This is a genomic window from Kitasatospora sp. NPDC004723 (assembly GCF_040609255.1).
Classification (GTDB): Bacteria; Actinomycetota; Actinomycetes; order Streptomycetales; family Streptomycetaceae; genus Kitasatospora.
The window spans coordinates 1-46,579 of record NZ_JBEXJT010000057.1 but is presented as its reverse complement, the minus strand read 5'-3'; the positions used below and the strand labels follow the sequence as shown (position 1 = coordinate 46,579).

The window sequence follows — 46,579 nt, the reverse complement described above, 5'->3', positions numbered from 1 at the left end:
GCCCGGTTACATTCCGAACCCGGAAGCTAAGCCTCACAGCGCCGATGGTACTGCAGGGGGGACCCTGTGGGAGAGTAGGACGCCGCCGAACAATTATTCAAAGCCGCGGCCCCCAGCGATTCGCTGGGGGCCGCGGCTTTTTTGCGTATGTGCGCAGGTGTGCACGACCGGTAGAACGGGACTTCCGCCCAGACGCGGGGGGTCTCCGGATGCCGGACAATGGAGATGGTGCACGGCCAGAAGGCCGGCGCCGAACCGCGTGAGGGCAGTGGTGTTGCCCGGTCCGCGGCGGAGATGAAGCAGCAGAAGGAGTTACCACGATGGCGAACCAGCCTCAGGACCGTCCCGAGCGTCGATCGGACGACGGCCGCGGGTACGAGCCCCGGTCTCGCGGGGGCTGGTCGAACGACCGCGGTCCGCGCCGAGACGACCGGCGTGATGACCGCCGTGACGACCGTGGCGGCGACCGCGGTGGTTTCCGCCGCGATGACCGCCCCTCCGGTGGTTACGGCCGTGACCGTGACGACCGTGGTGGCGACCGTGGTGGTTTCCGCCGTGACGACCGCCCGGGTGGTTACCAGGGCGGCGGCGACCGTGGCGGTTTCCGTCGCGACGACCGCCCCTCGGGCGGCTTCGACCGTGGTGGCCGTGACGACCGTGGCGGCGACCGCGGTGGCTTCCGCCGTGACGACCGCCCCTCCGGTGGCGGTTTCCGCCGTGACGACCGCCCGTCGGGTGGCGACCGCGGCGGCCGTGACGACCGCGGCGGTTTCCGTCGTGACGACCGTCCGGCCGGTGGCGGTTTCCGTCGCGATGACCGTCCGGGTGGGTTCCGTCGGGACGACCGTGACGACCGTCCGCGTCGTGACGACCGCCCGTTCCGCGACCGTGACGACCGTGGTGGCGACCGCGGCGGTTTCCGCCGTGACGACCGCCCGGGTGGTTACCAGGGCGGCGGCGACCGCGGTGGGTTCCGTCGCGACGACCGCCCCTCGGGCGGCTTCGACCGTGGTGGCCGTGACGACCGTGGCGGCGACCGCGGTGGTTTCCGCCGTGACGACCGCCCCTCCGGTGGCGGTTTCCGCCGTGACGACCGCCCGGCCGGCGGTGGCTTCCGCCGTGACGACCGCCCCTCCGGTGGCGGTTTCCGTCGGGATGACCGTCCGGCCGGCGGTGGCTTCCGTCGGGATGACCGTCCGGCCGGCGGTGGCTTCCGTCGGGATGACCGTCCGGCCGGCGGTGGCTTCCGTCGCGATGACCGTCCGGGTGGGTTCCGTCGGGACGACCGTGACGACCGTCCGCGTCGTGACGACCGCCCGTCGGGTGGCTTCGACCGTGGTGGCCGTGACGACCGCGGCGGTTTCCGTCGGGATGACCGTCCGGCCGGCGGTGGCTTCCGCCGTGACGACCGTCCGGGTGGGTTCCGTCGCGATGACCGTGACGACCGTCCGCGTCGTGACGACCGCCCGTTCCGTGACCGTGACGACCGTGGTGGCGACCGTGGTGGTTTCCGCCGTGACGACCGCCCGGGTGGTTACCAGGGCGGCGGCGACCGCGGTGGGTTCCGTCGCGACGACCGGGGTGACCGCGGCGGCGACCGCGGTGGCTTCCGTGGTGGCCGTGACGACCGTGGTGGGGACCGTGGCGGCTTCCGCCGTGACGACCGCGGCGGGCGTGACGACCGGGGTGGCTACCGCGGTGGCCGTGACGAGCGTGGCGGCCGGGACCAGGACGACCGCCGGGGCAACTACGAGCCGGTCAAGCGCCTGCCGATCCCGGAGGACGTCACCGGTTTCGAGATCGACGCGGACGTGCGTCAGGAGCTCAAGAGCCTGCCCAAGACGCTCGCCGACGACGTCGCCCGCAACCTGGTGATGGTCGCCCGCCTGCTCGACAGCGAGCCGGAGGAGGCCTACCAGTACTCGCGCGTCGCGCTGCGGCTCGCCTCCCGCGTCGCCGCCGTCCGTGAGGCGGCCGGCTTCGCCTCGTACATGACCCAGCGCTACTCCGAGGCACTGACCGAGTTCCGCGCCGCCCGCCGGATGACTGGCCGGGTGGACCTGTGGCCGGTGATGGCCGACTGCGAGCGCGGCCTGGGCCGCCCGGAGCGGGCGCTGGCGATGGCCGGCGAGCCCGAGGTCAAGCAGCTGGACAAGGCCGGCCAGGTCGAGATGCGCCTGGTCGCGGCCGGTGCGCGCAGCGACATGGAGCAGTTCGACGCCGCCGTCGTGACCCTGCAGAGCCCCGAGCTGGCCTCGCCCGCCGTGCACCCGTGGACCGCGCGGCTGCGTTACGCCTACGCCGAGGCGCTGATCGCGGCCGGCCGCGGCGAGGAGGCCCGCGACTGGTTCGCCAAGGCCGTGGAGGCGGACACCGACGGCACGACCAACGCCGCCGAGCGTCTCGCCGAGATCGACGGTGTGGAGTTCGTGGACGCCCTCGACCCGGAGTTCGCCGAGGAGGAGGCCGAGCAGGCCGCCGAGCCGGCCAAGCGCAAGGGCGGCGAGGCCTCGGACGAGCAGGTCATCTTCGAGGACGACGAGGACGTCGAGGAGTACTACGACGAGGACGACCTCGAGATCGACGAGGACTTCGACGGCGTGGTCCCCGAGCGGGCCACCGAGGCCGAGAAGGCCGAGCAGGCGGACAAGGCCGACGAGGCCGGTGAGTCCGGCAAGTAAGCGCCGGACCTGAGCACGAGTGAGGCCCTGCCGCGCCCCGGGAGATCCCGGAGTGCGGCAGGGCCTCACTGCGTTCCGGCCGGTCCGTGGCGGCGCCGGTCGGGCGGTGCGTCAGCCGAGTTCGAGGTTGCGCAGCACCAGTCCGGTGGCCGGCTTCGGCCCGAAGGAGGTGGACTTGCGCGGCATGGTGACGCCCTGTTCGGCGAGCCGGCGCACCACGCTCTCCCGCACCGGGTGCAGCAGGACGGCCGTCCCGCCGGTGCGGGCGGCCTCGCGTTCGGCGGCGTCCGCGGTGTGCAGGTAGCCGATGTCCTCGGGGCCGTCGGGGATCCGCCAGGTGTGGTCGAGCAGGGTGGCGTGCAGCACGGTGGCGTCCAGGTGGCGCCACTCCTCGGGCTTGTCGTGCGGCACGGTGGCGTCGAGCAGGGTCTCGTCGGGGTCGCCGACGAGCCGGTAGACGCCGTCCCCGCCGGTCAGCAGGAAGCCGCTGCCGCCGTGCCGCTTCTGCTCGGCGAGGGCCTGCAGCGCGGTCTCCAGCGGGCCGGGGACCTCCTTGACCCGCCACTGGTCGCCGAGCCGCTGCAGGGCCTCGGAGACCGGCAGCCGGTACAGCACCCGGTGGATGGCCCGCACCCGCAGCGGGTAGCGGGCGGTGTCGACCAGCAGCACCAGGCCGCGGTCCCAGGGACTGCGCGGCAGGTGCCGGTGCTCGCGCTGGAGCCGCAGGTACATCTCCCAGCGGTGGTGGCCGTCGGCGATCAGCGCCCGGCAGGTGGCCAGGTCACTGCCGACCTCGGCGATCTCGGCGTGGTCGGTGACCGCCCACAGCCGGTGGTGAGTGCCGTCGGAGGTGGTCGTGGTGAGCAGCGGTTCGTCGCGTACGGCGCGTTCGACGACGTCGGACGCCCCGCCGCCGCCGCGGTAGGTGAGCAGCAGTGGTTCGAGGTTGGCCCGGGTGGTGCGCATCAGGCCGACCCGGTCGGCGACCGGCCGGGGCATCACGTCCTCGTGGGGGAGGACGACGCCGGCCTCGCTGCCGCTGACCGCCAGGGCGCCGATGAGTCCGCGCTGCAGCAGCTCGGGGGTGTCGCCGGCGGCGGGCACGCGCTGCTCGTAGACGTAGAGGGCCGGCACCGGGTCGGCGGCCAGGACGCCCTCGCGCTGCCACTCGTGCAGCAGCCGGGCGGCGTGCCGGTAGCGGGTGTCGCGGTCGGGGCGGTCGCCGGTGTCCTCGGGTTCGGGGCGCGGCAGGATCAGCCGGACGACGTTGTGCGGGTCGGCGGTCTCCAGGTCGAGCCTGCGGCCGGGGTCGACGACGTCGTAGGGCGGTGAGGTGACGGCGGCCAGGGCACCGACCCGGTCGGGGACGTAGCGCAGGCCGCGGAAGGGGGACAGGGACAGACCTGCGGTGGCGACGCGCCCGGGATCGCCGGGGCCGCCGTGCGGAGACTCCACTCCGCTTTCTGCACTGGGTGTGCTCATTCTGGGCATCGTAATCGGGTACGCGTTGTTCAGAGATCGGAACACCCGGGCCGGTCCGGTGGGCGGGTGTCGTGACCGAGGGCGAGGTGGCGCGTGGACGAGCGCGACGAGCGGGTGGACGACGGTGCCGGTGGCGGCGCTGGTGGGGCCGTCGGCGGGGCTGCCGGTGAGGACGGCGGCGTGCCGGAGCAGCGGCGGTCCGGGGAGCCGGTGGGCGACGTCTACGAGTGGTTCCGCCGGGGCGTGAAGCTGCTCGCCCAGGGCAACCCGGCGGCGGCCGAGCAGCTGCTGGCCCGGGCGGCGGCGGAGGAGCCGGCCTCGCGCAGCATCCGGGAGGCGCTCGCCCGGGCGCAGTTCGACGCGGGCTCGTACGCGGCGGCGCTGGAGAACTTCCGGGCGGTGGCCCTGGCGGATCCGTCGGACGACTACGCTCAGTTCGGGTGGGGTGTGGCGGCGGCCCGGCTGGGTGACTTCGAGACCTCCGCCGAGCACCTGGCGCTGGCCGTGGCGATGCGGCCGGAGACCGACCACTACCGGGCCGCGCTGCGGCAGACCCGGGCGACGCTGGCGGCCCGGGCGGGGGCGTTCGGCCCGCTGCTGCCGGGGGCTCCGGGGTACCTGGAGCCGCCGGCCGGGGAGCGGCCGCCGCCGCTGGGCCCGGCTGCCGGGCCGGAGCCGGGAACCACGGCGGGTCCGGAGCCGACGGGTGAGCGGGACCGGCAGGACGGCTGAGCCCGGACGGCACCGGCGGGACCGGCGGCGCCGACAGCACCGACGAGCAGGACTGACGCGATGAGTGAGGTAGAGCAGGCATGACCGAGACGGCCACCACCGTGCGACGGACCGCCCCGGGCGGCAGCGAGCTGCCGCTGACCGAGGCGTACGACACGGCGCTGCTGGACCTCGACGGCGTGGTGTACGCCGGACCGAACGCCATCGACCACGCCGTGGACTCGCTGGCGGCGGCCCGCGCGGCCGGGATGCGGCTGGCGTACGTGACCAACAACGCCTCCCGCCCGCCCCGGGTGGTGGCCGCGCACCTGACCGAGCTGGGCGTGCCGGCCGAGCCGGCGGATGTGATCAACTCCGCGCAGGCGGCGGCCCGGGTGCTCGCCGAGAAGCTGCCGGCCGGGGCGAAGGTGCTGGTGGTGGGCGGCCTGGGGCTGGAGGAGGCGCTGGCCGAGCGCGGCCTGGTCACCGTCCGGACGCTGGCCGAGGAGCCGCTGGCGGTGGTCCAGGGCTTCGACGCCTCGGTGGGCTGGGCGCAGCTGGCGGAGGCCTCCTACGCGGTGCAGTCGGGGCTGCCGTGGGTGGCGTCCAACACCGATGTGACGGTGCCGACCGCGCGCGGCATAGCGCCGGGCAACGGGATGCTGGTGGCGGCCGTCCGGGCGGCGACCGGGGTGGAGCCGGAGGTGGCGGGCAAGCCGCTGCCGCCGATGCACCGGGAGACGGTGCTGCGGACGGGCGCGAAGCGGCCGCTGGTGGTCGGCGACCGGCTGGACACCGACATCGAGGGCGCGTTCAACGGCGGGGTGGACAGCCTGCTGGTCTTCACCGGGGTGACGACGGCGGCGCAGCTGCTGGCGGCCCCGGCCGAGCACCGGCCGACCTATCTGGCGGAGGACCTGCGGGGGTTGCTGACCGGGCACGCGCCGGTCACGGCGCGGCCGGACGGCGGGTTCGCCTGCGGCGGGTTCGTCGCGGCGGCGCAGGACGGCGTGCTGCGGCTGGAGGGTGTCGGGGCGGACCGCTGGGACGGGCTGCGGGCGCTGTGCGCGGCGGCGTGGACGGCGCTGGACGCGAACGGCGAGCCGGTGGACGGCCGGAAGGCGCTGGCCGAGCTGGGGTTCTAGAACCCGGGAGAACCGGGGAGAACCGGGGAGAACCGGGGACCGGTCGGGTCAGAGCAGGGTGCGCAGCCGCAGCAGGTCGCGGAAGCCGGCCTCCAGCCTGACCCGTCCGGTCGCCCAGGCGGACGCGAAGTTGAGCCGGCCGCCGACCAGGGCGAGCAGGTCGTCGCTGCTCATGGTGAGCCGGATGTCGGCCTTTCCGGCGGGGCTGCCGGGGGCCTCCTCGAGGTCCTGGATGCTGCCCTCGCGCAGCCGCCCGGTGAAGGTGAGGTCGAGGTCGGTGATCCGGCAGCTGAGCGAGCGGTCCAGCTCGGCGGCCTTGCGGACGTCACCGGTGGCCTTGGCGAGGTTGCGGCTGAGCTGCTCCAGCGCCTCGCGGCACTCCTCGGCGTCGGCCATGGCGGTGGATCCCCTCCTTCGACGGGCCGCGGCGTTCCGGCCGGACGGCCGGGCCCGGCGGCCGTGACTGCCGGGCCACGGTACCGCAGGACGTGTTTGGCGGTAGCGTCGTCCGTGGGATGCCCGGATCCGTCCGGGCGTCGAGGTGACGGAACGATGTGCGCAGGCGAATGGGAGGCACCCGGATGCTGCCGAGGACGGTGCGAGGAGCGGTGGCGGCCGCGGCCGTGCTGGTGGAGGAGGTCGGCAAGCGGGTCGTCGGGACGGCGGCCGGTCTGCTGGAGAAGGGCGGGATCGACGTCGCCGAGGTGGAGCGCCGGCTGGGCGGGCAGTTCCCGCCGTCGGCGCGGTCGCTCCAGACGCTGGCCGAGGAGGCGGTGACCGCCGGGCGGGCCGGGGTGGACCTCGCGGTGGGGGTGGCGCGCGGTGAGGTCGAGAAGGCCTTCGAGCGGGTCGGCGACCAGGTGACCAAGGTGGGCGTGGTGCTGGCCTACCTGGAGAACAAGCTGCGCGAGGTCGAGGAGGACGACGCGGCGGGCCGGGAGGGGGCCGCGCCGGCCGCGCCCGCGCCCCGGGCCGGCGGGCTGTTCGAGGACGGCTGGGAGCGGGAGACGGCGGGCTCGGCGGAAGCGGAGCGGATAGCGGTGGACGAGCCGGTGGAGGTCGACCCGCCGGTGCCGCCGGCCGGGAGGGGTGCGGCTCCGGCTGCCCCGGTGGTGCCCGCGGCTGCGGAAGCCCCGACCCCGGAAGCCCCGGCTCCGGCTCCCACGAAGAAGGCCGCGGCCAAGAAGCCGGCCGCCGCGAAGCGGACGGCCGCGCAGGAGCAGCCCGCGAAGAAGGCGGCCGTGAAGAAGACGGCCGTCAAGAAGACCGCGACCGCCAAGCGGACCACCGCCGCGAAGAAGACCGCCGAGGCCGCCGGTCAGGACCAGCCGCCCGCCAAGCGGACCGCGACCAGGAAGACCACCGTCCGCCGGACCACCACGAAGAAGCCCGATGCCTGATCCCGAGAACCCGGCCGGGCCCGCCCGGGACCCAGCCCCGGACCCCGTCCCCCTGCCCGTTCCCGGCACCGGTGAGCCGCTGCCGCTGGGCGTCGACCTGAGCCCGACCGGCCACCCCGAGGTGGACGCCGGCCTGGCCCGGCTGGAGGCGCTGGACGGGGTGCCCACCGACGCGCACGTCGCCGTGTACGAAGATGTCCATCAGCGGCTGGCCGACACGCTGGCCGCCCTCGACCGGGACTGACCGGGCGAAGCGCAACCATCCGTAGGAGCTGAAACACCAGTGGCAGTGGCACGACGCCGACTCGACGCGGAACTGGTCCGCCGCAAGCTGGCCCGGTCGCGGGAGCACGCTTCCGAGCTGATCGCGGCCGGCCGGGTGACCGTCGGCGGGACCACCGCGACCAAGCCGGCCACTCAGGTGGAGACCTCGGCGGCGGTCGTGGTGGCCAAGGACGAGAACGACCCCGACTACGTCTCGCGCGGCGGCCACAAGCTCGCCGGGGCGTTCGCGGCGTTCGTCCCGCAGGGCCTGGTCGTCGAGGGCCGCCGGGCGCTGGACGCGGGCGCGTCCACCGGCGGGTTCACCGATGTGCTGCTGCGCTCCGGGGCCGCGCACGTGCTGGCGGTGGACGTCGGCTACGGGCAGCTGGCCTGGTCGCTGCAGAGCGACGAGCGGGTCACCGTGATGGACCGCACCAACGTCCGCGAGCTGACCCTGGACATGATCGGCGGCACCCCGGTCGACCTGGTGGTCGGCGACCTGTCGTTCATCTCGCTGGGCCTGGTGCTGCCCGCGCTGGCCGGCTGCGCCGCCGAGGACGCGGACCTGGTGCTGATGGTCAAGCCGCAGTTCGAGATCGGCAAGGAGCGGCTGGGCAGCGGCGGGGTGGTGCGCAGCCCGCAGCTGCGCGCCGAGATGGTGCGCCAGGTGGCGGGGCAGGCGTGGGAGCTCGGACTGGGCGTGCGGGCGGTCACCGCGAGCCCCCTGCCCGGGCCGTCCGGAAATGTCGAGTACTTCCTGTGGATGCGCCGGGACGCGCCGCCGCTGGACCTGGCGGATGTGGACCGGGCTGTTGCCGAAGGCCCCCGATAGGGTGCTCTGCGGACGTCCGGTCCGTCATGCTGGGTGGCGCGGCCGTACCGGGCCGACGGGGACCCGGACGGCGTAGGGAGAGGGCAGCGGGCATGAGTGATGAACGTACGGTCTTCCTGATCGCTCACACGGGCCGTGAGGCGGCCCTGCGCAGCGTCGAAGGACTGGTGCACGGTCTGCTCAAGGCGGGGATCCGGATCAGACTGCTGGCCGCCGAGGCGGTCGACCTGGACCTGCCGGACGGGGTGGAGACGGTTGCCGGGGGTCCGGGGGCGGCGGACGGCTGTGAGCTGATCCTGGTCGCGGGCGGGGACGGGACGCTGCTGCGCGGGGCCGAGCTGGCGCGTGAGCACGGCCTGCCGATGCTCGGCATCAACCTGGGCCGGGTCGGGTTCCTGGCCGAGGCCGAGCGGGACGACCTGGCGGTGGTGGTCGAGCGGGTCGTCGACGCCGACTACGAGGTCGAGGAGCGGATGACCCTCGATGTGATCGTCCGCACCAACGGTGACGTGGTGCACCACGACTGGGCGCTCAACGAGGCCTCGATAGAGAAGGCTTCCCGGGAGCGGATGCTGGAGGTGGTGACCGAGGTGGACGGCCGTCCGGTCTCCAACTTCGGCTGCGACGGGGTGGTGTGCGCGACGCCGACCGGGTCGACCGCGTACGCGTTCTCCGGCGGCGGGCCGGTGGTCTGGCCGGAGGTGGAGGCGCTGCTGATGGTGCCGATCAGCGCGCACGCGCTGTTCGCCCGGCCGCTGGTGACCTCGCCGGACTCGGTGCTGGCGGTGGAGGTGCAGCCGAAGACCCCGCACGGGGTGCTCTGGTGCGACGGCCGGCGTTCGGTGGAACTGCCCGCCGGGGCACGGGTGGAGGTGCGCCGGGGACAGACGCCGGTGCGGCTGGCCCGGCTGCACCGGGCGCCGTTCACCGACCGGCTGGTGGCGAAGTTCGCGCTCCCGGTGACCGGGTGGCGCGGCCGCACGGACAGCCACTGACCGACCCGGTCCGACAGCCTGACGGGTCCGGCAGCCCGACGTCCGCCGGACCCGTCAGACCGCCAGGGGCTGGGTGTCGTCGGCGCCCTGCCAGCGGCCCTCCTGCTCGGCCCGGGCGGCGACCTCGGCCAGCCGGCGGACGGCGTCCGGCACGGCCGGGGCGGCCACCGTGAACGGGATCCGGATGTGGTGCTCGAACGCGCCGTCGGAGCCGAACCGGTTCCCGGCGGCGATCCGGACCCCGGTGCGTTCGCCGGCCCGGGCCAGGGCCGCCCCGGACACCCCGCCGGTGCCGACCCAGAGCGACAGCCCGCCCGGCGGCACGGTGAACCGCCAGTGCGGCAGCCGTTCCCGCAGGGCGGTGTCCAGCGCCTCGGCGGTGTCCCGCAGCCGGGTCAGCTGGTGGGCGCGGACCGCCGGGAGGTGCGTGGTCAGCAGCTCGGCGGCGATCAGCTGGTCCAGCACGGGCGCGCCGACGTCGCTGTAGACCCGGGCGGTGGCCAGCCGGCGGACCAGGGCCGGCGCGGCGCGCACCCAGCCGATCCGCAGGCCGCCCCAGAGCAGCTTGCCGGCCGAGCCGACCGTGACCACCTGGGCGGCGCGGTCCAGGGCGGCCGTGGGGCGGGGCGGGGTGACGCCCTCGGGCAGGCCCCAGCCGAGCTCGGCGGTGGTCTCGTCGGCCAGGACGACGGTGCCGGCGGAGCGGGCGGCGGCGAGCAGCTCGCGCCGCTGCTCCTCGTCGATCAGCGCGCCGGTCGGATTGTGGAAGTCGGGGATCACATAGGCGGCCTTCGGCGCGGCCCCGCTCAGCACCCGCCGCCACTCGGCGAGGTCCCAGTGGAAGCCGCGGGTGAGCGGGACGGGGACCAGCCGGGCCTCGGCGAGCCGCAGGGCCTGCAGGGTGTGCGCGTAGCTGGGCGCCTCGACGGCGACCCGGTCGCCGCGGCCGAGCAGGACCTGGCGCACCAGGTGCAGGGCGCCCATCGCGCCGATGGTGATCAGGATCTGGTCGGGGGTGGTCGGCAGTCCGCGCTCGGTGAAGCGGCGGGCCACCGCCTCGCGCAGCACCGGGACGCCGGTGGGGTAGTGGCCGTGTCCGGCGGCGTACGCGGGCAGCTGCTCGACGGCGCGGGCGGCGGCGGTGGACAGGAAGGGCTGCGGTGCGGGCAGCGCGGCGACGCCGAGGTCCAGGATGCGGCCCTGCTCGTCCGGCGGCACCGGGTGCAGGGCGTCGCTGGGCGGGGCCGAGCCCTCGGGCAGCGCGGTCCAGCTGCCGGAGCCGCGCCGGCTGCGCAGGTACCCGTCCGCGCGCAGGGCCTCGTACGCGGTGGCCACGGTGGTGCGGCTGAGCCGCAGGGCGAGGGCCAGTTCGCGTTCGGCGGGCAGCCGGGCACCGACCGGCAGCCGGCCCTCGGAGACCAGCAGCCGGACCTGGGCGGCCAGCGTGCGGTAGGCGGGGCGGCGGGCGGCACCGGGCGGTTCGGGCAGCCGCGCAGTGGCGAGCAGCCGGGCGAGCGCCGGGGACGTCACGGTGGTCTGCCAGTCGGCCAAGGCTCATCAGTCCACTTGCTGGGGATTGGCCCTGTCGTGGGCCGTATTGGCCTGGCCATCATGGCAGGGCGGCCATCGAGTCCGCCACCATCGGGGCCGTGTGTCGCGGTGGTGCAGCACCACCCGCCGGAGATTCCATGGCCACCCCCGCGAGCACCCGCCCGTCCCCGACCTCCTCCCCGTCCACCGCCGCTCCCCGGCGGCCGGGTCTCGCCGTCCGCGTGCTGGGCGACACCCACGCGCTGGGCCGCCGGGTGCCGCAGCTGTTCGTCGGCCTCGCCCTCTACGGCGCCAGCATGGGCCTGATGCTCCGCTCCGGGCTCGGGCTGGACCCCTGGGACGTCTTCCACCAGGGCCTGCAGGGCACCGTCGGGCTCTCGGTGGGCGCCTGGGTGACCATCTGCGGCGCACTGGTGCTGCTGCTGTGGATACCGCTGCGCCAGCGGCCGGGCCTCGGCACGGTCGCCAACGTGCTGGTGATCGGCGCCGCGATGGACGCCACCGTGCGCGTCGTCGAGGCCCCCGGGGCGCTGCCGGCGCGGATCGCCCTGATGGTCGGCGCGATCGTGCTCAACGGCCTGGCCACCGGCCTCTACATCGGCGCCCGGCTCGGCCCGGGACCGCGCGACGGCCTGATGACCGGCCTGCACCGGCGCACCGGCCGCTCGCTGCGGCTGATCCGCACCGGCATCGAGCTGACCGTGCTGGCCGCGGGCGTCCTGCTCGGCGGCACGGTCGGGGTGGGCACCGTCGCCTACGCGCTGGCCATCGGCCCGCTCGCGCAGTTCTTCCTGCCCTGGTGCACGGTCCCCGCCGCGGGCCCTGTCGCAGCCCCCGTCGCGGGCCGGGAAAGCACGGCCGCGGACTCCCGGAACGGATGAACTTCGCGGCACGGAGTTGCCGCGCGCCGTTGTCGCTCGTCGCGCGGCGGGGGCGGAACCTCGTAAGGTCGTCTCCGTGTTGGACGAGATGCGGATACGGGATCTTGGGGTCATCGACGACGCGGTCGTCGAGCTGGCCCCCGGCTTCACCGCCGTGACCGGCGAGACCGGCGCCGGCAAGACCATGGTGGTGACCAGCCTCGGCCTGCTGCTCGGCGGGCGCGCCGACCCGGGCCTGGTGCGCAACGGCAGCGCCCGCGCGGTCGTCGAGGGCCGCCTCGAACTGCCCGCCGGCTCGCCGGTGGCCGTCCGGGCCGTGGAGGCCGGCGCGGAACTGGACGACGGCGCGCTGCTGATCAGCCGGACCGTCTCCGCCGAAGGGCGCTCGCGCGCCCACGTCGGCGGCCGGTCCGTTCCGGTCGGCCTGCTCGCCGAACTCGGTGAGGACCTCATCGCCGTGCACGGCCAGACCGACCAGCAGCGGCTGCTGCGCCCGGCCCGCCAGCGCGGCGCCCTGGACCGGTACGCGGGCGAGTCCGTCGCCGAGCCGCTGGCCCGCTACCGCGAGGTCTACCGGCGGCTGCGCGAGGTCTCCGCCACCCTGGAGGAGCTGACCACCCGGGCCCGGGAGCGCGCCCAGGAGGCCGACCTGCTGCGCTTCGGCCTCGACGAGGTCGCCGCCGCCGAGCCGGTGGCCGGCGAGGACGAGGAGCTGTCCGCCGAGGCCGAACGGCTCGGCCACGCCGACGCGCTCTCCTCCGCCGCCACCCTGGCGCACGCCGCGCTGGCCGGCGACCCGGCCGACCCGGAGGCGCTGGACGCGGGCACCCTGCTCGGCCAGGCCCGCCGCGCCCTGGACGCCGTCCGCCACCACGACGAGCGGCTCGCCGCCCTCGCCGAGCGGCTGAACGAGGTGGGCTACCTGCTCGCCGACGTCGCCGGCGACCTGGCCGGCTACGCCGACGACCTGGACGCCGACCCGGTGCGCCTGGCCGCCGTCGAGGACCGCCGGGCCGTCCTGGCCCAGCTGCTGCGCAAGTACGGCGGCCCGGAGAACACCCTCGCCGAGGTGATCGCCTGGGCCGAGAGCGGCGCCGCGCGGCTCGCCGAACTGGACGGGGACGACGACCGGATCGACGAGCTCGGCGCCCAGGAGACCCTGCTGCGCGCAGAGTTGGCCGACCTCGCGGCCGAGGTGTCGGCGGCCCGGCAGGGCGCCGCCGGACGCTTCGCGCAGGCCGTCTCCGCGGAGCTCGCCGAGCTGGCCATGCCGCACGCCCGGGTCACCTTCGCGATCAGCCAGGTCGACGACCTGTCCGGGATCGAGATCGAGGGCCGCACCGTCGCCTACGGCCCGCACGGCGTGGACGAGGTCGAGGTGCTGCTGGCCCCGCACCCGGGAGCCCAGCCCCGGCCGATCGCCAAGGGCGCCTCGGGCGGCGAGCTGTCCCGGGTGATGCTCGCCGTCGAGGTGGTCTTCGCCGGCGCGGACCCCGTCCCCACCTACCTCTTCGACGAGGTGGACGCGGGCGTCGGCGGCAAGGCCGCGGTCGAGATCGGCCGCCGGCTCGCCAAGCTGGCCGAGAGCGCCCAGGTCGTCGTGGTCACCCACCTGCCGCAGGTGGCGGCCTTCGCCGACCGCCACCTGGTGGTCGAGAAGACCAACGACGGCACCGTGACCCGCAGTGGTGTCAAGGTGCTGAACGACGAGGAGCGGGTGCGCGAGCTCTCCCGGATGCTGGCCGGCCTGGAGGACTCCGAGCTCGGCCGGGCGCACGCCGAGGAACTGCTCGCCGCGGCCCGCGCCCCCCGCCGGCACTAGCCCGGAGCCGGTCCGCGCGGGCGGCCCTCGCGGACCGGCCACGACGCGCCCCACCGGGGGCGCCGACTGTCCAAGAGGGCCGCCGACCTGGCATGGTGGCCGCTGGACACTGGCCTACCTGTCCCGAGCGCCGCCGGCGGGAAACCCCCGTCCGGGGCGCGCGTAGCTGATCGAATCGGATGCGAGACGACGTGGACCATTCCGCCGCCCGGGCCGCCGCGGCCACCCCCGAACCGGGGCAGCTGCACGTGGTGCTCGTCCTGGCCGCCAGCACCGGCGGCATCGGTGCGCATGTGCGCTCGCTGGCACAGGGCCTGGTCGCGCACGGAGTGACCGTCACGGTCTGCGCCCCCGCCGACGCGGACGCGCTGTTCGGCTTCTCCCGCACCGGCGCCCGGTTCCACCTCGTCGACATCACCCCGACCGCGGGCGCCCGCAGCGACGCCACCGCCATCGGCGAACTGCGCCGCGCCTTCACCGGCGCCGACGTGGTGCACGCCCACGGCCTGCGCGCCGCGCTGCTGTCCGACCTCGCGCTGCGCACCGCCGGCCGCTTCCCGGGCCTTCGCCCGGAGACGCCGCTGGTGGTCACCGCGCACCACGCGCTGCTCGCCACCGGCATGGAGCGCCGGCTCCAGCGGCTGATGGAGCGCCGGGTGGCGCGCGCCGCCGACCTCGTGCTCGGCGCCTCCTCGGACCTGGTGGCCCGGGCGCGCGAGCTCGGCGCCACGGACGCCCGGCTCGGCCCGGTGGCCGCCCCGCCGATGCCCGAGGGCCGGCTGGAGCGGGGCCGGGCCCGGGCCGCGCTGCTCGGCGCGGGGCCGGACCGCCCGGTGGTCCTGGCGGCCGGCCGGCTCGTCCCGCAGAAGGCGTTCGGGGTGCTGCTGGACGCGACCCGGGAGCTGTCCACGCTGTCCCCGCAGCCGCTGCTGGTGGTCGCCGGCGACGGCCCGGAGGCCGCCGGGCTGCGTGAGCGGGTGGCCGCCGAGAAGCTGCCGGTGCGGCTGCTCGGCTACCGCACCGACGTGCCCGACCTGCTGGCCGCCGCCGACGTGCTGGTGGTCTCCAGCCGCTGGGAGGCCCGTTCACTGGTGGTCCAGGAGGCGATGCGGGCGGGCGTGCCGGTGGTCGCCACGGCCGTCGGCGGCATCCCCGAACTGGTCGGTGACGCCGCCGTGCTGGTCCCGTCCGGGGACCCGGCCGCGCTCGGCCGGGCGGTGCGCGAGCTGCTGGCCGACCCGGCGCGCCGCGAGCGCCTGGTGGCGGCCGGCCGGCAGCAGGCGCAGACCTGGCCGGACGAGGCCGCCACCGTCGCCCAGGTGCTCAGCACCTACGACGAACTGGTGCAGCGCAACCGGTAGGCCCGGCGGCTGACTCCTGGGCAAGGTCTGGAACTGACCCGTCACGCCACGGGCCCGTGCGATGAGCTGATCCGGGTCCACCGGGAGCGCGTACGAGGGCGAGGGCCCGCACCGGCCGGTGCGGGCCCTCGCCCTTCTGCCGTCCTGGCGCCGTCCGCCGCCGGTCAGACGGTGGCCTGCTCGCCGGCCCGGTCGGAGGCCGAGCCGTCCGGCTGGGCGGAGAGGTAGGCGCCGCCGCAGGCGGTCAGCCGCAGCGCGGTGTCGATCAGCGGCACGTGGCTGAACGCCTGCGGGAAGTTGCCGACCTGCCGCTTGAGCCGCGGGTCCCACTCCTCGGCGAGCAGCCCGAGGTCGTTGCGCAGCGCCAGCAGCCGGTCGAACAGCTCGCGGGCCTCCTGCACCCGGCCGATCATCGCGAGGTCGTCGGCGAGCCAGAACGAGCAGGCCAGGAAGGCGCCCTCGTGGCCGGAGAGGCCGTCGACGTTGTTCCCGGTCTCGTCGTGGGTCGGGTAGCGCATCACGAAGCCGTCCTCGGTGGACAGCTCGCGCTGGATCGCCTCGATGGTGCCGATCACGCGCTTGTCGTCCGGCGGCAGGAAGCCGACCTGGGGGATCAGCAGCAGCGAGGCGTCCAGCTCCTTGCCGCCGTAGTACTGGGTGAAGGTGTTGCGCTCCGGGTCGTAGCCCTTGTCGCAGACGTCCCGGTGGATGGTCTCGCGCAGGTCGCGCCAGCGCTCCAGGTGGCCGCCGTCCGGGGCGTCCTCGGGGGTCTGCTCCAGCAGCTTGATGGTGCGGTCGACGGCCACCCAGGCCATCACCTTGGAGTGCACGAAGTGCCGGCGCGGGCCGCGCACCTCCCAGATGCCCTCGTCCGGCTCCTGCCAGTGCTCCTCCAGGTACTCGATGAGCCGCAGCTGGAGGTGGTGGGCGTGGTCGTTGCGGACCAGGCCGGTCATGTGGGCCAGGTGCAGCGCCTCGACGACCTCGCCGTAGACGTCCAGCTGGAGCTGGCCGGCCGCGCCGTTGCCGATCCGCACCGGCTGGGAGCCCTCGTAGCCGGGCAGCCAGTCCAGCGCGGACTCGGTGAGCTCGCGCTCGCCGGCGATGCCGTACATGATCTGCAGGTTCTCCGGGTCGCCGGCCACCGCGCGCAGCAGCCACTCGCGCCAGGCCCGGGCCTCCTCGCGGTAGCCGGTGCGCAGCAGCGAGGAGAGGGTGATCGCGGCGTCGCGCAGCCAGGTGTAGCGGTAGTCCCAGTTGCGCTCGCCGCCGATGTCCTCCGGGAGGGAGGTGGTCGGGGCGGCGACGATGCCGCCGGTGGGGGCGTAGGTGAGGCCCTTGAGGGTGATCAGGGAGCGGACCACGGCTTCCCGGTAGGGGCCCTGGTAGGTGCACTGGCCGACCCACTCGTGCCAGAAGTCGGCGGTGGCGTCGAGCACTTCCTCGGCGTCCGGGGCCTTGGGCGGCTCCAGGTGGGAGGCCTGCCAGGTGAGCGCGAAGGCGATCCGCTCGCCGGCCGAGACGGTGAAGTCGGCGTAGGTGGTGAGGTTGCGGCCGTAGGTGTCGGCCTGGCCGTCCAGCCAGACCGAGTCGGGGCCGGCCACGGCGGCGGTGCGGTGGCCGCCGTCGGGCTGCTCGACCCGGTGCACCCAGGGCACGACCCGGCCGTAGCTGAACCGCATCCGCAGCGCGGAGCGCATCCGGACGGTGCCGGCCACGCCCTCGACGATCCGGATCACCTGCGGGACGGCGTCCTTGCCGGCGAGCGGGCGGGGCGGCATGAAGTCGATCACCCGGACGGTGCCGCCCTGGGTGTCCCACTCCTGCTCCAGGATCAGCGAGTCGCCCCGGTAGCGGCGGCGGTCGGCCGGCAGGGCGGGGGCGGCGGCGGTCGGCGGGATCCGCAGGTCGCCGGTGTCGGTGAGCCCGGCCCGTCCGGTGGCGGGGTCGTCGGTGGTCGGGTCGGCGGGGACCGGTTCGGTGGCGGGGGAGGGCAGTTCGGTGGCCACCGCCTCGGCGGGGCCGATTCGCCAGAAGCCGTGTTCGTCGGTGCCGAGCAGTCCGGCGAAGACCGCCGGCGAGTCGAATCGGGGCAGGCAGAGCCAGTCCACCGCTCCGTCCCTGCTGACGAGGGCGGCGGTCTGCATGTCCCCGATGAGTGCGTAGTCCTCGATACGGCCGGCCACGTGATCTCCAGTTCGCAATGTGGTCACGACGCATCGGCGATCCGAGGGGGAGCCTGCGGGTACGGCGAGACCGGTGCCACCCCGGGACGTCCGGCCCTCCGTCGGGTGGTGGCGGGCCTTGCTGGAGTGTCCGCGAGGGCTCGATCGAGCCTCTGGGTGGGTGGGGAGAGCGGGAAATAACGGGGAGGTCCGGTCGCGCATCGGGGACCGAGAGGTTCCTGACCCTCCCACGCCCTCCGCGGCTCATGTTGTCGGCGATGCGTCCGAGCAGCTTACGACGGACGAAAGGGGCGAAGCACGCGGGCGCAGCGCGGTGTGGCGCCGCATTTCGGCGGAAATACCGCGCATCGCGGGGGAGGCCGCCAGGATGGCTCGGAAGGATCAGCTCCGGATGGCACGAAGTGGGGATCCGGCGATGGCCCGCCCGAGCCGATCCGGGCCATCGGGAGTGGCCCGCTCGGGCCGGTGGTGCGACGCGTGTGGCGTCTGCGCCGGGTGGTGCGCCGGTGGCGCGCCCGGCGTACGCCCCGGGAGCGTCCCGGCGGATCCGGACCGGGAAACCGGGCGCCCGCCGCCGCACGGGGGCGGCCCGGAACGCGTTCGGGCCGGGTCACTGTTACCCTGGTATCCCGTGGACCGGTGGGATCAAACGCCCCGGACCGGCCGAACCGACGACCTCCGGGCGCCGTGCCCCCGCACCGCCTCCCTCGTCGGGACGGCGAGCCGCGAGCCTCCCACCACGTCACCTTCGACTCGCGACCCACGGGAGCCCCCTCTTGGCACAGCCCCATTCCGGCAAGGCATCGAACGGCCGCGCCGTGACGACCAAGCACCTCTTCGTCACCGGGGGTGTCGCCTCGTCGCTCGGCAAGGGCCTCACCGCCTCCAGCCTCGGTGCCCTGCTCAAGGCCCGCGGCCTGCGCGTCACGATGCAGAAGCTCGACCCGTACCTCAACGTGGACCCGGGCACCATGAACCCGTTCCAGCACGGTGAGGTCTTCGTCACCGACGACGGCGCCGAGACCGACCTCGACATCGGTCACTACGAGCGGTTCCTGGACACCAACCTGCACGGCTCGGCCAACGTCACCACCGGCCAGGTGTACTCGACCGTCATCGCCAAGGAGCGCCGCGGCGAGTACCTGGGCGACACCGTCCAGGTCATCCCGCACATCACCAACGAGATCAAGTCCCGGATCCGCCGGATGGCGACCGAGGACGTCGACGTGGTGATCACCGAGGTCGGCGGCACCGTCGGCGACATCGAGTCGCTGCCGTTCCTGGAGGCCGTCCGCCAGGTCCGCCACGAGGTCGGCCGGGACAACGTCTTCTTCGTGCACGTCTCCCTGCTCCCCTACATCGGCCCCTCGGGCGAGCTGAAGACCAAGCCGACCCAGCACTCCGTCGCCGCGCTGCGCAACATCGGCATCCAGCCCGACGCCGTCGTGCTGCGCGCCGACCGCGAGGTCCCGCAGGCCATCAAGCGCAAGATCTCGCTGATGTGCGACGTCGACGAGGAGGCCGTGGTCGCCGCGATCGACGCCAAGTCGATCTACGACATCCCCAAGGTGCTGCACGGCGAGGGCCTGGACGCCTACGTCGTCCGCCGCCTGGACCTGCCGTTCCGCGACGTGGACTGGACCACCTGGGACGACCTGCTGCGCCGCGTCCACGAGCCGCAGCACATCGTCAAGGTCGCGCTGGTCGGCAAGTACATCGACCTGCCGGACGCCTACCTGTCGGTGACCGAGGCGCTGCGCGCCGGCGGCTTCGCCAACAACGCCCGGGTCGAGATCAAGTGGGTCACCTCCGACGACTGCGAGACCCCCGAGGGTGCGCGGGAGCAGCTCGGTGACGTCGACGCGATCTGCATCCCCGGCGGCTTCGGCGACCGCGGCGTCAACGGCAAGGTCGGCGCGATCACCTACGCCCGCGAGAACCGCGTCCCGCTGCTGGGCCTGTGCCTGGGCCTGCAGTGCGTGGTCATCGAGGCGGCCCGCAACCTGGCCGGCCTGCCCGAGGCCAACTCCACCGAGTTCGACGCCGCCGCCAAGCACCCGGTGATCTCCACCATGGCCGAGCAGCTGGCCATCGTCGACGGCAAGGGCGACCTGGGCGGCACCATGCGCCTGGGCCTGTACCCGGCCAAGCTCGCCGAGGGCTCGATCGTCCGCGAGGTCTACAACGGCGAGCAGTACGTCGAGGAGCGCCACCGCCACCGCTACGAGGTCAACAACGCCTACCGGGCCGACCTGGAGAAGACCGGCCTGGTCTTCTCGGGCCTCTCCCCGAAGGGCGACCTGGTCGAGTACGTCGAGTACCCGCGCGAGGTGCACCCCTACCTGGTGGCCACCCAGGCCCACCCGGAGCTGAAGTCCCGGCCGACCCGCCCGCACCCGCTGTTCGCGGGCCTGGTGAAGGCCGCGATCGAGATCAAGACGGCCCCGGCCGACGCCGAGTAGGCCACCCGCGTTCCCTCGGACGGCGGCCCCGCGATTCCTGCGGGGCCGCCGTTCGGCGTTAGATTGTGTCGTACTGACGAAAAGGGGAGACGTGATGGACGAGCGCAGCACCGCCGAGGTCGCCGACCGGGCCGAGGAGTGGGAGATCCGGGGGAGCACCACACCGTTCCAGGGCCGGGTCACCGGCGTGCGCAGCGAGGAGGTCCGGATGCCCGACGGCAGCTGGGCCCGCCGCGACTACCAGACCCACCCCGGCTCGGTCTCCGTCCTCGCCCTGGACGACCGGCAGCGGGTGCTGATCCTGCGCCAGTACCGCCACCCGGTGCGCCAGCGCCTCTGGGAGCTGCCGGCCGGCCTGCTCGACGTCCCCGGCGAGAACCCGCTGCACGCCGCCCAGCGCGAGCTGTACGAGGAGGCGCACTGCAAGGCGGGCAGCTGGCGGGTGCTGGTCGACTTCTACACCTCGCCCGGCGGGACGGACGAGGCACTGCGGCTCTTCCTGGCCACCGACCTCGCCGAGGCGGAGGGGCAGCGGTACGAGGCGCACGGGGAGGAGCTGGAGCTGGAGTCGGCGCGGGTGCCGGTGGAGGAGCTGGTCCGGCTGATCCACGCCGGGCAGCTGCACAACCCCACCCTGATCACCGGCACGCTGGCGCTCTACGCGGCCCTGCACGGCCCGGGCGGCCTGGAGGCCCTGCGCCCGGCGGACTCGCCCTGGCCCGCCCGGCCCTTCGCGTAGGCCCCCGGCGCCCTGGGCCCCGGCGCCCTGGGCCCCGGCGCCCTGGGTCCCGGCGCCCTGGGTCCCGGCGCCCTGGGCCCCGGGCTTCTGAGGGCCCAGGCTCGGCCGGCGGGGTGATTCGCCGGTTCGTACGACCGGATGTCACCTCGGCCGGAGCGGACGGTCGAACTACGCTTCGCAGACGGGGCGTCCGCTGCGGGGCGCCTTCGGTGAGCGCTGGCGACGTCGGGAGTGGCACGGGTGGCGAGGAAGACGGTGACGATGGAGGCCGGGGCCGGCGCGCCCGCCGAGCGCGTTCCCGGGCTGGACCGGCTGCCCGTCGGCCCCGCCCTGTTCGTCGGCCGGCGCACCGAGCTGGCCGCCCTGCGGGCCGCCGCCGCGCGCCCGACGGAGGGCCGCAGCCCGGTCCTGGTGCTGGCCGGCCGGCCCGGGTCGGGCCGTACCGCGCTGGCCGTGCGGTTCGCCGTCACCGCCGCCGCCCAGTACCCCGACGGCGTGCTCTTCGCCCGGCTGTCCGCGTCCGACGGCGGCCGGGTGCCGCCCGCCCGGGTCGCCCGCAGGCTGCTGGAGCAGCTCGGCGCGGACACCGCGGGCGTCCCGCTGCCCGGCGCCGTCGAGGACGGCCGGGACGACCCGGCCTGCGTCGCGCTGCGCGGGGCGCTGGCCGGGCGGCGGGTCCTGCTGCTGCTGGACGACGTCCGGGACGCCGGGCAGCTGTGGCCGCTGCTCACGGACGAGCCGGGCTGCCTGGTGCTCGCCACCACGGCCGGGCCGCTCACCGGGATCGAGGACATCGACCCGGTCATCCTCGGCGGACTGGACCGCCCGGCGGCCGCCGAACTGCTCGGGGACCTCGTCGGCGGGACGCGGATCGGCTGCGACCCGGTCGGCGGGGCCGACCTGGCGGAGGCCTGCGGGTCCCAGCCGGCGGCGCTGCGGCTGATGGCGGGGCGGCTGCGCGGCAATCCGAAGCTGGCGGTCACCGAGGCGGCGAAGGAACTGGTGCGGGCCGTCGCCGAGGCGTCCTCGTCGGCGGCCCGGGGCGCGGGGCGGCCCGGCGCGGAGCCGAAGCCCGAGAAGGCCGAGAGGGCCGAGAGGGCCGAGGAGCCCGCGAAGCCCGCGAGGGCGGAGAAGTCCGCGAAGAACGCGCCGGGCAGGCGGCGGAAGGGGGCCGCGCAGGAGCCGAGTACCGCCGCACCCGCTCCGGTCGTGGCGCCCCCGGCCGAGCCGGCCCGCGACCCGGCCGCCTGGGTGCGGCCCGGACCGGAGCCCGCCGAGCCCGTCCCGGTGCCCGACAACGACCCCTTGATCGGCGCGTTCACCCTCGCCTACACGGGCCTGCCCGCCACCCAGGCCCGGATGCTGCGCGCGCTCACCCTGGCCCCCGGCCAGTGCGCGGACCTGCGCACTGCCTCCGCGCTGGTCGGCTGCCCGGCCCCGGAGGCCGCCGGGACGCTGGCGGCGCTCGCCGAGCGGGAACTGCTCACCGTGGAGCCGCCGGCCGCCGACGGCACCGCCCGCTACCGGGTGCCGGGCCGGCTGCACCCCCGGCTGGTCCGGCTGCGCGCGCGGGAGGACCGGCCCGCCGAGATCGAGCTGGCCCGGGCCCGGCTGCTGGAGCGGCTGGTCCGGCTCACCGAGTCCGCCCGGGCGCTGCTGGACCCCTCCGGCGGGCCGGGCCCCGATCCGCTGCCCGGTCCGCTGCGGCTGACGTCCGCCGCGCACGCCCGGCAGTGGCTGCTCGGCGAGCGTGACGTACTTCTCGGCGCGGTCGCCGACGCGATCGGCCAGGGCGACCTCGACGGCTCGGCCGGCCGGCTGGTCACCGCCCTGCTCCGGTCGCTGCCGCTGACCGGCGCCGCCGCCCCGGCCGACCTCTACCAGCTGCACGAGCTGGTGCTGACGGTGGCCGAGCGGCACGGCCGTCCGCGCCGGGCCTCCGCCGCCCTGCTCAACCTGGGCGACCTGCAGGCGGTGGCCGGCCGCTGGGAGCAGGCCTGCGGCCACTACCGGGCCGCCCTGGAGCACGCCCGGGCCGCCGACGACGAGGCGCTCTGTGCCCGTGCGCTGGAGGGCGCGGCGGGCTGCCACCGGGCGCTCGGCGACGCGGTGCGCGCCGCCGACTGGTACGGCCGGGCGCTGGGCCTGCGGCAGTCGATGGGCGACCAGGCCGCCGAGGCGCGGCTGCTGGCCAGGGTGGCCGAGGCGCACAGCGCCCAGCGCCGCTTCGAGGAGGCCGAGCGGGAGTACCGGGCGTCCCTCGCGGTGCTGCGCAGGCTCGGCGACGAGCACGGCCGGGAGGCGGTCGCCACCGCCCTCGCGGAGCTGCGGGAACGCGTCTCGGCCGGGTGGTAGCGGGCCTTTTCGGGAGTATTGTCGAAGATGCCCGGTCGGTGCGACTTTGGTAGGAAGATCGCGAGGGAAGCCTACGAACCTGCCAATGCGTCCGGCAGATTTATTCACATTGGAAGGCTGACAGGCCGCCTGGGCTTCATTACACTCGACTCAGCGCGCAGCAATCCGTGCCCCGGTGTCTTCCGGAGGCTTCCCCCGTGCGCGCGGCCCGCCGGTCTTCTCCGGTAGGGACCCCCATGGCAAGAGGACGTGTTTAGCCGTGAAGGTCGGCATCCCCCGCGAGGTCAAGAACCACGAGTACCGCGTGGCCATCACGCCTGCCGGTGTGCATGAGCTGGTCCGCAACGGACACGAGGTCTACATCGAGGACAACGCCGGCGTCGGCTCCTCGATCCCGAACGAGGAGTACGTGGCCGCCGGCGCCACCATCCTCCCCACCGCCGACGAGGTGTGGGCCACCACCGACCTGGTGCTGAAGGTCAAGGAGCCCATCGCGGAGGAGTACCACCGCCTGCGCAAGGGCCAGACGCTCTTCACCTACCTCCACCTGGCGGCCGACCGGGCCGGCACCGACGCGCTGGTCGCCTCCGGCACCACCGCCATCGCGTACGAGACCGTGCAGCTCGCCAACGGCGCCCTGCCGCTGCTCGCCCCGATGTCCGAGGTCGCGGGCCGCCTGGCCCCGCAGGTCGGCTCGTACCACCTGATGCGTCCGGCCGGCGGCCGCGGCACCCTGCCCGGCGGCGTGCCCGGCACCCACCCGGCCAAGGCCGTCGTCATCGGTGGCGGCGTCTCCGGCTGGCACGCGGCCACCATCGCCATCGGCATGGGCTACGACGTGACCCTGCTGGACCGCGACATCAACAAGCTGCGCGAGGCCGACAAGATCTTCGGCACGAAGATCAAGGCCATCATGTCCAACGCCTTCGAGCTGGAGAAGGCCGTCGTCGAGGCCGACCTGGTCATCGGCGCCGTGCTGATCCCGGGCGCCAAGGCCCCGAAGCTCGTCACCAACGAGCTGGTCTCCCGCATGAAGCCGGGCTCCGTGCTCGTCGACATCGCCATCGACCAGGGCGGCTGCTTCGAGGACTCGCACCCCACCACGCACGCCGAGCCGACCTTCCAGGTCCACAACTCGGTCTTCTACTGCGTGGCCAACATGCCGGGCGCCGTCCCCAACACCTCCACCTACGCGCTGACCAACGCGACGCTGCCGTACGTCGTCGAGCTGGCCAACCGCGGTTGGAAGGAGGCGCTGCGCCGCGACGCCGCGCTGGCCAAGGGTCTGAACGTCCACGAGGGCCAGATCACCTTCGCCGCCGTCGCCGAGGCCTTCGGCCTGGAGTCGGTCTCCCTGGAGTCCGTGCTCGCCTGAGCGTGACGCGTGTCGCCCCCGGCCCGGTGCACTCCGGGCCGGGGGCTTCGCCGTGCCCGTGCACAGGGGGTCACCGAGGCCTCCCGGTCCCCGCGTGAACGAGGGGTGAATCCGGTGGTGACGTCCGGGGCGCGGGGTGAGGGTCGCTCTGTCGTCAATCTCCGTCGGTCGTGTCACCCGACCCCGGAAACCTTGGAGTCAGAGGCCTTCGCATCCCTTGACAGAGGGTTGCCTGATAGTCGACACATCCTGCCCACTACCGTGGATTGTGTTGCTGCGAACGCCTTGAACGGCCTAGAGTCGCAAACCGTCGGCATGCTGCCACGCTGACGAATCGACATAGAGTCCTGGATGCCCAAGGAGGTAAGACGACTTGTGAATGAGTCGACATTTGCTCCCGGGGGTGGTCAGCCAGGACTGGCGGCGCACACCGCCGGCCAGCCGACTGAGGAGCCCGGGGCCAGGCAGCCCTCCGTGGGCTCGGCCGAGGTCGGCTCGGTCGCTCTCCGTACTTTCGAAGCACGCCAGAACACAGCACAGGTGACCACGGTGACCGACTACGACGCCGAACTGCCGGCCCACGGCCTGGCCTACGGCGAGTTCGCCTACGGCGCCTACGACGACCCCGACGCCGAGTACGAGCCGGACCCCGAGTACGCGGCCACGCTCGCCCCCGACGCCGCCCGCCAGCGTCGCGAGCGGATCGGACCGACCGGGCGCCCCCAGCCCTACTTCCCGATCCCCGCGCCGGTGGCCGAGCACGGCCCCGCGCAGATCATCGCGATGTGCAACCAGAAGGGCGGCGTCGGCAAGACCACGTCGACCATCAACCTGGGCGCGGCGCTGGCCGAGTACGGCCGCCGCGTGCTGCTCGTCGACTTCGACCCCCAGGGCGCCCTCTCTGTCGGCCTCGGCGTCAACCCGATGGAACTCGACGTCACGGTCTACAACCTGCTGATGGAGCGCGGGCTGACGGCCGACGAGGTGCTGCTGAAGACGGCCGTGCCGGGCATGGACCTGCTGCCGTCCAACATCGACCTCTCCGCCGCCGAGGTGCAACTGGTCAGCGAGGTGGCCCGGGAGTCCGCGCTGGCGCGCGCCCTGAAGCCGCTGCTGCCCGACTACGACTACGTCATCATCGACTGCCAGCCCTCGCTGGGTCTGCTGACGGTCAATGCGCTGACGGCCGCTCACAGCGTCATCGTGCCGCTGGAGTGCGAGTTCTTCGCGCTGCGCGGCGTCGCGCTGCTCACCGAGACCATCGAGAAGGTCTGCGAGCGGCTCAACCCCGAGCTGCGGCTGGACGGCATCCTCGCCACCATGTACGACTCGCGCACCGTGCACAGCCGTGAGGTGCTGGCGCGCGTCGTCGAGGCGTTCGGCGACCACGTCTTCCACACCGTCATCGGGCGGACCGTGCGCTTCCCGGAGACCACCGTCGCCGGCGAACCGATCACGACGTACGCGACCAATTCGGTCGGTGCCGCCGCCTACCGCCAGCTCGCCAGGGAGGTGCTCGACCGGTGCCGCCCCGCCGAGTGAGTCTCCCGGGTGCCGACGAGCTGTTCCGAACCACCGGCGGGATGGCGCTGTCGCCGTCCCTCGCGTCGCGTTCGGCCGCCGAGGCGCCCAGACCGGAGACCGCGCGGGCGGTCAACGGCGTCGGTGACGCGGACGACGCCGAGGGCGTCGACGGCGCCGGCGCCACCGGCGGCGAGGGCCCCGAGCACGCCGAGGGCGGCGACGGGGCGGCCGGGGACCAGGCAGTGGCGAGGCGCGCGCCGCGCCGCGCGATCGGCGGACCGGGCGCGGCCGGCGTACCCGCGCCCGCGCAGCCGGGCGGCCAGGGCGGCACCGGGCCGGGAGGCCGCGCGGCGGCCCCTGCGCCGCGCCAGCACGCGGGTGCCGCCGAGGAGCGGCCGAGGCCGCGGGGCCGTGCCCCGCGCCGCCCGAGCGGGCGCGAGCGGCACGACGAGAAGATCACCGTGTACGTGTCCGCCGAGGAACTGATGGACCTCGAACACGCGCGGCTGGTGCTCCGCGGTGAGCACGGTCTGGCGGTGGACCGCGGCCGGATCGTCCGGGAGGCCATCGCGGTGGTGCTGGCGGACCTGGAGCAGCGCGGTGAGGCCAGCATCCTGGTACGGCGGCTGCGCGGGCGCTGAGCCCGCTCCCGGGGCCGCGGGGGTCCGGGACAGTCCGGTGCGGCGTGTCGGCGGGCCCCGGTGCGGGGCGGGCGGCGCGGGCGGGCGAAGATGGACCGTCATGCCGAGTACGCCCGAGATCCCCGTCGTCGACCGGACCGCCGTTGGAGCGGCCGGGCCGGGTGCGCCGGAGGGCGGCGGGCCGCAGGGCGGCTTCAGGGTCCGGCTGGACAACTTCGAGGGCCCGTTCGACCTGCTGCTGAGCCTGATCGCCAAGCACCGGATGGACGTCACCGAGATCGCGCTGGCGACGGTCACCGACGAGTTCATGGCCCACATCCGCGCCATGGGACCGGACTGGGACCTCGACGCGGCGACCGAGTTCCTGGTCGTCGCCGCCACCCTGCTCGACCTCAAGGCGGCCCGGCTGCTGCCCGCCGCCGAGGTCGAGGACGACGAGGACCTCGCCCTGCTGGAGGCGCGCGACCTGCTCTTCGCCCGGCTGCTCCAGTACCGGGCCTACAAGCGGGCGGCGGCGCTGTTCGGCGAGCGCTGGGCCGGCGAGCTGCTGCGGCGGCCCCGGACCGTCGGCCTGGAGCCGCGGCACGCGGAACTGCTGCCCGAGGTCGTGATCGGCATCGGCACCGAGCGCCTCGCCCGGCTCGCCGCCCGGGCGATGGCGCCGAAGCCGAAGCCGGTCGTCTACGTCGACCACATCCACGCCCCGCCGGTGAGCGTGCGCGAGCAGGCGGGCCTGGTGGCCGGGCTGCTGACCGAGCTGGGCGAGGCCACCTTCCAGCGGCTCGTCGCCGACGCCCCGGACACCATGGTCGTGGTCGCCCGCTTCCTGGCACTGCTGGAGCTGTACCGCGAGCGGGTGCTCGCCTTCGAGCAGCCGGACGCGCTCGGCGAACTGCTGGTGCGGTGGGTGGCCGAGGCGGACCGGGGCGCGGTCGACGTGACGGACGAGTTCGACCGGCCGGCGGGCGAGGCCGCGGCGCGGGCGGCGAAGGGCGAGGAGGACGGGCGATGACGGCCGGGAACGGCGGCGCGGGCGGCGGACGGCCGGCCCGGCGGGTGCTGGGTGTGCCGGGGCGGGCACGCGCCGAGGAGTGGCTGGAGCCGGCACCGACGGTGCCGGAGGCGCCGGAGCCGGTGGTGCCGGTGGTGCCCGACGTGGCGGAGCCGGTGGTGTCCGAGGCGCCGCTGGCGGACGCGACCGAGGTGCCGGTGACGGCGGCGGTGGCGGACGGCGGCCCCGGGCTGCGGGCCGAGCTGGAGGCGATCCTGATGGTCGTCGACGAGCCGGCCACCGAGGCCCACCTGGCGTCGGTGCTGGACCGGCCGTGCACGCAGGTGGCGGCGGCGCTGCGCGAGCTGTCCGCCGAGTACACCGCCCAGGGACGGGGATTCGACCTGCGGCTGGTGGCCGGCGGCTGGCGTTTCTACAGCCGCGAAGCCTGCGCTCCGGCCGTCGACCGCTTCCTCCTGGACGGCCAGCAGGCCCGGCTGACCCAGGCGGCACTGGAGACCCTGGCGGTGGTCGCCTACCGGCAACCGGTGTCCAGATCGCGGGTCTCGGCCGTCCGCGGTGTGAACTGTGACGGCGTGATGCGTACCCTGGTACAGCGAGGACTGGTGGAAGAGGCCGGATCCGAGCCCGAAACAGGTGCGATCCTGTATCGGACGACGAACTACTTCCTGGAACGGATGGGGCTCCGCGGCCTGGACGAGCTGCCGGAGCTCGCTCCCTTCCTGCCCGAGGTCGACGACGTGGAAGCGGAGTCCCTGGAGGGCACGATGATCGCGGAGGCGGTCGCCGCCGCGGCCGCGCAGGCCGCGGACGGCAGTGGCGAGGCCGGTCGGGCTGCGCCTGATCGGTAGGGGGCGGTGAGGTCGGCCGAAACGACCGCACAGCCCAGACGGTAACGACGTACGGACACTTTGATGCGTAGCAGTGGCAACGGCAGGAACAGCAGCGGCGGCGGCAGCGGTCGCGGCGGACAGGGCGGGGGCGGCCGGGGCGGCTCCTACGGGGGCGGCTCGGGCCGCGGCGGCTCCGGCGCGCGCGGGGGTTCGTACGGCGGCGGCTCCGGCGGCGGCCGGGGCGGCTCGGCCCCGCGCGGCGGCTCGGGCTCGTACGGCCGGGACGACCGGCGCGACAGCCGCCGCGACGACCGGCGGGACGACCGGCGGGACGACCGGCGCGACGACCGCCGCTACCCGGACCGCCCGCTGCGGCCCGAGGAGCGCAAGTACGACCGCCCCGAGTACGGCGGCGGCCCCAACGCCACCCCGGCCCGCGGCGGCTTCGCCGGGCGCCGGCCCGGCCCGGCCCCGCGCCCGCGCCGGGAGGGCCAGGGCGCCCCGGGCGACCCGCGCCGTCAGCCGCAGCGCTCGCGCGAGCTGCAGGCCCGGATCGAGGACGCGGTGCTGGCCCGGCACGACAAGCCGGCCGTCAAGCTGCCGAAGACCTTCGGCGAGCCCGAGGGCGAGCGCCTGCAGAAGGTGCTGGCCCGGGCCGGCATCGGCAGCCGGCGCGCCTGCGAGGAGCTGATCGAGCAGGGCCGGGTCGAGGTCAACGGCAAGCGGGTCACCGAGCAGGGCAAGCGGGTCGACCCGCAGAAGGACGAGATCAAGGTCGACGGCCTGACCGTCGCCACCCAGTCCTACCTGTTCTTCGCGCTGAACAAGCCGGCCGGCGTGGTCTCCACCATGGAGGACCCGGACGGCCGCCAGTGCCTCGGCGACTACGTGACCAACCGGGAGACCCGGCTGTTCCACGTCGGCCGCCTGGACACCGAGACCGAGGGCATCATCCTGCTCACCAACCACGGCGAGCTGGCCCACCGCCTCACCCACCCCCGGTACGGCGTGACCAAGACCTACCTGGCCGCCATCCAGGGGCCGATCCCGCGCGACCTGGGCAAGCAGCTGGCCAAGGGCATCGAGCTCGAGGACGGCTACGCCCGCGCCGACAGCTTCAAGGTCATCTCGAACGTCGGCAAGAACTACCTGGTCGAGGTGACCCTGCACGAGGGCCGCAAGCACATCGTCCGCCGGATGCTGGCGGAGGTGGGCTTCCCGGTCGAGAAGCTGGTGCGCACCCACTTCGGGCCGATCGCGCTCGGCGACCAGAAGTCCGGCTGGCTGCGCCGGCTGACCAACCCCGAGGTCGGCCAGCTGATGCGCGAGGTCGGGCTGTAACGGCTGCCGCGACGGTCCCCGGAGGGCCTCCCCGCCACTCGGCGGGGAGGCCCTCCGTCGTCCGGCGGATCCTGCTGTGAAGCGGGCCGCATCGGCCGTGATCGCCTTGTCAGCCCCAGGACCCGTGGCCGAGTATGGCCACCTGACCACGACCCGCCGGGTGGCGGGACTGCGCCACCCGGCGCGGGGCGAGAGTCGAACGGGGAGCGACGCCGTGTCCGATGCACCACTCAGCGCTCTGGGACTGGCCGGACCGGACGGGCGGGTCTACGCGGCGCTGGTGGCCAACCCGCAGTCCACGGCCGAGGACCTCGCCGGGCTCTGCGGCCTGACCCTCCAGCAGAGCCTGCGGGCCCTGGACCGGCTCGCCCAGCAAGGCATGGCCACCCGGGCCCCGGTGGACCGCCAGCGCTTCCTGCCGGTCGCCCCGGACGTCGCCATCGGCACGCTGATCGGCCACCGGGAGTCCGAACTGCGGCACGCCCGGGCCGAGATGCACCGGCTGATGGACGCCTTCCGGGAGGCCTCGCGCTACACCGACCCGGCGCACTCGGTCGAGGTGCTGACCGGCGGCGAGGCCATCGCCCAGCGGCTGGAACACATCACCGAGACCAGCCAGTACCAGATCCGCGGCTTCGACTGCCCGCCCTACATCCAGGACCCGGTCGCCAACATCCCGCTGCAGCGCCAGCGACTGAAGGAGGGCGTGCGGTTCCGGACCGTCTACGACCGGGAGGCGGTGGCCTGGCCGGGCCGGCTGGAGAAGAACATCCTGGTCGGGGTCGCCGACGGCGAGGAGGCCCGGGTCCGGCCGGTGCTCCCGATGAAGATGGTCATGTCGGACGACCGGATGGCGATCATCCCGATCAGCGTCGGCGACAGCGTCCTCGACGCCGCCTACGTCATCCACCCCTCGGCGCTGCTCCAGGCACTGGACACGCTGTTCGAGGCGGAGTGGGAGCGCGCCGTCCAGCTGCAGGCCGCGATCGGCACCGGCGACGGGACGCTGGAGCCGGAGGCCGACCACCGCAAGCTGCTGGGGCTGCTGGCGGCCGGCCTCACCGACGAGTCGATCGCCCGCTCGCTGGGCTGGAGCGCCCGGACCACCCAGCGCCGGCTCCAGTCGCTGATGCGCGAGCTGGGCGCCACCACCCGCTTCCAGGCCGGCATGGCGGCCCGGGAACGGGGCTGGCTGTAGGACCTGTCTCCTGGATCCTTGCCGGGGCCGCCGAAGTCCAGGAGACAGACCCTGGCCGCCGACCGGTGCGCGGGCGTCAGCTCCAGGGGGAGAGCGAGGCCCAGCGGCCGTCCGGGCCGCGCTCGACCTTCTCCAGGCCGACCACCGCCGTACGGTTCAGCCGCCCGTAGATGTGCGGGTACAGCACCCCGGGGGTGGCCCCGGGCGGCGGTCCGCCGTGCGCGGCCTCCCACTTGACCATCGGTTCCACCAGCGACTCCTCGATCAGCAGCACCATCAGCGGTTCGCGGGCGTCGGCGAAGAAGGCGTTGGCCACGGCGAGCGCGGTCTGCTCGTCCGCCGCGCAGTGGATGAACCCGTCGGTGAGCAGCGAGGCGGTCGCGTACGGCCGGCCCGGATCGGCCAGCCAGTCGTCCAAGGGGGCGAGGTGCAGGATCATGCTCCTGTTGTACCCGCTCCGGCCGGGCCCGGGCGCTCGCCCGGGCGGCGGTTCGCACGCCCGGGCCCGGCCCGCCCTCAGAGACCGGCCACCTTCCCGGAGGCGGAGACCTCGTACACCAGGGTGAGCGAGCGGCGGGCGCCCGGGCCCAGCGGGACGTCCCAGCGCACGACGCCCTCGGCGTCGAAGGCGTCCGGCGCGGGCGAGCACTCCTCCTTGCGCAGCCGCACCTCCACCGCCGCCACCTCGGAGACCGGCACCCGCTCACGCACCGCGACCAGCTGCTCGTCGTGCTCCTCCGGCCCGGAGAACCGCGACAGGTGCAGCCGCACCGTGCGGGTGGTCACCGAACGCTGGCTCAGGCCGGCCGTGGAGCGGCGCTCGTCGGTCTCGCGCACCACCCGGTAGCCGTCCGAGCTGCCGAAGGACAGCTCGGCGTCCGCGCCCGGCGCGGTGAACGGCAGCCGGCCGCGCCCGGTGAAGCCGCTGCCGCGGACCAGCTCGACCGGTCCGGCGAGCAGCGGGTGCCCGGCCGTGTTGCGGAACCGGACCACCTGGGTGACCAGCGGGGACAGCTCCGGCGCGCAGGCGTACTCGCTGTGCGCGGCCCCGGTGAAGGAACTCAGCGGGACCCGGTGCGCCCGGCCGTCGGAGGGCACCGTGGCCGGCGCCGGGGCGGTCAGCACCCGCACCTCGCCGCCGTCGTCCACGCCCGGCAGCGCGCCGTCCGGGCGCAGCTCGGAGATCGTCTCCTCGCGCAGCTCCACCTCCACGGTGCGCCGCTCCTCGGCGGTGCGCTCGCGCAGCGTCAGCACGTCCTCGGCGAGCGCGGGCGGCTCGGTGGCGAGGGCGGAGCGGGCGGTGGAGAAGGTGAGCCGGGCGCCGGTCCACGCCTCGCCGGTGCGCTGCCAGACCACCGCCTCGGAGTCCAGCCGCAGCACGCCCTCGGCCAGGGTGGCCCGGTAGGACGGCCGCCAGAGCGCGCAGGGCACCAGATGGCCCACCGTCAGCCGGGCGGGCCCGGCCTCCCGGGCCTCGACGGTGAGCTCCAGATGGGCGACCAGTTCGGTGGGCTCCTCCTCGGCCTCCGCGACGGCGGTGCGTGCCGCGGCCTGTTCCAGCGCCAGCTTGCGCAGCCGGGCCCGGGTGGCGCGCAGCTCCTCGCCGGAGCGCTCGCGCTCGGCGTCGACCCGGTTCAGCTCGCGGTGCCAGCGCACGCGTTCGACCTCGCCGACGCCGGCGCCCTCGCCGACCTCGCGCAGCAGGTCGGCGGAGAGCTGGGCGAGCAGCGCCAGCCGGGCCTCCAGGCGGTCGGCGAGCTGCTCCTCGGCGCGTTCGCGTTCCTCCAGGGCGTGCAGCCGGTGGCGCAGCGCGGAGTCCTCCGGGCCGGGCGGCAGCGGGGCGCGCGGCGTCCAGGCGCGGGTGATCCGGGCGTCCAGGACGCGGACGCCCGGAGTGGCGGACTCGGCGCGCAGGGTGCGGTCGACGGCGAGCGCGGTGAGCGGTCCCAGCCGCAGCCGCTGGACGCCGGCGGCCAGCTCCGCGGTGGCGGTGCGTTCGACCTGGGCGCGGTCCTCCAGACAGGTGACGGCGGTGACGGGCAGCGGCGTCGCGGGACGCGTGGTGCCGGGGAGGGGGGTGACGGTCACGTTCAGTTCCTCCGGTTTCCGCCGACGATGGCCTTTCCGGCCGGGATCCTGATCTGGTAGCCGGCGTCCAGTTCGGCCCGGCCGCCCGGTGGCAGCTCGACCCGTCGGAGCCGGGTGCTCGGCGGGCACTCGGTGGACGGTTCGTCCGGTGCGTGCCAGCCGGGGCGTTCCTCGATCCGGATGTCGGCGTCGGAGCTGACCGGCACCCGTTCGCGGACCTCGACGGTGACCGGGCGGCCGAGCCGGTTGGCCAGTTCGACGTGCACCCGGTGGTCGAGCACGGTGCTGCTGTTCAGCATGCCCGCGGTGGACTCGCGCAGCTCGGTACGGCGCGTCACCTCGACCGACTCGGCGACACCGATGCCCAGTCGGCGCACACCGCCGGGCGCGAGGGTGGGCAGGGCGGCGGTGAGCAGGAACTCGTCGTCGACGGTCACCTCGACCGGGCCGGCGAGCACGGCCTGCGCGGTGGCGTTGGCGATCACCAGGGTGGCGTAGACCCGCTCCTCGACGGCGGGCACGGTGACGTACTCGGGGCTCACGCTGACCGGGATCTCGCCGATCGTGACGGTGTGCCAGGTGGCGTCGGACGGGAGGTCGGCGGGCGCGGCGGCGTCGAAGCGGTGGTCGAAGGAGCCGGCCGAGACGCGCGGCGGCACGGCGTGGTGCGGCAGCGGGAGGCGCTCCAGCCCGGGGGTGGGGTGCTCGGGGGCGCTGCGGGGGCCGGTGGCGCGGGGGCTGGTGGCGCGGGGGCGGGGCGGGTGGTGCAGGGTGCCGCGCCGGTCGGCGGCGGTGTCCGGGCCGAAGAGCTCCAGCGCCGGGTAGTCGAGCAGCTGCTCGTCCGGGACGGGCGGGCCGGACGGGGGCGTGAGCGGGGCGTACGGGGCGGGGGCGCCGGACCCGGCGAAGGCCGCCGTGTCGTGGCCCGGGGCGCCGCCGGGGGCGGGCGGGGGCGCGCCGTAGCCGGCGTAGGCCACCTTTTCGGCCATCGGTCCGCCCGGCCCGCTCAGCTCGTCGGCGGCGCGCAGGCCGCCGGCACGGGAGCGGGAGCGGGCGGGACCGCCCGGGGGCTGCGGCGCCGGTGCGGCGGCGGGCGGCGGGGGCGGCGGTGCGGCGACGGTCGGGGCGACTGTGGCGGTGAGCCGGGGCTCGGCGGCGAACGCGCCGCCGGCGGCTCCGCCGGGCACCCGGAGGGGGTTGATCGGCGCCGGGCCGGCCGCGTCGTAGCCGGTGAACAGGTCGGCCAGACCGGCCGGAGGCTCGCGCCAGCCGGAGGACGGCGGGGGCGGCTGGCTGCGGCCGATCCGCAGCGAGCGCAGCCTGGGCAGCTCGGTGCGGCGGTCGAGGTCGGCGGTGGAGAGGGCGAGCCGGACGCCGGTCCAGTCCTCGCCGGTCTGCTGGGCGACCGAGGCGCGCAGCAGGAGTCGGCCGGTGTCGGCGCCCTGGCGGTAGGAGAGCCGGTAGGAGGGGACCCAGCGGGCGGCCCGGACGGTGTACTCCAGTTCGAGTTCCAGCTCGGCTGCCGGTTCGGCGGGGGTGCCGGTGGTGGTGGGGGCGGCGGGGGTGGTGAGGGTGAGCAGGGCCGTCGTCGTGGTCTCGACGGGCTCGTGCCACTCGTCGGGGGACAGCCGGACGACCTGCTCGTTGAGCACCGTGATCTCGTGGCCGGCGAGTTCGATCTCGCCGTCGAGGCGCCCGGCGCGCCCGTGCAACTCGGTGAGGCGCTCGTCGACGAACTCGGCCAGCTCCAGCCAGGCGTCGGCGGGCGTGCGGCGCAGCGGCTCGTCGCGGCGGCGGGGCGGCGGGACGGCGCGCAGCGCGGCGGTCTCGGCAATGGCGGCGAGGACCAGTCGGCGCTGCTCCCGCAGGGCGTCGCGGTGCTCCTCGGCAGCCTCCAACCGGTGGCGCAGCTCGGGCAGTTCGGCGGGTTCGCGGAGTGCGGCGACGGCTTCGAGACGGGCCTCGGTGACGGCGGTGCCGGCCGGGCCGGCGAGGACCCGGGCGCGCAGCGAGCGTTCGTCGAGCCCCTCGGGCAGGCCGGTCAGCCGGAGCCGTCCGTCCGCGGGCAGGGCCGCGCGGGCCCGGCGGCGGCAGACCGCGCCGACGGCGTGGACGACCACGGAGTCCAGCACGGAGGGCACGGCCGGGACGGCGGGGACCGCGGCGCCGTCGGTGGCCCGGCCGGTGCCGTCCTCGTGCGGTCGCTGCTGGTCGCTGCTGTGCTGGTTGTTGCTGTGCTGGTCGCTGCTGTGTTGATCGTTCACCCGGCCAACCCCTTCGTCGCGTACCGTCGGCGGCCCATCCTGCCGTGCGGCGGTGCCCGCGTCCCCGGATTTCGCGGTGCGCGGCGGGCGGGCGGCACGGCAGGCGCCGCGGTGGCGCGGGCCGCGTGAGGGGGGACGGCCGGGGGCGTTGGTGCGGTTGCGGCACGGGCGGTGGCGGTGATGGGGGAGGATGGGTGCCGACGCGTTCCACTTCCGCGCAGTTCCGTGAGGAGAGCCACCCCGCCATGCGCACAGCCGCCGTCGTCGGTACCGGACTCATCGGCACGTCCGCCGCGCTCGCCCTCACCGGACGGGGCCTGACCGTCCATCTGGAGGACGCCGACCCGGACGCCGCCCGCACCGCCGCCTCGCTGGGGGCCGGGATCACCGAACCCGCCGACGGGCCGGTGGACCTCGCGATCATCGCGGTCCCGCCCGCGCTGGTCGGCAAGGTGCTCGCCGACTGCCAGCGCCGCGGACTCGCGCGCTGCTACACCGACGTCGCCAGTGTCAAGGCCGGCCCGCGCGCCGAGGTCGCCGCGCTCGGCTGCGACACCGTCCACTACATCGGCAGCCACCCGATGGCCGGCCGGGAGCGGTCCGGGCCGCTGGCCGCCCGCGCGGACCTCTTCGAGGGCCGGCCGTGGGTGCTCACCCCCGGCGCCGACACCGACACCGAGACGCTGAACGCCGTCCTCGAACTGGTCGCGCTCTGCGGGGCCGTGCCGATCGTGATGGACGCCGCCGCGCACGACCGCGCGGTCGCGCTGGTCTCGCACGCCCCCCAGCTGCTCTCCTCGCTGGTCGCCGCCCGGCTGGAGAAGGCCGACGAGACCGCGATAAGGCTCTCCGGCCAGGGTGTGCGGGACGTGACCCGGATCGCCGCCTCCAACCCCGCGATGTGGGTGGACATCCTCTCCGCCAACGCCGGCGCGGTCGCCGACGTGCTGGAGGAGGTCGCCACCGACCTCGGCGCAACGGTCACCGCGCTGCGCGCCCTGCAGGCCGCCGAGGAGGCCGACCGGCGCGGCGGCGCGGCGGGCATCGAGGCGGTCATGCGGCGCGGCAACACCGGCCAGGCCCGGATCCCCGGCAAGCACGGCGCGCCGCCCACCCGGTACGAGACGGTCGCCGTTGTCCTCGGCGACCAGCCCGGTGAGCTGGGCCGGCTGTTCGGCGAGGTCGGCGCGGCGGGCGTGAACATCGAGGACGTCGACATCGAGCACTCCACCGGGCAGCAGGTGGGCTTCGTCCAGCTGTCGGTGGCGCCGACGGCGGTGCGGCCGCTGACGGCCGCGCTGCGGGCGAGCGGGTGGAGCGTCCGGGACTGACACCCGTCGGGTTGCGCGGTGCCCGCCGTCCTAGCGGCGCTACCCGTTCTGGCAACGTTCGCCGCCGCGGCGGTGCTCGCTCTTCTGGCGATGTCCGCACGGTGCCGGCACGGTGCTCGCTGTCCTAGCGGTGCTCGCGGTGCTCCACGGCGCTCCCAGTGCTCCGGGGTGCTCCCGGTGAGGGGCGGGGTGCGGGGAGAGCGGAGCGGGCCGGTCACCGGCGGGGCCGGGTCGTGCGGCGGTCCATTAACCTTGTAGAGACCATCCCCGGCATCCCCGCAGTTCGGGTTGCCATGCTCAGAGACTCAGAGAGAGGTTCGCGCCGTGGACACTGCCGACCGAGCGCACGCCCCGGTCGTCGTCGCCATCGACGGACCCTCCGGCTCCGGCAAGTCGACCGTCTCCCGGGCGGTCGCCGCCCGGCTGGGCCTGAGCTTCCTGGACACCGGTGCCATGTACCGGGCGATGACCTGGTGGATGCTGGCCAACGGGGTCGACGTGAACGACCCGGAGGCGGTGGCCCTCGCGTGCGGCAAGCCGGTGATCGTGTCCGGCACCGACGCGGACGGCCCGACCATCACCGTGGACGGCCGGGACGTCGCCGGCCCGATCCGCGGCCCCGAGGTGACCGCGCAGGTCAGCGCCGTCGCCGCGGTGCCGGCGGTGCGCGCGCGGCTGGTCGAGCTGCAGCGCGGCTGCGCCGGGGTCGCCGCGCGCGGCATTGTCGCCGAGGGCCGGGACATGGGCAGCGTGGTCTTCCCGGACGCCACCGTCAAGATCTTCCTGACCGCCTCCGAGACGGCCCGCGCCGAGCGCCGGGCCGCCGAGCTGCGGGCCAAGGGCATCGACGAGGCGACCATCACCGCGATGGCCGCCGACCTGGCGCGCCGGGACGCGGCGGACTCCTCGCGGGCGACCGCCCCGCTCACCCAGGCCGCGGACGCGGTCCTGGTGGACACCAGCGCGCTCACCCTGGAGCAGGTGATCGACCGGATCACCGCGCTGGTGGCGGAGCGGGCCGGGGCCGCGCTCTCGGCCGTCTGAGCACAGCCCGGACGGCCGGGGACCGCCCGGACGACCCGGGCGGCCCGGACGACCCGGGAACGGTCGACCGTCGTCGACCATCCGATGAACGGGGTGCCATGGTGGCACCCGGAACCATTCGCGCTGCCCCGGAGGGGCAGGTACGCACGGCACGTCCCTGGGAAGGGGCGGGCCGGGAAACGGACAGTACGAACATGACCGCAGAGCACTCCACCGCCGGCCACGGCGAGCTGGACGCCGCCGACTACGCCGAGTTCATGGCGCTCGCCGCCGAGGAGGGCTTCGACCTCGACGACGTCGACGGCCTCGGCGCTGGCAGCCACGCCCCGCTGCCGGTGCTGGCCGTCGTCGGCCGCCCGAACGTCGGCAAGTCGACCCTCGTCAACCGCATCATCGGCCGCCGCGAGGCCGTCGTCGAGGACAAGCCCGGTGTCACCCGCGACCGCGTCACCTACGAGGCCGCCTGGAACGGCCGCCGCTTCAAGGTCGTCGACACCGGCGGCTGGGAGATCGACGTCCTCGGCATCGACGCGATGGTCGCCGCCCAGGCCGAGCTCGGCATCGAGCAGGCCGACGCGGTGCTGTTCGTCGTCGACGCCACCGTCGGCGCCACCGACACCGACGAGGCCCTGATCAAGATCATCCGCCGGGCCGGCAAGCCGACCGTGCTCTGCGCCAACAAGGTCGACGGCCAGTCCACCGAGGCCGAGGCCGCCTACCTCTGGTCGCTCGGCCTGGGCGAGCCGTACCCCGTCTCCGCCCTGCACGGCCGCGGCTCCGGCGACCTGCTGGACGCCGTGATGGACGCGCTGCCCGAGGCCCCGCCGCAGACCTTCGGCGACGCCGCCCCCGGCGGCCCGCGCCGCATCGCGCTGATCGGCCGGCCGAACGTCGGCAAGTCCAGCCTGCTCAACAAGGTCGCCGGCGAGGAGCGGGTGGTCGTCAACGAGCTGGCCGGCACCACCCGCGACCCGGTCGACGAGATGATCGAGCTGGGCGGCAAGACCTGGAAGTTCGTCGACACGGCCGGCATCCGCCGCCGGGTCCACCTGACCGCCGGCGCCGACTTCTACGCCTCGCTGCGCACCGCCTCCGCGCTGGAGAAGGCCGAGGTCGCGGTCGTCCTCGTCGACGCCAGCGAGGCCCTCGCCGAGCAGGACACCCGGATCATCTCGATGGCCGTCGAGGCCGGGCGCGCCGTCGTCATCGCCTACAACAAGTGGGACCAGCTCGACGAGGAGCGCCGCTACTACCTGGAGCGCGAGATCGAGCGCGACCTCGTCCAGGTGCAGTGGGCCCCCCGGGTCAACGTCTCGGCGAAGACCGGCCGGCACATGGAGAAGCTCGTCCCGGCGATCGAGACCGCGCTGGAGGGCTGGGAGACCCGGATCACGACGGCCCGGCTGAACGCCTTCCTCGGCGAGCTGGTGGCCGCCCACCCGCACCCGATCCGGGGCGGCAAGCAGCCGCGCATCCTGTTCGGCACCCAGGCGGGCACCCGTCCGCCGCGCTTCGTGCTCTTCGCCTCCGGCTTCCTGGAGGCGGGCTACCGGCGGTTCGTCGAGCGCCGGCTGCGCGAGGAGTTCGGCTTCGTCGGCACGCCGATCTCGATCTCGGTGCGGGTGCGCGAGAAGCGCAAGAAGAAGTAGGACGCAGGAGTAGCAGCAGGCGGTGCGCGAGGGCCCCGTCGGCCGGTCCCATGACCGGCCGACGGGGCCCTCGTGTGTGAGGCCGTCGGGCGCGTGATGGCCACCTCGCGTACGGCGGCCCGGCCCTGGGGCCGGGCCGGGGCGCCTCGGGGGGTCAGTGCTGTTCGCCGTTGCGGCCCGGGGGGAGGGAGAGCAGGCTGCGGTGCCGGCCGCCACCGCCGGGCGGGCCCGGGTCGGCGTGGCCGAAGGCGGCGCCGACGGCCGGGGCGGGGGCCGGCACCGGAACCGTCACCGGCGGCGGTGCGGGGACGTGCGCGGCCACCGGCGGCGGGGCGGCGCCGAGGTAGCCGCTCGCGACCCAGCCCTGGCCGGTGCCCGCCTGGGCGCCGGCCGGCCGGCCGGGGGCGGGGTGGAAGCCGGTCGTGTACGGGCCCGCCGGCCGGCCGGCGCCGCCGCTCCGGCCGGCGTGGGGGGCGGGGCTGTGTTCCTGCGGGCCCGTCGGGTGGCCGGGGTGGCCGCCGCGGCTGTCGTGGTCGCTGTGGCCGGTATGGTCGCCGTGGCGGCCGTGGCCGGCACGGTCGAAGGCCGGCTGGTCGGGCTGAGCGCTGCCGTGGTCGGGTCCGCCCGGGCGGCCGGGCACGAACTGCGGGATGCCGATCGGCTGGCCCGCGTACGTCTGGAACGCCTGGTGCTGCGGCGGGTACGGGCGCGGCTCGGTGCGGGCCGGAGCGGTGTCGCGGACGGCGAAGCCGGTGAACGTCAGGTCCTCCTCGCCGGAGCGGTCGCCCGGCAGTGCGCGGAAGAGCCGGCGGTACTCGGAGTACAGCTCGTCGTAGATCGGTGTCGCCGAGTGCGGGTGCTCCGCGTCGTAGGACGGGCGCATGCCCGGGATAGCGCGGGAGGCGGTGGCGGGCCGCCGGGAGGAGGAGGGGACGTCATAGCTGTACACGCAGGGCCCAACGAGCGAGGGCGCCGGGGGATGCGGGCGCCGGGAGGGCCGGGAAGCGGCCCTCCCGGCCGTCCCGCCGCGGGCTCGTGCGCCCGCGGGACGGCTCACGTGCCGGCGAGCGGGAGGGAGGCGGCGACCACCTGGCCGAGCGCCACCGCCCGCTCCAGCGCCTGGCGCAGCAGGTCCTCGCGCGGCTGCCGGCCGACCGTCCCGGCCGGGACGGCGTACATGGTGACCTCGCCCAGCTGGTTGGCGGCGAACCGCCAGGCGTCGGTCACCTGCAGCGGCTGGTGGGCCTGCCACCATCCGGTGCTGCCCCCGGCCGCCGCGGGCTGGAGGACCGCGTGCAGCTTGCCCATCGCGACCAGGACCGACCAGCCGGGCAGCTGGTCCGGCGTCTTGTCGAGGTCGGTGACCGGCTGGAAGCCCGCGTCCTGGAGCAGGTCGAGGAACTCGTCCTCGCCGGTGGTGTTGCCCGGGCGGCCGACCGGTCCGGTCGGCTCGACGACCAGGGAGGCGTGGCCGGTGTCGCCGTGCAGCACCAGTCCGCAGGTGATGCCGAGGATCGCGGCCTGGCCGGGCGCGCCGGGCCGCCCGGCCGCCGGGTCGGCCGCCGGGGCGGGGAGCGGAGGCTGCGGGCGGGCCGTGCCGTCCGGTCCGGAGGCCGGGTCGCCCTGGGCCTGGCTGATGCTGCGGACGGCGCCGGCCAGCTGCTCCTCGGAGACCGGGACCACCTGGGAGGGGATGCAGCGGGCGTGCGCGAAGGCGAGCACCGCCGTCTCCTCACCGACGAACAGCACGGTGCTGGTGGGCTCCTGGAGCGCGTCCCCGGGGGTGCGGCAGGAGGTGCACTCGTAGCTGTCGGGCGCGTGGGCGCCGCCGAGCAGGCGGTCGGCCTCGTCGTCGCCGATCTCGGAACGGACCTCGTCGCTGACGTCGAGCATGCGCGGCACTGGGTTTCTCCTCGGTGCGGTGTCGGGGTCGAACGGGGTGGACGGGGGTGGCCGAGGCCCGGCTCTGTTCGAGCCGGCGGCGGGGACGGCCCGGCCGTCCTGCCCAACGGACCCTTGTGGCCGGGGTCACGGGTGGGGGGTCGGGGTGACGGGAATTGCCTCGGATTCGATCGCGGAGGGTGCTGGTGGCATCGCAATGTGTCGATGTCGTTGGCAGGAGTGCCGGAATCGAAGTGTGAGGTGAGCCACGGCCTGTGGAGGTTTGATCTAGGAAATGACGCCTAAATCGGACATTCAGGACACGAATGTCAGGCAGTTACCGGCGGTAATGCCCCGCTGAGCTGGGGAGACCCCAAATTGTTTGGATCCCCGGCGGCCGACTCGTAGCTTCTTTGGCGGTGCAACGAGCACCACCCGGGTTCACCCCCGACGCACAGCCCGCCGGTTCACCCGGCGCCGGCCGTGCCCGCCGATGCGACCGCTCGAACAGGTCGCCGGTGCGAGGCGGGTGGCCAGGGGCGGCGCGGGACGTCCGACACGTCTCCGGCCGCCCGACGGACGCGGCGAGCGATTCCAGTCCCCTTCCAGGGCTTGGTTCCGCATGCCCGCCCGGGGCTGTCGAGAGGAACCCCATGACCTTCCGTAACGAGTCCGCCGCTGCCACCACCACCGCCGCCACCAAGCGCAACCGCGTCCGGATGGCTGTCGTGGCGGGCGCCGCTGTCGCGGCCCTGCCGGTGGCCGGCCTCGTCACGGCCACCTCGGCCTCCGCCGCCTCCGTCTCCACCTGGGACGCCGTCGCCCAGTGCGAGAGCGGCGGCAACTGGGCCATCAACACCGGCAACGGTTTCTACGGCGGTCTGCAGTTCACCTCCAGCACCTGGGCCGCCTTCGGTGGCACCGCGTACGCCTCGCAGGCCAACCTGGCCACCAAGGCGCAGCAGATCGCCGTCGCCGAGAAGGTCCTCGCCTCGCAGGGCCCGGGCGCCTGGCCCGTCTGCTCCGTCAAGGCCGGCCTGACCAAGGGCGGCGCCCCGGCCGCGGTCGACACCGCCGCCCCCGTCGCGAAGCCGGCCGCCCCGGCCGCCACCGCGGCCCCGAAGCCGGCCGCGCCGAAGGCCGCGGAGGCCCCGAAGCCCGTCGCCGCCCCGAAGCCCGTCGCCGCCCCGAAGCCCGCCGAGGCTCCGAAGGCCGCCCCCAAGGCCGCCGAGGCCCCCAAGGCCGCCGCCGCGCCGAAGGCCGCCAAGAGCTGGACCGCGCAGGACGCCAAGCAGGCCAACGGCTCCTACACCGTCAAGGCCGGCGACACCCTGAGCACCATCGCCGCCGCCCAGGGCGTCGACTGGCACGACCTGTACGGCAAGAACGCCAAGGTCATCGGCGCCAACCCGAACCTGATCTTCCCGGGCCAGACCCTCACCGTCTGATCCGACCGGTTTCCCGGCCGCCCTCCCGCCGCAGCGCGGGGAGGCGGCCGTCGGCGTGCGAGTGCCGTTCCGGCGTCGCTCCGGCGTTGCTCCGGCGCTCCGGGCCCGTTGCCGACGGGGTGCGTTGCCGGAGGGGCCCGTTGTCGGAGGGGTGCGCGAGGATGGGGGAGTGACCCAGGGCGAGCTGTTCGGCGGCTCCTTCGACGCGACGACCGGCGGGCGCGGGCGGTCCGAGCCCGCACCGGGCGCCGTACTGCTCCCGGGTTGGCTGGACGCGGCGGCGCAGCTGCGGCTGGTCGCCGCCTGCCGCGAGTGGGCCCGTCCGCCCGCCGGGATGCACACGGTCCGGATGCCCACCGGCGGGCTGATGTCGGTGCGGATGGTCGGGCTGGGCCTGCACTGGTACCCGTACGGCTACTCCCGCACCGCCGAGGACGGCGCGCCGGTCAAGCCGTTCCCGCCCGCGCTCGGCAGGCTCGCCCGGCGGGCGGTGGCCGAGGCGTACGGCGCGGGCGTCGGCGAGGTCGCGGGCGCGGCCGGGTACGCGCCGGACATCGCGATCGTCAACCACTACCCGCACGGCGCGCGGATGGGCCTGCACCAGGACCGCGACGAGCGGGTGGACGCCCCGGTGGTCTCGCTCTCGCTCGGCGACTCGTGCGTCTTCCGGCTCGGCAACACCGAGACCAGGACCAGGCCGTGGACCGACCTGGAGCTGCGCAGCGGGGACCTGCTGGTGTTCGGCGGGTCGGCCCGGTTCGCGTACCACGGTGTGACGAAGACGCTGCCCGGCACGGCGGATCCGGCGTTGGGGCTGACCGGGCGGCTCAACATCACCGTGCGGCAGTCGGGGCTCTGAGCGCCGGCGGGCCGTGCGCTTCGGTCCGTTCGGGTCCGTTCGGGTCCGCTCAGGCGTGCTCAGCCACGCTCTGGTTCGCCCGGGCCCGCTCGGGTCCGTCATGTTCGACCTCGTTCGAGTGAATCGGCGTCCGTGGTCCCCGTGTGGGGAATGCCCCGGCTCGCTGAGGGATTCGATTGAGCTGGAGAATTCGAGAGAACGGGTTCGCGGCAGCCGGGCGGAAGACCTCCGGCCGGGCGGCGGCCCGGAGAGGACGTGTTCCATGGGTACCCCGGTCGACGATCTCGTCGCGCTGCTGGATCTCGAGCAGATCGAGCTGAACATCTTCCGCGGGCGCAGCCCCGAGGAGGCGCTCCAGCGCACGTTCGGCGGACAGGTCGCCGGGCAGGCGCTGGTCGCGGCGGGGCGCACCGTGGACGGCGACCGGCCGGTCCACTCGCTGCACGCCTACTTCCTGCGTCCCGGTGTGCCGGGCGTGCCGATCGTCTACCAGGTGGACCGTCTGCGGGACGGCCGCTCGTTCACCACCCGCCGGGTGCTGGCGATCCAGGGCGGGCGGTCGATCTTCGCGCTGACCGCCGACTTCCACGCCCCGGAGCCGGACAGCATCGAGCACCAGTTCCCGGTGCCCGAGGTCCCGGCCCCCGAGACGCTGCCCAGCGCGCTGGACGAGGTCGGGTCGCGGCTGGGTGAGCTGCCCCCGTTCATCAGCCGGCGCCAGCCGTTCGACATCCGCTACGTCGACCGGCTGCGCTGGAGCACCGAGGAGCTCGACGGCGTCGAGGCGCGCAGCGGCGTCTGGCTGCGGACCAACGGTGCGCTGCCCGACGATCCGCTGATCCACGTCTGCGCGCTCACCTACGCGAGCGACATGACCCTGCTGGACGCCGTCCGCGCCCCCGTCGAGCCGCTCTGGGGCACCCGCCACTTCGACATGGCCTCGCTCGACCACGCGATGTGGTTCCACCGGCCGTTCCGGGCCGACGACTGGCTGCTCTACCAGCAGGAGTCCCCGATATCCCACGGCGCCCGGGGCCTGGCGCGCGGGGAGATCTTCGACCGCAGCGGCCGGCTGGTGGTGTCGGTGGTGCAGGAGGGCCTGTTCCGCCGGATCAAGGACTGACCGGGAGGGTGTGTCCGCTGGGTTGACCGGTGTGACTGGTGTGTTGACCGGTGTGACGGTCGTACGACGGTCGTACGGCGGGATCCGGAGGCGGGAATGCCGGGCCCGGGTGTTCGGCGTTCGATGGGGTGACGGGGGAAAACGGACGGCCCGCCCGGCGGGCCCTGGACGACAGTGGGAGGGCGAGCCGATGACGGCGACGGCCGCGGAGGAATGGAAGCACTGGAGCGATCGGCGGGCGGCGACGGTCAGCACCCCGCACGGTCAGCTGGCGCTCACCGGTACGCACTGGCTGGAGCCCGAGCCCACGGAGATCCCCGGGCTGCCCGGGACCTGGTGGACCGACGCGGAGGGCATCCGGGTCCGGGCGACGGCCGCCGACGGCCTCATCGTCGCGGGCACGTCCGCTCCCGTGGACGGCGAGGTGCTGCTGCGGCCGGACACCGACCCGGCGGCGGACACCGCCACGTTGGGTGAGCTGCTGCTGGTGCCGATCGAGCGCGAGGGCGAGCTGGCGCTGCGGGTCTTCGACCCGGCGGCGCCCCGGCGGGCCTCGTTCGCCGGGATCTCCGCCTACCCCTACGCGCCGGAGTGGGCCGTCCCCGCGGTCTTCACCCCGTTCGAGGGCGAGCAGGCACAGACGGTGGTCGTCCCGAACGCCGACGGCAAGGAGCGCCCGCTGGCCGTCGCCGGGAAGATCGAGTTCACCGTCGCCGGTGAGCACCGCACCCTGACGGTCAGCGGCTCGGGCGGCAGCCTGAGCGGTGTCATCGCCGACGCCACCAGCGGCAAGGACACCTACCGGTTCCGCTTCATCACCCTGCCTGAGCCGGACGCGGACGGCCGCACGGTCCTGGACCTGAACCGCGCCTACCTGCCGCCGTGCGCCTTCGCGGACCACTTCATCTGCCCGTTCCCGCCGCCCGGCAACCGGCTGGACTTCGCGGTCGAGGCGGGCGAGAAGCAGGTCCTCACCCGGTAGTTCCACCGCTCGACCGCTCGACGGTTTCCTCCGCCGGTGCCCGGCGGAGGAAACCGAGGACGTCCCGGCCCGATCGGCCCGGGACGCCGCACCCGGCGCGTCCCGGACCCGCGCTCACGCCGCACGGCGGCTCACTCGCCCCTGCCCGTAGGCCTCGCACGGTGCACAGCCGCACGCACCATGTCGTCGGACAGCGCCCTGCTCCCGGGCTGCTCCGGATCGCGCGCAGCATTCCGCGCCGGCCGCAGCGCCGTGTTGCCCGTCTCGGCTCCCGCAGTTGCGCCCTCCGTGTCCCACCGGCCAGGTCCGGTAGGGGAGTTGCCCTCCCGTGTTCGCGTTGACAGCTCCGCAGCGGCCTGTCACGCTACTTAGGTAGCAAGCTATCTATTCCCTTCGAAAGGGAGGCGCGCGGTGGTGACGGCCTGCGGCTGACCGTCCGCGATGCCGGTGATCAGCGACTACCGGTCGGACGTCCCGCCCTGACCGAACCCTCCAGCAGAGGAGCGCACCGACGATGTCCACCGCCGCCCGCGTCCGGGTCACCGGGTTCCAGAAGCTCGGCAACAAGATGATGGAGGTCTTCCACGGGATCGGCCTGCCGGTCGGCCCGCTGCAGCTGTTGAAGGTGAAGGGCCGCAAGTCCGGCCGGGAGTACACCAATCCGGTCGCCCCGGTGAACGTTGGCGGTGCCGTCTACATCCTGCAGGCGTTCCCCGGGTCGGACTGGGTGAAGAACGTCCGGGCGGCCGGCGAGGGGGTGCTGGTCCGCGGGCGCAGGGCGCGGCGAGTGAAGCTGGTGGAGGTGCCGCCGAACGAGCGCGGGCCGATCGCCCGGCACTTCCCGGCCCAGGTCCCGATGGGCGCGAGCGTCTTCGTCAAGAACGGCGTGGTGCCGGACAAGAGCCCGGAGAGCTTCGAGCAGGCCGCGCGGGACATCCCGGTGTTCCGGGTCGTCCCGCTCTGAACGTCCGCTGCCGGCCGTAGCAGCGCGCGGGGGAGGGGCCCGCACCGTGCGACCACGGACGCTGTTGGTGAATTGTGATTGATCGCCTGCGGTGAGTGATGCCGGTCTCCGAGACTTGTCTCGGAGACCGGCGTTTCGTCGTTGTGGGGGTGTGT

The 46,579-nt window shown here is 74.9% G+C and carries 37 protein-coding genes, 1 rRNA gene and 1 pseudogene; 30 read left to right on the top strand and 9 right to left on the bottom strand.

Features of this window, described 5'->3' with window-relative positions; all coding sequences use genetic code 11:
* From rrf to ABZW10_RS34405, 3 genes are all read left to right on the top strand, one after another.
* A 5S ribosomal RNA gene (gene rrf / locus ABZW10_RS34415) occupies nucleotides 1-91 on the top strand; the annotation flags it as partial.
* Nucleotides 92-219: 128 nt separating this feature from the next.
* Nucleotides 220-1,875, top strand: coding sequence for a hypothetical protein (locus tag ABZW10_RS34410; RefSeq protein ID WP_355374173.1), 1,656 nt, complete (start codon nucleotides 220-222; stop codon nucleotides 1,873-1,875).
* A complete protein-coding gene (locus ABZW10_RS34405) occupies nucleotides 1,812-2,681 on the top strand; it encodes a tetratricopeptide repeat protein (RefSeq protein ID WP_355374170.1) in 870 nt (289 codons plus the stop codon). The genes ABZW10_RS34410 and ABZW10_RS34405 overlap by 64 nt, the downstream gene beginning before the upstream one ends.
* Before the next feature lie 111 nt (nucleotides 2,682-2,792).
* Here the strand turns inward: ABZW10_RS34405 and ABZW10_RS34400 are convergent, their stop codons facing one another.
* Nucleotides 2,793-4,163, bottom strand: a complete 1,371-nt coding sequence (locus ABZW10_RS34400; protein ID WP_355374167.1) for a DUF1015 domain-containing protein — start codon at nucleotides 4,161-4,163, stop codon at nucleotides 2,793-2,795.
* A 93-nt stretch (nucleotides 4,164-4,256) separates the two neighbouring features.
* On the opposite strand from ABZW10_RS34400, the gene ABZW10_RS34395 reads away from it, so the two are divergent.
* Nucleotides 4,257-4,895, top strand: coding sequence for a tetratricopeptide repeat protein (locus tag ABZW10_RS34395; protein WP_355374164.1), 639 nt, complete (start codon nucleotides 4,257-4,259; stop codon nucleotides 4,893-4,895).
* Nucleotides 4,896-4,975: 80 nt separating this feature from the next.
* Nucleotides 4,976-6,019: an HAD-IIA family hydrolase gene (locus ABZW10_RS34390; RefSeq protein WP_355374161.1), complete on the top strand. Its 1,044-nt coding sequence runs from the start codon at nucleotides 4,976-4,978 to the stop codon at nucleotides 6,017-6,019.
* Nucleotides 6,020-6,067: 48 nt separating this feature from the next.
* On the opposite strand, the gene ABZW10_RS34385 is transcribed toward ABZW10_RS34390, so the two are convergent.
* Nucleotides 6,068-6,415 (bottom strand): SCP2 sterol-binding domain-containing protein, encoded by a 348-nt coding sequence (locus ABZW10_RS34385; RefSeq protein WP_355374159.1) that lies wholly within the window; start codon nucleotides 6,413-6,415, stop codon nucleotides 6,068-6,070.
* Nucleotides 6,416-6,600: 185 nt separating this feature from the next.
* On the opposite strand from ABZW10_RS34385, the gene ABZW10_RS34380 reads away from it, so the two are divergent.
* The 4 genes from ABZW10_RS34380 to ABZW10_RS34365 all read left to right on the top strand — a co-directional run bounded on the left by ABZW10_RS34380 (nucleotide 6,601) and on the right by ABZW10_RS34365 (nucleotide 9,510).
* Nucleotides 6,601-7,419, top strand: coding sequence for a hypothetical protein (locus tag ABZW10_RS34380; protein WP_355374156.1), 819 nt, complete (start codon nucleotides 6,601-6,603; stop codon nucleotides 7,417-7,419).
* The gene (locus ABZW10_RS34375) at nucleotides 7,412-7,663 is read left to right on the top strand and encodes a hypothetical protein (RefSeq protein WP_355374153.1); all 252 of its coding nucleotides are present in this window, start codon (nucleotides 7,412-7,414) and stop codon (nucleotides 7,661-7,663) included. Before ABZW10_RS34380 ends, ABZW10_RS34375 begins: the two co-directional genes overlap by 8 nt.
* 45 nt (nucleotides 7,664-7,708) lie before the next feature.
* On the top strand, nucleotides 7,709-8,515 hold the full coding sequence (locus ABZW10_RS34370; protein WP_355374185.1) for a TlyA family RNA methyltransferase: 807 nt from the start codon (nucleotides 7,709-7,711) through the stop codon (nucleotides 8,513-8,515).
* 92 nt (nucleotides 8,516-8,607) lie between these two features.
* Complete coding sequence (locus tag ABZW10_RS34365) at nucleotides 8,608-9,510, top strand: NAD kinase (RefSeq protein WP_355374151.1); 903 nt, start codon at nucleotides 8,608-8,610, stop codon at nucleotides 9,508-9,510.
* 54 nt (nucleotides 9,511-9,564) lie between these two features.
* Here the strand turns inward: ABZW10_RS34365 and ABZW10_RS34360 are convergent, their stop codons facing one another.
* Nucleotides 9,565-11,061, bottom strand: coding sequence for a PLP-dependent aminotransferase family protein (locus ABZW10_RS34360; protein WP_355374148.1), 1,497 nt, complete (start codon nucleotides 11,059-11,061; stop codon nucleotides 9,565-9,567).
* Between the two features lie 296 nt (nucleotides 11,062-11,357).
* Between ABZW10_RS34360 and ABZW10_RS34355 the strand changes: the two genes are divergently transcribed.
* The 3 genes from ABZW10_RS34355 (at nucleotide 11,358) to ABZW10_RS34345 (ending at nucleotide 15,125) form a co-directional block, all read left to right on the top strand.
* Nucleotides 11,358-11,942 (top strand): hypothetical protein, encoded by a 585-nt coding sequence (locus tag ABZW10_RS34355; protein WP_355374182.1) that lies wholly within the window; start codon nucleotides 11,358-11,360, stop codon nucleotides 11,940-11,942.
* An 88-nt stretch (nucleotides 11,943-12,030) separates the two neighbouring features.
* On the top strand, nucleotides 12,031-13,764 hold the full coding sequence (gene recN, locus ABZW10_RS34350) for a DNA repair protein RecN (protein WP_355374179.1): 1,734 nt from the start codon (nucleotides 12,031-12,033) through the stop codon (nucleotides 13,762-13,764).
* 179 nt (nucleotides 13,765-13,943) lie between these two features.
* Nucleotides 13,944-15,125 (top strand): glycosyltransferase family 4 protein, encoded by a 1,182-nt coding sequence (locus ABZW10_RS34345; RefSeq protein WP_355374145.1) that lies wholly within the window; start codon nucleotides 13,944-13,946, stop codon nucleotides 15,123-15,125.
* Between the two features lie 254 nt (nucleotides 15,126-15,379).
* Here the strand turns inward: ABZW10_RS34345 and ABZW10_RS34340 are convergent.
* Nucleotides 15,380-17,311: pseudogene (locus tag ABZW10_RS34340) on the bottom strand (glycoside hydrolase family 15 protein); the annotation flags it as partial.
* A gap of 776 nt (nucleotides 17,312-18,087) precedes the next feature.
* Here ABZW10_RS34340 and ABZW10_RS34335 point away from each other — a divergent pair.
* The 10 genes from ABZW10_RS34335 to ABZW10_RS34290 all read left to right on the top strand — a co-directional run bounded on the left by ABZW10_RS34335 (nucleotide 18,088) and on the right by ABZW10_RS34290 (nucleotide 30,791).
* On the top strand, nucleotides 18,088-19,773 hold the full coding sequence (locus ABZW10_RS34335; RefSeq protein WP_355374142.1) for a CTP synthase: 1,686 nt from the start codon (nucleotides 18,088-18,090) through the stop codon (nucleotides 19,771-19,773).
* A gap of 94 nt (nucleotides 19,774-19,867) precedes the next feature.
* Complete coding sequence (locus tag ABZW10_RS34330; protein WP_355374140.1) at nucleotides 19,868-20,512, top strand: NUDIX hydrolase; 645 nt, start codon at nucleotides 19,868-19,870, stop codon at nucleotides 20,510-20,512.
* A gap of 240 nt (nucleotides 20,513-20,752) precedes the next feature.
* Nucleotides 20,753-22,867 carry a tetratricopeptide repeat protein gene (locus ABZW10_RS34325; RefSeq protein ID WP_355374137.1) on the top strand — a complete coding sequence of 705 codons (2,115 nt, stop codon included), beginning with the start codon at nucleotides 20,753-20,755 and terminating at the stop codon, nucleotides 22,865-22,867.
* A 259-nt stretch (nucleotides 22,868-23,126) separates the two neighbouring features.
* Nucleotides 23,127-24,242 carry an alanine dehydrogenase gene (gene ald, locus ABZW10_RS34320; RefSeq protein ID WP_355374135.1) on the top strand — a complete coding sequence of 372 codons (1,116 nt, stop codon included), beginning with the start codon at nucleotides 23,127-23,129 and terminating at the stop codon, nucleotides 24,240-24,242.
* Nucleotides 24,243-24,617: 375 nt separating this feature from the next.
* Nucleotides 24,618-25,784, top strand: coding sequence for an AAA family ATPase (locus ABZW10_RS34315; protein WP_355374132.1), 1,167 nt, complete (start codon nucleotides 24,618-24,620; stop codon nucleotides 25,782-25,784).
* Nucleotides 25,781-26,407, top strand: a complete 627-nt coding sequence (locus ABZW10_RS34310) for a hypothetical protein (RefSeq protein ID WP_355374130.1) — start codon at nucleotides 25,781-25,783, stop codon at nucleotides 26,405-26,407. Before ABZW10_RS34315 ends, ABZW10_RS34310 begins: the two co-directional genes overlap by 4 nt.
* Before the next feature lie 100 nt (nucleotides 26,408-26,507).
* Nucleotides 26,508-27,419, top strand: a complete 912-nt coding sequence (locus tag ABZW10_RS34305; protein WP_355374128.1) for a segregation/condensation protein A — start codon at nucleotides 26,508-26,510, stop codon at nucleotides 27,417-27,419.
* 257 nt (nucleotides 27,420-27,676) lie between these two features.
* The gene (locus ABZW10_RS34300; RefSeq protein ID WP_355374176.1) at nucleotides 27,677-28,270 is read left to right on the top strand and encodes an SMC-Scp complex subunit ScpB; all 594 of its coding nucleotides are present in this window, start codon (nucleotides 27,677-27,679) and stop codon (nucleotides 28,268-28,270) included.
* A gap of 63 nt (nucleotides 28,271-28,333) precedes the next feature.
* A complete protein-coding gene (locus tag ABZW10_RS34295; protein ID WP_355374125.1) occupies nucleotides 28,334-29,593 on the top strand; it encodes a pseudouridine synthase in 1,260 nt (419 codons plus the stop codon).
* Nucleotides 29,594-29,807: 214 nt separating this feature from the next.
* Nucleotides 29,808-30,791 (top strand): helix-turn-helix domain-containing protein, encoded by a 984-nt coding sequence (locus ABZW10_RS34290; protein WP_355374122.1) that lies wholly within the window; start codon nucleotides 29,808-29,810, stop codon nucleotides 30,789-30,791.
* Between the two features lie 76 nt (nucleotides 30,792-30,867).
* On the opposite strand, the gene ABZW10_RS34285 is transcribed toward ABZW10_RS34290, so the two are convergent.
* The 3 genes from ABZW10_RS34285 to ABZW10_RS34275 form a co-directional block, all read right to left on the bottom strand.
* Nucleotides 30,868-31,230: a DUF952 domain-containing protein gene (locus tag ABZW10_RS34285; RefSeq protein ID WP_355374120.1), complete on the bottom strand. Its 363-nt coding sequence runs from the start codon at nucleotides 31,228-31,230 to the stop codon at nucleotides 30,868-30,870.
* A gap of 77 nt (nucleotides 31,231-31,307) precedes the next feature.
* Nucleotides 31,308-32,879 (bottom strand): DUF4139 domain-containing protein, encoded by a 1,572-nt coding sequence (locus tag ABZW10_RS34280; protein WP_355374118.1) that lies wholly within the window; start codon nucleotides 32,877-32,879, stop codon nucleotides 31,308-31,310.
* 2 nt (nucleotides 32,880-32,881) lie between these two features.
* Nucleotides 32,882-35,143 carry a DUF4139 domain-containing protein gene (locus tag ABZW10_RS34275; RefSeq protein ID WP_355374116.1) on the bottom strand — a complete coding sequence of 754 codons (2,262 nt, stop codon included), beginning with the start codon at nucleotides 35,141-35,143 and terminating at the stop codon, nucleotides 32,882-32,884.
* A gap of 245 nt (nucleotides 35,144-35,388) precedes the next feature.
* On the opposite strand from ABZW10_RS34275, the gene ABZW10_RS34270 reads away from it, so the two are divergent.
* The 3 genes from ABZW10_RS34270 (at nucleotide 35,389) to der (ending at nucleotide 39,167) form a co-directional block, all read left to right on the top strand.
* On the top strand, nucleotides 35,389-36,474 hold the full coding sequence (locus ABZW10_RS34270; RefSeq protein WP_355374114.1) for a prephenate dehydrogenase: 1,086 nt from the start codon (nucleotides 35,389-35,391) through the stop codon (nucleotides 36,472-36,474).
* A 324-nt stretch (nucleotides 36,475-36,798) separates the two neighbouring features.
* Nucleotides 36,799-37,518, top strand: a complete 720-nt coding sequence (gene cmk / locus ABZW10_RS34265) for a (d)CMP kinase (protein ID WP_355374111.1) — start codon at nucleotides 36,799-36,801, stop codon at nucleotides 37,516-37,518.
* 194 nt (nucleotides 37,519-37,712) lie between these two features.
* Nucleotides 37,713-39,167: a ribosome biogenesis GTPase Der gene (gene der / locus ABZW10_RS34260; RefSeq protein ID WP_355374108.1), complete on the top strand. Its 1,455-nt coding sequence runs from the start codon at nucleotides 37,713-37,715 to the stop codon at nucleotides 39,165-39,167.
* A gap of 154 nt (nucleotides 39,168-39,321) precedes the next feature.
* Here der and ABZW10_RS34255 read toward each other — a convergent pair whose 3' ends face one another.
* Nucleotides 39,322-40,050 carry a hypothetical protein gene (locus ABZW10_RS34255; RefSeq protein WP_355374106.1) on the bottom strand — a complete coding sequence of 243 codons (729 nt, stop codon included), beginning with the start codon at nucleotides 40,048-40,050 and terminating at the stop codon, nucleotides 39,322-39,324.
* 170 nt (nucleotides 40,051-40,220) lie between these two features.
* Entirely contained in the window at nucleotides 40,221-41,069 is an 849-nt protein-coding gene (locus ABZW10_RS34250; protein ID WP_355374103.1) for a hypothetical protein, read from the bottom strand.
* Nucleotides 41,070-41,701: 632 nt separating this feature from the next.
* On the opposite strand from ABZW10_RS34250, the gene ABZW10_RS34245 reads away from it, so the two are divergent.
* The 5 genes from ABZW10_RS34245 (at nucleotide 41,702) to ABZW10_RS34225 (ending at nucleotide 46,424) form a co-directional block, all read left to right on the top strand.
* Nucleotides 41,702-42,496, top strand: coding sequence for a transglycosylase family protein (locus ABZW10_RS34245; protein ID WP_355374100.1), 795 nt, complete (start codon nucleotides 41,702-41,704; stop codon nucleotides 42,494-42,496).
* A gap of 169 nt (nucleotides 42,497-42,665) precedes the next feature.
* On the top strand, nucleotides 42,666-43,355 hold the full coding sequence (locus ABZW10_RS34240; RefSeq protein WP_355374097.1) for an alpha-ketoglutarate-dependent dioxygenase AlkB: 690 nt from the start codon (nucleotides 42,666-42,668) through the stop codon (nucleotides 43,353-43,355).
* Nucleotides 43,356-43,617: 262 nt separating this feature from the next.
* Nucleotides 43,618-44,478, top strand: a complete 861-nt coding sequence (locus ABZW10_RS34235) for an acyl-CoA thioesterase II (protein ID WP_355374095.1) — start codon at nucleotides 43,618-43,620, stop codon at nucleotides 44,476-44,478.
* Between the two features lie 190 nt (nucleotides 44,479-44,668).
* A complete protein-coding gene (locus ABZW10_RS34230; RefSeq protein ID WP_355374092.1) occupies nucleotides 44,669-45,460 on the top strand; it encodes a DUF1684 domain-containing protein in 792 nt (263 codons plus the stop codon).
* A gap of 514 nt (nucleotides 45,461-45,974) precedes the next feature.
* Nucleotides 45,975-46,424: a nitroreductase/quinone reductase family protein gene (locus tag ABZW10_RS34225; protein ID WP_355374089.1), complete on the top strand. Its 450-nt coding sequence runs from the start codon at nucleotides 45,975-45,977 to the stop codon at nucleotides 46,422-46,424.
* Nucleotides 46,425-46,579 lie beyond the last annotated feature (155 nt).

Excerpts from the sequence above, each read along its gene's own strand:
- ABZW10_RS34410 (WP_355374173.1), top strand. The coding sequence starts at position 220 with ATGGAGATGGTGCACGGCCAGAAGGCCGGCGCCGAACCGCGTGAGGGC.
- ABZW10_RS34400 (WP_355374167.1), bottom strand. The coding sequence starts at position 4,163 with ATGAGCACACCCAGTGCAGAAAGCGGAGTGGAGTCTCCGCACGGCGGC.
- ABZW10_RS34390 (WP_355374161.1), top strand. The coding sequence starts at position 4,976 with ATGACCGAGACGGCCACCACCGTGCGACGGACCGCCCCGGGCGGCAGC.
- ABZW10_RS34385 (WP_355374159.1), bottom strand. The coding sequence starts at position 6,415 with ATGGCCGACGCCGAGGAGTGCCGCGAGGCGCTGGAGCAGCTCAGCCGC.
- ABZW10_RS34380 (WP_355374156.1), top strand. The coding sequence starts at position 6,601 with ATGCTGCCGAGGACGGTGCGAGGAGCGGTGGCGGCCGCGGCCGTGCTG.
- ABZW10_RS34375 (WP_355374153.1), top strand. The coding sequence starts at position 7,412 with ATGCCTGATCCCGAGAACCCGGCCGGGCCCGCCCGGGACCCAGCCCCG.
- ABZW10_RS34365 (WP_355374151.1), top strand. The coding sequence starts at position 8,608 with ATGAGTGATGAACGTACGGTCTTCCTGATCGCTCACACGGGCCGTGAG.
- ABZW10_RS34355 (WP_355374182.1), top strand. The coding sequence starts at position 11,358 with ATGGGCCTGATGCTCCGCTCCGGGCTCGGGCTGGACCCCTGGGACGTC.
- recN (WP_355374179.1), top strand. The coding sequence starts at position 12,031 with ATGCGGATACGGGATCTTGGGGTCATCGACGACGCGGTCGTCGAGCTG.
- ABZW10_RS34345 (WP_355374145.1), top strand. The coding sequence starts at position 13,944 with ATGCGAGACGACGTGGACCATTCCGCCGCCCGGGCCGCCGCGGCCACC.
- ABZW10_RS34330 (WP_355374140.1), top strand. The coding sequence starts at position 19,868 with ATGGACGAGCGCAGCACCGCCGAGGTCGCCGACCGGGCCGAGGAGTGG.
- ABZW10_RS34305 (WP_355374128.1), top strand. The coding sequence starts at position 26,508 with ATGCCGAGTACGCCCGAGATCCCCGTCGTCGACCGGACCGCCGTTGGA.
- ABZW10_RS34300 (WP_355374176.1), top strand. The coding sequence starts at position 27,677 with ATGGTCGTCGACGAGCCGGCCACCGAGGCCCACCTGGCGTCGGTGCTG.
- ABZW10_RS34295 (WP_355374125.1), top strand. The coding sequence starts at position 28,334 with ATGCGTAGCAGTGGCAACGGCAGGAACAGCAGCGGCGGCGGCAGCGGT.
- ABZW10_RS34285 (WP_355374120.1), bottom strand. The coding sequence starts at position 31,230 with ATGATCCTGCACCTCGCCCCCTTGGACGACTGGCTGGCCGATCCGGGC.
- ABZW10_RS34270 (WP_355374114.1), top strand. The coding sequence starts at position 35,389 with ATGCGCACAGCCGCCGTCGTCGGTACCGGACTCATCGGCACGTCCGCC.
- der (WP_355374108.1), top strand. The coding sequence starts at position 37,713 with ATGACCGCAGAGCACTCCACCGCCGGCCACGGCGAGCTGGACGCCGCC.
- ABZW10_RS34255 (WP_355374106.1), bottom strand. The coding sequence starts at position 40,050 with ATGCGCCCGTCCTACGACGCGGAGCACCCGCACTCGGCGACACCGATC.
- ABZW10_RS34245 (WP_355374100.1), top strand. The coding sequence starts at position 41,702 with ATGACCTTCCGTAACGAGTCCGCCGCTGCCACCACCACCGCCGCCACC.
- ABZW10_RS34235 (WP_355374095.1), top strand. The coding sequence starts at position 43,618 with ATGGGTACCCCGGTCGACGATCTCGTCGCGCTGCTGGATCTCGAGCAG.
- ABZW10_RS34230 (WP_355374092.1), top strand. The coding sequence starts at position 44,669 with ATGACGGCGACGGCCGCGGAGGAATGGAAGCACTGGAGCGATCGGCGG.
- ABZW10_RS34225 (WP_355374089.1), top strand. The coding sequence starts at position 45,975 with ATGTCCACCGCCGCCCGCGTCCGGGTCACCGGGTTCCAGAAGCTCGGC.